43 protein-coding genes (2 of these 43 only partly in view) are annotated in these 57671 nt (G+C 62.9%); 24 read left to right on the forward strand and 19 right to left on the reverse strand.

Annotated features, from left to right (window positions below; genetic code table 11):
• The 4 genes from gltB to ABIB24_RS11320 all read left to right on the forward strand — a co-directional run.
• Positions 1-2305 carry the 3' portion of a glutamate synthase large subunit gene (gltB, locus tag ABIB24_RS11305; RefSeq protein WP_274078224.1) on the forward strand. It extends 2141 nt beyond the left edge of the window, so the window shows 2305 of its 4446 coding nt (coding positions 2142-4446); its start codon lies beyond the left edge, outside the window; its stop codon occupies positions 2303-2305.
• 106 nt (positions 2306-2411) lie between these two features.
• On the forward strand, positions 2412-3830 hold the full coding sequence (locus ABIB24_RS11310) for a glutamate synthase small subunit GltD family protein (RefSeq protein ID WP_013974599.1): 1419 nt from the start codon (positions 2412-2414) through the stop codon (positions 3828-3830).
• Between the two features lie 237 nt (positions 3831-4067).
• Positions 4068-5132: a uroporphyrinogen decarboxylase gene (gene hemE / locus ABIB24_RS11315; RefSeq protein ID WP_025340953.1), complete on the forward strand. Its 1065-nt coding sequence runs from the start codon at positions 4068-4070 to the stop codon at positions 5130-5132.
• Positions 5133-5248: 116 nt separating this feature from the next.
• The gene (locus ABIB24_RS11320) at positions 5249-5596 is read left to right on the forward strand and encodes a NirD/YgiW/YdeI family stress tolerance protein (protein WP_137162576.1); all 348 of its coding nucleotides are present in this window, start codon (positions 5249-5251) and stop codon (positions 5594-5596) included.
• Between the two features lie 119 nt (positions 5597-5715).
• Here ABIB24_RS11320 and ABIB24_RS11325 read toward each other — a convergent pair whose 3' ends face one another.
• Positions 5716-6903, reverse strand: coding sequence for an MFS transporter (locus ABIB24_RS11325; RefSeq protein ID WP_249352863.1), 1188 nt, complete (start codon positions 6901-6903; stop codon positions 5716-5718).
• A gap of 166 nt (positions 6904-7069) precedes the next feature.
• On the opposite strand from ABIB24_RS11325, the gene ABIB24_RS11330 reads away from it, so the two are divergent.
• Complete coding sequence (locus ABIB24_RS11330) at positions 7070-7981, forward strand: LysR family transcriptional regulator (RefSeq protein ID WP_085587746.1); 912 nt, start codon at positions 7070-7072, stop codon at positions 7979-7981.
• A gap of 165 nt (positions 7982-8146) precedes the next feature.
• Positions 8147-8920 carry a ParA family protein gene (locus ABIB24_RS11335; protein WP_025340949.1) on the forward strand — a complete coding sequence of 258 codons (774 nt, stop codon included), beginning with the start codon at positions 8147-8149 and terminating at the stop codon, positions 8918-8920.
• Here the strand turns inward: ABIB24_RS11335 and trxC are convergent.
• The 7 genes from trxC to betI form a co-directional block, all read right to left on the reverse strand.
• Positions 8917-9351, reverse strand: a complete 435-nt coding sequence (gene trxC / locus ABIB24_RS11340; RefSeq protein WP_013974593.1) for a thioredoxin TrxC — start codon at positions 9349-9351, stop codon at positions 8917-8919. The genes ABIB24_RS11335 and trxC overlap by 4 nt on opposite strands.
• 127 nt (positions 9352-9478) lie before the next feature.
• Positions 9479-10939, reverse strand: coding sequence for a protein adenylyltransferase SelO (gene selO, locus ABIB24_RS11345; RefSeq protein WP_137162574.1), 1461 nt, complete (start codon positions 10937-10939; stop codon positions 9479-9481).
• A gap of 180 nt (positions 10940-11119) precedes the next feature.
• Positions 11120-14455 (reverse strand): mechanosensitive channel MscK, encoded by a 3336-nt coding sequence (gene mscK, locus ABIB24_RS11350; RefSeq protein ID WP_025340946.1) that lies wholly within the window; start codon positions 14453-14455, stop codon positions 11120-11122.
• Between the two features lie 35 nt (positions 14456-14490).
• Positions 14491-16233: a potassium/proton antiporter gene (locus ABIB24_RS11355; protein WP_025340945.1), complete on the reverse strand. Its 1743-nt coding sequence runs from the start codon at positions 16231-16233 to the stop codon at positions 14491-14493.
• Positions 16234-16503: 270 nt separating this feature from the next.
• Positions 16504-18201: a choline dehydrogenase gene (gene betA / locus ABIB24_RS11360; RefSeq protein WP_085614616.1), complete on the reverse strand. Its 1698-nt coding sequence runs from the start codon at positions 18199-18201 to the stop codon at positions 16504-16506.
• A 77-nt stretch (positions 18202-18278) separates the two neighbouring features.
• Positions 18279-19751, reverse strand: a complete 1473-nt coding sequence (gene betB / locus ABIB24_RS11365) for a betaine-aldehyde dehydrogenase (protein WP_025340943.1) — start codon at positions 19749-19751, stop codon at positions 18279-18281.
• A gap of 39 nt (positions 19752-19790) precedes the next feature.
• The gene (betI, locus tag ABIB24_RS11370) at positions 19791-20447 is read right to left on the reverse strand and encodes a transcriptional regulator BetI (RefSeq protein ID WP_025340942.1); all 657 of its coding nucleotides are present in this window, start codon (positions 20445-20447) and stop codon (positions 19791-19793) included.
• A gap of 533 nt (positions 20448-20980) precedes the next feature.
• Here betI and ABIB24_RS11375 point away from each other — a divergent pair.
• A complete protein-coding gene (locus ABIB24_RS11375; protein WP_249352862.1) occupies positions 20981-22927 on the forward strand; it encodes a BCCT family transporter in 1947 nt (648 codons plus the stop codon).
• 120 nt (positions 22928-23047) lie between these two features.
• A complete protein-coding gene (locus tag ABIB24_RS11380; protein ID WP_274078221.1) occupies positions 23048-27694 on the forward strand; it encodes a dermonecrotic toxin domain-containing protein in 4647 nt (1548 codons plus the stop codon).
• Here the strand turns inward: ABIB24_RS11380 and ABIB24_RS11385 are convergent.
• The 4 genes from ABIB24_RS11385 to gpmI form a co-directional block, all read right to left on the reverse strand.
• Positions 27678-28466 carry a divergent polysaccharide deacetylase family protein gene (locus ABIB24_RS11385; RefSeq protein ID WP_354316455.1) on the reverse strand — a complete coding sequence of 263 codons (789 nt, stop codon included), beginning with the start codon at positions 28464-28466 and terminating at the stop codon, positions 27678-27680. The two genes, ABIB24_RS11380 and ABIB24_RS11385, sit on opposite strands and share 17 nt — an antisense overlap.
• An 8-nt stretch (positions 28467-28474) precedes the next feature.
• Positions 28475-29791 carry a S41 family peptidase gene (locus tag ABIB24_RS11390; protein WP_023660970.1) on the reverse strand — a complete coding sequence of 439 codons (1317 nt, stop codon included), beginning with the start codon at positions 29789-29791 and terminating at the stop codon, positions 28475-28477.
• 78 nt (positions 29792-29869) lie between these two features.
• Positions 29870-31174 (reverse strand): murein hydrolase activator EnvC family protein, encoded by a 1305-nt coding sequence (locus tag ABIB24_RS11395; RefSeq protein WP_015272119.1) that lies wholly within the window; start codon positions 31172-31174, stop codon positions 29870-29872.
• Between the two features lie 231 nt (positions 31175-31405).
• Positions 31406-32941 carry a 2,3-bisphosphoglycerate-independent phosphoglycerate mutase gene (gene gpmI / locus ABIB24_RS11400; protein WP_075046619.1) on the reverse strand — a complete coding sequence of 512 codons (1536 nt, stop codon included), beginning with the start codon at positions 32939-32941 and terminating at the stop codon, positions 31406-31408.
• 206 nt (positions 32942-33147) lie between these two features.
• Between gpmI and ABIB24_RS11405 the strand changes: the two genes are divergently transcribed.
• Genes ABIB24_RS11405 through secB form a run of 3 tightly spaced genes read left to right on the forward strand, consistent with a single transcriptional unit; the run spans position 33148 to position 34342 of the window.
• Positions 33148-33561: a rhodanese-like domain-containing protein gene (locus ABIB24_RS11405; RefSeq protein ID WP_003259887.1), complete on the forward strand. Its 414-nt coding sequence runs from the start codon at positions 33148-33150 to the stop codon at positions 33559-33561.
• A gap of 1 nt (position 33562) precedes the next feature.
• A complete protein-coding gene (gene grxC, locus ABIB24_RS11410; RefSeq protein WP_003249204.1) occupies positions 33563-33817 on the forward strand; it encodes a glutaredoxin 3 in 255 nt (84 codons plus the stop codon).
• A gap of 39 nt (positions 33818-33856) precedes the next feature.
• Entirely contained in the window at positions 33857-34342 is a 486-nt protein-coding gene (gene secB / locus ABIB24_RS11415) for a protein-export chaperone SecB (RefSeq protein WP_013974581.1), read from the forward strand.
• 163 nt (positions 34343-34505) lie between these two features.
• Here secB and trmL read toward each other — a convergent pair whose 3' ends face one another.
• Positions 34506-34967: a tRNA (uridine(34)/cytosine(34)/5-carboxymethylaminomethyluridine(34)-2'-O)-methyltransferase TrmL gene (trmL, locus tag ABIB24_RS11420; protein ID WP_025340939.1), complete on the reverse strand. Its 462-nt coding sequence runs from the start codon at positions 34965-34967 to the stop codon at positions 34506-34508.
• On the opposite strand from trmL, the gene ABIB24_RS11425 reads away from it, so the two are divergent.
• On the forward strand, positions 34966-35403 hold the full coding sequence (locus ABIB24_RS11425) for a hypothetical protein (protein WP_274078220.1): 438 nt from the start codon (positions 34966-34968) through the stop codon (positions 35401-35403). The two genes, trmL and ABIB24_RS11425, sit on opposite strands and share 2 nt — an antisense overlap.
• Before the next feature lie 458 nt (positions 35404-35861).
• Here the strand turns inward: ABIB24_RS11425 and ntrC are convergent, their stop codons facing one another.
• The 4 genes from ntrC to glnA all read right to left on the reverse strand — a co-directional run bounded on the left by ntrC (position 35862) and on the right by glnA (position 40676).
• On the reverse strand, positions 35862-37298 hold the full coding sequence (gene ntrC / locus ABIB24_RS11430; protein WP_013974578.1) for a nitrogen regulation protein NR(I): 1437 nt from the start codon (positions 37296-37298) through the stop codon (positions 35862-35864).
• Positions 37295-38380, reverse strand: a complete 1086-nt coding sequence (gene glnL, locus ABIB24_RS11435) for a nitrogen regulation protein NR(II) (RefSeq protein ID WP_025340937.1) — start codon at positions 38378-38380, stop codon at positions 37295-37297. Before glnL ends, ntrC begins: the two co-directional genes overlap by 4 nt.
• Positions 38381-38652: 272 nt before the next feature.
• A complete protein-coding gene (locus ABIB24_RS11440) occupies positions 38653-39096 on the reverse strand; it encodes a cupin domain-containing protein (protein ID WP_274078219.1) in 444 nt (147 codons plus the stop codon).
• Positions 39097-39269: 173 nt separating this feature from the next.
• Complete coding sequence (gene glnA / locus ABIB24_RS11445; RefSeq protein WP_025340936.1) at positions 39270-40676, reverse strand: type I glutamate--ammonia ligase; 1407 nt, start codon at positions 40674-40676, stop codon at positions 39270-39272.
• Between the two features lie 614 nt (positions 40677-41290).
• Between glnA and thiI the strand changes: the two genes are divergently transcribed.
• On the forward strand, positions 41291-42745 hold the full coding sequence (gene thiI / locus ABIB24_RS11450) for a tRNA uracil 4-sulfurtransferase ThiI (protein WP_025340935.1): 1455 nt from the start codon (positions 41291-41293) through the stop codon (positions 42743-42745).
• 127 nt (positions 42746-42872) lie between these two features.
• Positions 42873-44693: a translational GTPase TypA gene (gene typA, locus ABIB24_RS11455; RefSeq protein ID WP_003259874.1), complete on the forward strand. Its 1821-nt coding sequence runs from the start codon at positions 42873-42875 to the stop codon at positions 44691-44693.
• A 200-nt stretch (positions 44694-44893) separates the two neighbouring features.
• On the opposite strand, the gene ABIB24_RS11460 is transcribed toward typA, so the two are convergent.
• The gene (locus tag ABIB24_RS11460) at positions 44894-45298 is read right to left on the reverse strand and encodes a YkgJ family cysteine cluster protein (protein ID WP_003259873.1); all 405 of its coding nucleotides are present in this window, start codon (positions 45296-45298) and stop codon (positions 44894-44896) included.
• A gap of 185 nt (positions 45299-45483) precedes the next feature.
• Here ABIB24_RS11460 and ABIB24_RS11465 point away from each other — a divergent pair, with 185 nt between their 5' ends.
• The 5 genes from ABIB24_RS11465 to ABIB24_RS11485 all read left to right on the forward strand — a co-directional run bounded on the left by ABIB24_RS11465 (position 45484) and on the right by ABIB24_RS11485 (position 50917).
• Positions 45484-47934 (forward strand): glycogen/starch/alpha-glucan phosphorylase, encoded by a 2451-nt coding sequence (locus tag ABIB24_RS11465; protein ID WP_025340933.1) that lies wholly within the window; start codon positions 45484-45486, stop codon positions 47932-47934.
• A 253-nt stretch (positions 47935-48187) separates the two neighbouring features.
• Positions 48188-49198: a class 1 fructose-bisphosphatase gene (locus tag ABIB24_RS11470; protein WP_025340932.1), complete on the forward strand. Its 1011-nt coding sequence runs from the start codon at positions 48188-48190 to the stop codon at positions 49196-49198.
• Positions 49199-49201: 3 nt separating this feature from the next.
• Positions 49202-49798, forward strand: a complete 597-nt coding sequence (locus tag ABIB24_RS11475; RefSeq protein WP_046613482.1) for a DUF924 family protein — start codon at positions 49202-49204, stop codon at positions 49796-49798.
• A 295-nt stretch (positions 49799-50093) separates the two neighbouring features.
• On the forward strand, positions 50094-50348 hold the full coding sequence (gene bamE / locus ABIB24_RS11480) for an outer membrane protein assembly factor BamE domain-containing protein (RefSeq protein ID WP_003249234.1): 255 nt from the start codon (positions 50094-50096) through the stop codon (positions 50346-50348).
• Positions 50345-50917, forward strand: coding sequence for a lipocalin family protein (locus ABIB24_RS11485; protein WP_025340931.1), 573 nt, complete (start codon positions 50345-50347; stop codon positions 50915-50917). The genes bamE and ABIB24_RS11485 overlap by 4 nt, the downstream gene beginning before the upstream one ends.
• Before the next feature lie 116 nt (positions 50918-51033).
• On the opposite strand, the gene ABIB24_RS11490 is transcribed toward ABIB24_RS11485, so the two are convergent.
• Positions 51034-52398: a formimidoylglutamate deiminase gene (locus ABIB24_RS11490; protein ID WP_085614632.1), complete on the reverse strand. Its 1365-nt coding sequence runs from the start codon at positions 52396-52398 to the stop codon at positions 51034-51036.
• A gap of 145 nt (positions 52399-52543) precedes the next feature.
• Here ABIB24_RS11490 and hutC point away from each other — a divergent pair, with 145 nt between their 5' ends.
• From hutC to ABIB24_RS11515, 5 genes are all read left to right on the forward strand, one after another.
• Entirely contained in the window at positions 52544-53254 is a 711-nt protein-coding gene (gene hutC / locus ABIB24_RS11495) for a histidine utilization transcriptional repressor HutC (protein ID WP_013974563.1), read from the forward strand.
• Entirely contained in the window at positions 53251-53823 is a 573-nt protein-coding gene (locus tag ABIB24_RS11500) for a HutD/Ves family protein (protein ID WP_013974562.1), read from the forward strand. Before hutC ends, ABIB24_RS11500 begins: the two co-directional genes overlap by 4 nt.
• A gap of 260 nt (positions 53824-54083) precedes the next feature.
• A complete protein-coding gene (hutU, locus tag ABIB24_RS11505; RefSeq protein ID WP_013974561.1) occupies positions 54084-55757 on the forward strand; it encodes a urocanate hydratase in 1674 nt (557 codons plus the stop codon).
• Between the two features lie 107 nt (positions 55758-55864).
• The gene (gene hutH, locus ABIB24_RS11510) at positions 55865-57397 is read left to right on the forward strand and encodes a histidine ammonia-lyase (RefSeq protein ID WP_003259868.1); all 1533 of its coding nucleotides are present in this window, start codon (positions 55865-55867) and stop codon (positions 57395-57397) included.
• A gap of 153 nt (positions 57398-57550) precedes the next feature.
• A protein-coding gene (locus ABIB24_RS11515; RefSeq protein WP_137162566.1) for an L-histidine transporter HutT crosses the window boundary here: on the forward strand, positions 57551-57671 show its start. The gene runs 1283 nt beyond the window's last position; the window shows 121 of its 1404 coding nt (coding positions 1-121); the start codon lies at positions 57551-57553; its stop codon lies beyond the right edge, outside the window.

Consider the following 57671-nt stretch of genomic DNA (forward strand, 5'->3'; position numbering starts at 1 on the left):
GAAGATGGGTATCTCCACCATCGCCTCGTACCGTGGCGCGCAGCTGTTCGAAGCCATCGGCCTGGCCGAGGAAGTGGTGGGCCTGAGCTTCAAGGGCGTTTCCAGCCGCATCAAGGGTGCGCGTTTCGCAGACCTGGAAAGCGACCAGAAGCTGCTGGCAGCCGAAGCCTGGAGCGCGCGCAAGCCGATCCAGCAAGGCGGCCTGCTGAAGTTCGTCCACGGTGGCGAATACCACGCCTACAACCCGGACGTGGTCAACACCCTGCAGGCCGCCGTGCAGCAGGGCGACTACGCCAAGTTCAAGGAATACACCACGCTGGTCGACCAGCGCCCGGTGTCGATGATCCGCGACCTGCTGAAGGTGAAAGTGGCCGACCAGCCACTGCCGCTGGAGCAGATCGAGCCGCTGGAGGCGATCCTCAAGCGCTTCGACTCCGCCGGTATCTCGCTGGGTGCTCTGTCGCCAGAGGCCCACGAAGCGCTGGCCGAGGCGATGAACCGCCTGGGCGCGCGTTCCAACTCTGGCGAGGGCGGTGAAGACCCGTCGCGCTACGGCACCATCAAGAGCTCGAAGATCAAGCAGGTGGCCACCGGCCGCTTTGGCGTGACCCCGGAGTACCTGGTCAACGCCGAAGTGCTGCAGATCAAGGTTGCCCAGGGCGCCAAGCCCGGTGAAGGCGGCCAGCTGCCAGGCGGCAAGGTCAACGGCCTGATCGCCAAGCTGCGTTACGCGGTACCGGGCGTGACCCTGATCTCGCCACCGCCGCACCACGACATCTACTCGATCGAAGACCTGGCCCAGCTGATCTACGACCTCAAGCAGGTCAACCCGCAGGCCCTGGTTTCGGTCAAGCTGGTGGCAGAAGCCGGCGTCGGCACCATCGCCGCCGGTGTGGCCAAGGCCTATGCCGACCTGATCACCATCTCCGGCTACGACGGTGGTACCGGTGCTTCGCCGCTGACCTCGATCAAGTACGCCGGCGCCCCATGGGAGCTGGGCCTGGCCGAGACCCACCAGACCCTGCGCGGCAACGACCTGCGCGGCAAGGTACGGGTACAGACCGACGGTGGCCTGAAGACCGGCCTGGACGTGATCAAGGCAGCCATCCTCGGCGCCGAAAGCTTCGGCTTCGGTACCGCGCCGATGATCGCCCTGGGCTGCAAGTACTTGCGCATCTGCCACCTGAACAACTGCGCCACCGGTGTGGCCACCCAGAACGACAAGCTGCGCAAGGACCACTACATCGGCACCGTCGACATGGTGATCAACTTCTTCACCTTCGTCGCCGAAGAAACCCGTGAGTGGCTGGCCAAGCTGGGCGTGCGCAGCCTCGGCGAGCTGATCGGCCGTACCGACCTGCTCGACGTGCTGCCAGGCGATACCGAGCGCCAGCAGTACCTGGACCTGTCGCCGCTGCTGGGCAGCTCGCACATCCCGGCTGACAAGCCGCAGTTCTGCGAAGTCGACAAGAACCCGCCGTTCGACCAGGGCGAGCTGGCCGAGAAAATGGTGGAAATGGCCATGCCGGCCATCCGCGACCAGGCCGGTGGCGAGTTCAGCCTCGACATCTGCAACTGCGACCGCTCCATCGGTGCGCGGGTGTCGGGCGAAATCGCCCGCCTGCATGGCAACCAGGGCATGGCCGCGGCGCCGATCACCTTCCGCTTCAAGGGTACTGCGGGCCAGAGCTTCGGCGTGTGGAACGCCGGTGGCCTGAACCTGCACCTGGAAGGCGACGCCAACGACTACGTCGGCAAGGGCATGACCGGTGGCAAGGTCACCATCGTGCCGCCAGCCGGCAGCCCGTTCGAAACCCAGCACAGCGCCATCGTCGGCAACACCTGCCTGTACGGCGCCACCGGCGGCAAGCTGTTCGCCGCTGGTACTGCTGGCGAGCGCTTCGCTGTACGTAACTCCGGCGCCCACGCTATTGTCGAGGGCACTGGCGATCACTGCTGTGAATACATGACCGGCGGCTTTGTCTGCGTGCTGGGCAAGACCGGTTACAACTTCGGTTCTGGCATGACTGGCGGCTTCGCCTACGTGCTCGACATGGACAATACCTTCGTCGACAAGCTCAACCATGAGCTGGTGGAAATCCAGCGTATCAGTGGTGAAGCGATGGAGGCCTACCGCAGCCACCTGGCGCGGGTCCTTGCCGAGTACGTGGAAGAGACCGGCAGCGAGTGGGGGCGTGAGCTCTCGGAGAACCTGGACGACTACGTGCGGCGCTTCTGGCTGGTCAAGCCGAAGGCAGCCAACCTGAAGCAACTGCTGTCCAGCACCCGTGCCAACCCGCAGTAACAACAGCTGCAAGTGACGGCCCCGTGCGCGGGGCCTGTCGTGCTCAAGTGATCGTCTTGCAGCTTGCAGCCTGAGGCTGGCAACTGCGGTAAAGAGGTTTTGAAAAATGGCTGAACGTCTGAACAACGACTTCCAGTTCATCGAAGTGGGCCGCAAGGACCCGAAGAAAAAGCTGCTGCGCCAGCGCAAGAAGGAGTTCGTGGAAATCTACGAGCCGTTCAAGCCGCAGCAGTCCGTGGAGCAGGCGCACCGCTGCCTGGGCTGCGGTAACCCGTATTGCGAATGGAAGTGCCCGGTACACAACTTCATCCCCAACTGGTTGAAGCTGGTTTCCGAAGGCAACATCCTGGCCGCGGCGGAACTGTCGCACCAGACCAACACCCTGCCGGAAGTGTGCGGCCGCGTATGCCCGCAGGACCGCCTGTGCGAGGGTGCCTGCACCCTGAACGACGGCTTCGGTGCGGTGACCATCGGCTCGGTGGAGAAGTACATCACCGACACCGCCTTCGCCATGGGCTGGCGCCCGGACATGTCCAAGGTCAAGCCAACCGGCAAGCGCGTCGCCATCATCGGTGCCGGCCCGGCCGGCCTGGGCTGTGCCGACGTGCTGGTACGTGCCGGCGTGACCCCGGTGGTGTTCGACCGCAACCCGGAAATCGGCGGCCTGCTGACCTTCGGTATTCCCGAGTTCAAGCTGGAAAAGACCGTGCTCAGCAACCGCCGTGAAGTGTTCACCGGCATGGGCATCGAGTTCCGCCTGAACACCGAGGTGGGCAAGGACGTGACCATGGAGCAACTGCTCGCCGAGTACGACGCGGTGTTCATGGGCATGGGTACCTACACCTACATGAAGGGCGGCTTCCCGGGCGAGGACCTGCCGGGCGTGCATGATGCGCTGGACTTCCTGATCGCCAACGTCAACCGCAACCTGGGCTTCGAGAAGTCGCCGGAAGACTTCGTCGACATGCAGGGCAAGAAGGTGGTGGTACTGGGCGGTGGTGACACCGCGATGGACTGCAACCGCACCTCGATCCGCCAGGGCGCCAAGTCGGTGACCTGCGCCTATCGCCGTGACGAGGCCAACATGCCGGGCTCGCGTCGTGAGGTGAAGAACGCCAAGGAAGAGGGCGTGAAGTTCCTCTACAACCGCCAGCCTATCGCCATTGTCGGCGAGGACAAGGTCGAAGGCGTGAAGGTGGTCGAGACTCGTCTCGGCGAGCCGGATGCCCGTGGCCGTCGCAGCCCGGAGCCGATCCCGGGGTCTGAAGAGATCCTGCCGGCCGATGCCGTGGTCATCGCCTTCGGCTTCCGCCCAAGCCCGGCGCCGTGGTTCGAGCAGCATGGCATCCAGCTGGATAGCCAGGGCCGCGTGGTGGCACCGGAGAAGGGCAAGTTCAAGCACCAGACCAGCAACCCGAAAGTGTTTGCCGGTGGCGACATGGTGCGTGGGTCGGACCTGGTGGTGACGGCTATCTTCGAAGGGCGTACTGCTGCTGAGGGTATCCTGGACTACCTGGAAGTCTGATCGATTGTCGGGGCCGCTTTGCGGCCCATCGCGACACAAGGCCGCTCCTACAGGGGATCGCGTACTTCCTGTAGGAGCGGCCTTGTGTCGCGATGGGCTGCAAAGCAGCCCCCAAAGGCATTTTTGTATACAAAAATCCTTGATCCATGGCATCCAATAGACAAAACGCATGGCCTTGACCGTGCCTTTTGCGCTGGCGTCTGAGAAAATGCCCGCACTATTTTTCCGGATGCCGACATGACTGCCCTGAAGAACGATCGTTTCCTGCGTGCACTGCTCAAGCAACCCGTAGACGTCACCCCGGTGTGGATGATGCGCCAGGCCGGCCGCTACCTGCCGGAGTACCGCGCCAGCCGCGCCAAGGCCGGTGACTTCATGAGCCTGTGCATGAACCCGCAGTTCGCCTGCGAGGTCACCCTGCAGCCGCTGGACCGCTACCCGCTGGATGCGGCGATCCTGTTCTCGGACATCCTCACCATCCCCGATGCCATGGGCCTGGGCCTGTACTTCGAAAGCGGCGAAGGCCCGCGTTTCAAGAAGGTCATCAGCACCCCGGCCGACATCGAAGCGCTGCCGATCCCCGACCCGCAGAAAGACCTTGGCTACGTGATGGATGCGGTCAGCACCATCCGCCGCGAGCTCAACGGCCGCGTGCCGCTGATCGGGTTCTCCGGCAGCCCGTGGACCCTGGCCACCTACATGGTCGAAGGCGGCTCGTCGAAGGACTTCCGCAAGACCAAGGCCATGGCCTACGACAACCCGCAGGCACTGCACCTGCTGCTGGACAAGCTGGCCCAGTCGGTCACCAGCTACCTCAACGGCCAGATCCTCGCTGGTGCCCAGGCCGTGCAGATTTTCGACACCTGGGGCGGCAACCTGTCGGCGGCGGCTTACCAGGAGTTCTCCCTGGCCTACATGCGCAAGATCGTCAGCGGCCTGATTCGCGAGCACGAAGGGCGTAAGGTGCCGGTGATCCTGTTCACCAAGAATGGCGGCCTGTGGCTGGAAAGCATCGCCGAAGCCGGCGCCGACGCGCTGGGCCTGGACTGGACCTGCGAGATCGGCGATGCCCGCCGCCGCGTGGGTGACAAGGTTGCGCTGCAGGGCAACATGGACCCGACCGTGCTGTACGCCAAGCCCGAGGCCATCCGCAAGGAAGTGGCGCGCATCCTGGCCAGCTATGGCCACGGCACAGGCCATGTGTTCAACCTCGGCCACGGCATCACACCGGAAGTCGACCCAGAGCACGCCGGCGTGTTCATCAACGCCGTGCATGAGCTGTCGGCGCAATACCATCAGTGAATTGATCTCTGAACACGAAAGCCCGGCCATGTGCCGGGCTTTTTGTTGCATTAAGTTTTAATTCAGCGATCGTCGTTAATCTGGTCCCATCGAAACCGAAACAGGACCTGTTCCTCATGAAAGCACGTTATCTTGCGTTGATCCTCGCCCCCTTGTTCAGCACTGCTGCCTTGGCTGCCGGTTATACCGGCCCCGGTGCCCAGTCCGTCACCACCGTATCTGCGGCCAACGATGCTGCCGACGACACCCCAGTGGTGCTGCAAGGCTTCGTGACCAAGAAGATCAACAACGACGACAAGTACGAGTTCAAGGACAACACCGGCACCATCACCGTGGAAATCGATGATGAAGACCTGCCGCCGACGCCGTTCAACGACAAGACCAAGGTCAAGCTGACCGGTGAGGTGGAGAAGCACCTGATGAGCCGGGAAGTGGATGTGGATATGGTCGAGATCATCAACTGATCCGAGATTTTGGGGCTGCTTTGCAGCCCATCGCGACACAAGGCCGCTCCTACAGGGAATCGCGTTCCACTGTAGGAGCGGCCTTGTGTCGCGATGGGCCGCAAAGCGGCCCCCGAGGGTCAGCTCGATTTAGGTGGCAGCTTGCTCAGGTGCAGCGCCACCAGCAACGCTACCGCCAGCAGGCTGCCAATGAACAGCCCGATGCCATTCCAGCCCCACTGGTGCCAAAACACCCCGCCCGCCGTACCGGCCACGCTCGACCCGGCGTAATAGCTGAACAGGTACAACGACGACGCCTGCCCCTTGGCCTTCAAAGCCCTGCGGCCGATCCAGCTGCTGGCCACCGAGTGCGCGCCAAAAAAGCCGAAGGTGAACACCAGCATACCGACGATCACCATCGCCAGCGGGCTAGCCAGGGTCATCAGCAAGCCGCCCGCCATCACCACGATACTGGCCCAGAACACCTTGCGCCGGCCCAGTTTGTCAGCCAGTGCGCCGACCTGCGCCGAGCTGTAGATGCCAGACAGGTACACCACTGACAGCAAACCGACCAGCGCCTGGTTCATGTGATAGGGCTCGGCCAGCAGGCGGTAGCCGATGTAGTTGAACAGGGTGACGAAGGCGCCCATCAGCAGGAAGGCTTCGAGGAACAGCCAGGGCAGGCCGGCATCCCTGAAGTGCATGACGAAGCCATCCAGCAGGCTGCGTGGGTTCATCGCCTGCGGGCGGAAATTGCGCGATTCGGGCAGCACCTTCCAGAACACCAGCGCCGCCACCAGGGCCAGGCCGCCGATGGTCAGCATCGCCGTGTGCCAGCTGACGAAGTCGATCAGCACGCCGGTGATCAGGCGCCCGCTCATGCCGCCAATGGCGTTGCCGCCGATGTACAGGCCCATGGCCAGGCCGATGTGCTGCGGGTGGATCTCTTCGCTCAGGTAGGTCATCGCCACCGCCGCCAGGCCGCTCAGCGACAGGCCGACCAGGGCGCGGGTGGCCAGTACCAGCTCCCAGCTCGGCATCACCGCGCTGGCCAGGGTGGAAAGTGCGGCGCAGACCAGGGCAAACACCATCACCGGCTTGCGCCCGATGCGGTCGGAGATAGGGCCGGTGATCAGCAGGCCGAAGGCAAGCATGGCTGTGGAGACCGACAGCACCAGGCTGCTCTGCGCCGCATTGATGGCAAATTCCTTCGACAGCAACGGCATCATCGGCTGCACGCAGTACAGCAGGGCGAAGGTGGCGAAGCCGCCGCTGAATAGCGCCAGCACGGTCTTCATGAAGGCGGGGGTGCCTTTTTCGATCCACATTTCGTTCAGCGGGACAGGTTCTGGCTCGGCGGGAAGGGGAGCTACAGCAGTTTTCACGGGCGGGTACCTCTGGCGCAATGAAAAAAAGCATATAGCTGGCTAATGATTAGATCCAATATATTGTTCGACCTATTTGAGACGTTATACGACCTGTTCGGAGCTGATCATGGAACTGCGCCATTTGCGTTACTTCATCGCCGTGGCCGAAGAGCTGCATTTTGGCCGCGCTGCCCAGCAGCTGGGCATTTCGCAGCCACCCTTGAGTCAGCAGATCCAGGCGCTGGAGCAGGAACTGGGGGCCCGGCTGTTCGAGCGTACCAACCGTCGGGTCGAGCTGAGCGAGGCGGGGCGGTTGTTCCTCGAGGAAGCCCGCCAGGTGCTGGCGCAGGTGGAAAAGGCCGCCGATGTCGCCCGGCGTGCGCAGTTGGGGGAGCTGGGGGAGATGAAGATCGGCTTTACCTCCTCGGCACCGTTCACCTCGAAGATCCCCAAGGCCATCCACGCGTTTCGCCAGCGCTTCCCGGCGGTGCACCTGAACCTCAAGGAAATGAGCAGTCGCGACGTGGCAGAAGGGGTGTTCGACGAGTCCATCGAGGTCGGGCTGATGCGGCCGATGCCGCTGCCGGAAGGGCTGGTGGCCACCGAGTTGTTTCGCGAGCCGCTGGTGGCAGTGATCAATGCCTCGCATCCATTGGCCGAAGGCACGGAGCATGGCGTGCACATGGCCGCGCTGGCCAATGAGCCGTTCGTGTTCTTCCCGCGCAGCTATGGCAGCGGGTTGCACGCACAGTTGCTGAGTCTGGCGCGCCAGGCGGGTTTCAGCCCGCATTTTGCCCAGGAGGCGGGGGAGGCGATGACCATCATCGGGCTGGTATCGGCAGGGCTTGGGGTATCGGTGCTGCCGGCGTCGTTCCAGCGCATGCGCATCGAGGGGGTGGTCTATCGCACGCTGCTGGATGAAGGGGCGATGTCGGCGGTGTGGCTGGTGCAGCGCGAGCATGGTGGGTCGGCGATGGCACGGGCATTTGCCGAGTTGCTCACGGGGCAGGTGGCTGGCGGGGGTAGTGTAGTTGCCTGATCGGGCCCCATCGCCGGCAAGCCAGCTCCCACAGGGGACGCGCTTGGCTTGCCGGCGATAGGGCCAGGGCAGGCAGCACAAGGCTGTTGTTCCGGGCAAATGGCACTGGTCATTGCCGCAGCGGCGCCACATACTCGGGCATTCGTTGATACACGGAGGTCAATCATGCGGCGCGTGGTGTTCAATCAGAAAGGTGGTGTGGGCAAGTCGAGCATCGCTTGCAACCTGGCGGCGGTGAGCGCCAGCGAAGGTTATCGGACCCTGCTGATCGACCTGGATGCCCAGGCCAACTCGACCCAGTACCTGACTGGCCTGACCGGCGACGATATCCCCATGGGCATCGCCGACTTCTTCAAGCAAAGCCTGTCCAGCGGGCCGTTCAGCAAGAAGAACCAGGTCGATATCTACGAAACCCCGTTCGACAACCTGCACGTGGTCACCGCCACGGCCGAGCTGGCCGATCTGCAGCCGAAGCTTGAGGCGAAGCACAAGATCAACAAGCTGCGTAAGTTGCTCGACGAACTGGACGAGGACTACGAGCGCATTTACATCGATACCCCGCCAGCGCTGAACTTCTATGCGGTTTCCGCACTGATCGCCGCCGATCGCGTGCTGATTCCTTTCGACTGCGACAGCTTTTCGCGCCAGGCCCTGTATGGCCTGCTGGCCGAGATCGAAGAACTCAAGGAAGACCACAACGAAGACCTGGTGGTCGAAGGCATCGTGGTCAACCAGTTCCAGTCCCGCGCCAGCCTGCCACAGCAAATGCTCGACGAGCTGCTGGCCGAAGGGCTCCCGGTGCTACCGGTGTACCTGGGCAGCTCGGTGAAGATGCGTGAGTCGCACCATGCCAGCCTTCCGCTGATTCACCTGGAGCCCAGGCACAAGCTGACCCAGCAGTTTGTCGAGTTGCATTCGCTGCTCGAAGAGAACGCTTAGACCCCCTGGCTACGCAACCACTCCAGCAATGACTGGAGTGGAAACGCCCCGGCCTGACGGCTGACTTCACGGCCATTCTTGAACAGCAGCAGGCTGGGGATCGAGCGGATGCCCAGTTGCCCGGCCAGGTTGCGGTTGGCTTCGCTGTCGAGCTTGGCCAGGCGGCAGCGGCCGGCCAGTTGGCGGGCGGCCTGTTCGAAGGTGGGGGCGAAGGATTTGCACGGACCGCACCAATCCGCCCAGATGTCGACCAGCAGTGGCAGGTCGCCTTTGATCTGGCTGGCGTAGCTGGCTTCGGTGAGTTCGAAGGGGGTGCTCAGCAGCACGTCCTGTTTGCAGCGGCCGCATTTCGGCGCGTCGCCCAGGCGCTCGGCGGGCAGGCGGTTGAGTCCGTTGCAGTGGGGGCAGGGGATTACCAGTGGTTCGGACATGTCGTTTCCTTGAGGTTTTTGGGGCTGCTTTGCAGCCCATCGCGACACAAGGCCGCTCCTACAGGAGTCCGCGTACCCTTGTAGGAGCGGCCTTGTGTCGCGATGGGCCGCGCAGCGGCCCCAGGATTCATGATGAGCAGCTGATTTCCAGGTGCTTGCCCCATTCCGGCGGGCGTTCGGCATAGCCCTGCATCCCGGCCTGCTCCTCGAACGGGCGGCTCAGCACCTCATGCAGCTGTCGCACTTCACTGTAATCCCCCGCTTCGGCCGCTTCGATGGCTTTCTGTGCCAGGTAGTTGCGCAGCACGTACAGCGGGTTCACCGCATGCATGCGCTCACGCCGCCCTTCGGCATTATCCGCTTCGCGCTCGCAGCGGGCCAGGTAGTCCGCCCCCCAGGCATCGAAACCGGCCAGGTCGATGAAGTCGTCACGCACCACCTTCAGCGCCTCGGCCACGGGCTGATCGCCCAGCTTGCGGAAGAACAGGTTGTAGTCCACACCACCGCTTTGCATGCGCTGCAGCAGGCGCTCGACCAACGCCATGTCGTCCTCTTCCGCGGTAGCCAGGCCCAGGCGCCGGCGCATCAGGTCCAGGTAGTGTGCCTGGTACAGCGGCAGGAACAGGCCCAACGCCTCCTTGAGCGGTTCGACTTCGATCACCGTGGTCAGCGCCTGGGCCAGCGCACTGAGGTTCCAGTGGGCGATCGGTACCTGGTTGGCGTAGCTGTAGCGGCCACGGTCGTCGGAGTGGTTGCAGATGAAGTTGGCGTCGAAGTCGTCGAGGAAGGCGTACGGGCCGAAGTCGAAGGTGATGCCGAGGATCGACATGTTGTCGGTGTTCATTACCCCGTGGCAGAAACCATAGGCCTGCCAACGGGCGATCAGCTCGGCATTGCGCTCGACGATGGTGCGGAACATGGCCAGGTACGGCTGCTCGGCATCGCGGCATTCGGGGTAGTGCTGCTCCAGCACGTGGTCGATGAGCACGCGCTGCTGTTCTGGCTGCCTGGTGTAGTAGAAGTATTCGAAATGCCCGAAACGCACATGGCTCTGCGCCAGGCGGGTGAGCATGGCCGCGCTTTCGCGGGTTTCGCGCCACACCGGGGTGCTCGAGCCGATCACGCACAGTGCCCGGCTGCTGGGAATGCCCAGGGCGTGCAGGGCCTCGGAGGCGAGGAACTCGCGGATCGAGGAACGCAGCACGGCGCGGCCGTCGCCCATGCGCGAGTAGGGCGTTTGCCCGGCACCCTTGAGGTGCAGGTCCCAGTGCTCGCCCTGGTCATTCAGCACTTCGGCCAGCAGCAGGCCGCGGCCATCACCCAGGCGCGGGTTGTAGGAGCCGAACTGATGGCCGGAATAGACCATCGCCCGCGGGTCGGCCTCTTCCCATAGCTTGTGGCCGCTGAACAGCTCGGCGAAAACCGGCAGCTCTGCCTGGGCCGGGTCGAGGTCGAGCAGCGCCATGGCCGACTCGCTCGCTACCACCAGGCGTGGGTCTGCGATGGGTTCGGGCAGGACCTGGGTGGAGAACGCATCGCCCAGGCGGGCGAAGCGATTGTCGAAGGTGAGTTGGTCGAGGGCTTTCACGGGGCCGGCTCCAGAAATTGATGGACTGGGGCCGCTTTGCGGCCCTTCGCGGGCAAGCCCGCTCCCACAGGTATTGCGCAGTGCCTGAGAGCGGCGCGGCCCTTGTGGGAGCGGGCGCGCCCGCGAACGAGGGCGAAGCCCTCGCAGGGATTCTGCACAGAATAAAGTATTAGAGCCCACTCAGGCCGAAGCAGTGCCATCCGGTTTCGGCTGCTCCACCGGAATCAGCTGCTGTTTGCCGCCCTTCGGATCCATCAGAAACACCTCGACCTGGCGCACCGAGATCTTGATGTTGTGCGCCTTGAACTCGCGGTTGATGTAGCGGTTGATCTCGTCCAGCGTCGGGTTGCGGTCGCCCAGGTCGCGTACATGCATGCGCAGCTCGTGGTCCAGCGAGCTCTCGCCGAAGTTGAGGAAGTACACGATCGGCTCCGGGTCCTTGAGCACGCGTGGGTTTTCGTGGGCACCCTTGAGCAGCAGGTCGCGCACCAGGTCCAGGTCCGAGCCATAGTCGATGCCCAGCTTCAGCGTTACCCGGGTGACCGTGTCGGTCAGCGACCAGTTGATCAGCTGACCGGTGATGAAGGTCTTGTTGGGGACGATGATGTCCTTGCGGTCGAAGTCGGTGATGGTGGTGGCGCGGATGCGGATCTTGCTCACCGTGCCCGACAGGTTGCCGATGGTAATGGTGTCGCCAATCCGCACCGGGCGCTCGAACAGGATCATGATGCCGGAGATGAAGTTGGCGAAGATTTCCTGCATGCCGAAGCCCAGGCCCACCGACAGCGCGGCCACCAGCCATTGCAGCTTGTCCCAGCTGACCCCGAGGGTCGACAGGGTACTGACGATACCGACGCCGACGATGACATAGGACAGCAAGGTAGTAGTGGCATACGCACTGCCCTGGGCCAGGTTGAGCCGCGACAGCACCAGGACTTCGAGCAGGCCGGGCAAGTTCCGTCCTAGCGCGAAGGTGATGCCGATGATGACCAGCGCACCGAGGAAGTCGCCCAGGCTGATCGGCACCATGCTGGCGGTGGCACCGGTGCCGCTGGAGTACTCGTACAGGGTGAAATTGTTGAGGTAGGCGAACACCGAGATCAGGTCCGACCACACCCAGTACAGGCCGGCGATGAAACCGCCGAGCAGGGCCAGGCGGATCAGGCGCAGCGACTGCTGGTTGACCTGTTCGATGTCCAGCGTTGGTTCTTCGGTGATGACTTCGCCATCCAGCCCTTCCTTGGCCGCCGCCCGCTTGCTCAGCGCGCGCTGGTAGGCCAGGCGCCGTGCCGCCACCGACAGACCACGCACGAACGCGGCTTCGATCACCAGCCAGAACAGCAGCAGGTACAGGGTGTAGATCAGCCGGTCGGTAAGTTTCAGTGCGGTGTAGTAGTAGCCGAAGCACACGGCCACGAACAGGGCGATGGGCAGGGCGGTGAAGGCCACGCCCACGGCCTTGCGGAACAGCGAGGTGTCGCGGTGTGCAGGGCTGCTGAGCAGCAGGCGGCTGAGCAGCCAGGCCATCAGTGCGTAGCAGGTCAGTACCACGCCGATACCCAGCACATCATCGGCCAGCGCCGAAGGCTGATGTTCGGCCACTGCCACCACGCCGACCAGTGCCAGTACCACGGTGCCTAGGCGCCGCACCCAGCCGCGCAGGAACTCGACCTGCGGCTTGTGCCAGCGGAAGTGGATTTCCGCCACGCCGCCCGGGGCGAGGATGCGGTAGGCGGTGTAGAACACCAGCCAGGCCTGGGCCAGTTGCCAGAGGGCGGCGCCGAGGTTGGCATTCTGCCCGCGGGCGTCGATCTGCAGGGCGTAGCTGCACAGGGCCAGGCCCAGGCTGACCGGCATCGCCAGCAGGATGTTGATGAGGATCGCCTGGGGCGTGTGCCACTGGCTGTCACGGCGGAAGTGGCCGATGTCCTGGTGCACCTTGCCCAGCCGTTGGTACAGGTACTTGCGCCGCCACAGCAGGGCGCCGATCACCAGCAGCAAGGGCAGGAACAGCAGCGGGCGCTGGCCCAGCCCATCGGCCAGTTCCTTGAGGCCCGAACCCCATGGCAGGCTGGCTACCTGGTCGGCGAAGCGTGCCGGCACCAGGCTCAGCCATTCCCAGTCCAGTGGCTTGTTGCTGGGAATCCAGAACATCTGCTCTTCGAGCGTGGTGCGCAAGCCCTGGGCGGTGCCGAGCAGCTGCTTCTGGTTGAGCTGCAAGGTGATCGATTCGTTGAGCAGTGCCGATAGCTCCCGGCTGAGGCGTTCGAGCAGGTCGACGCGGGTAATCATCACCTCCAGCAGCGCCTTGCGCAGCTGAGGGGTAACCTGCTCCTGCGGCTGGCCGAGCAGCAGGTTGTCGACGTACGCGGCGGGGCTGCTCATCTGCTCGCGTTGCTGGTTCACTTCGAACTGGTAAAGACGGATATCGGCGATCTGGTCAGCCAGGTCGCGGTCGACTTTCAGGTGCGGCAGGGCCTGCTTCTGCTTGTAGAGGATCTTGGACAGCAGCAGGCTGCCCTTGAGCACGCTGATCTGTTCGTCCAGGGCCTGGTCGGCCTGGGTCAGGCTGTCTAGCTGCTGCTTGCTGCGCAGGTTCTGCTGGGTCAGCTCGTTTAGGCGGTCGGTGCTCTTGAGCAGGTAGTCGGACAGTTTCAGGTTGGCAGCGCTTTCGTTGGCCAGCAGGGTGCTGCCGCCGGCTTTCTGCGCTTCGATCGACTGCTGGGTGACCGCCTGCTGCGACTGGGCCAGGCGCTTTTCGTTGATCAGCGATTGCAGGTCCTGGATTTCCTGCTCCATTCGTGTGGCGCGCTCGATCAGCAGGTCGTGACGGGCATTGCCCAGGTCCTGCAGCAGGCCGTTGCCGGCCAGTTCCTGGCGGCGCAACGAGGTCAGGGCATTTAGCGACGCCAGCTCGGCATTGAGCCTGTTGCGTTGGTCGCTGTTGAGCGGCTTGCCGTTCTCCTTGCCGCTCTTGAGGCTGAGGTTGATCTGCTGGGTACGTGTCTGGTTGTTGCTGATTTCTGCCTGAGCCCGCTCTGGGCGGGTCTGCGAGTTGATGATCAGGCTGTTGGCATCCGACAGTGCCTTTTGCAGTTCGCCTTGTTGCGTACTGCGCTCGCTGAGCATCTGCTCCAGCTGTGGCACGTTCAGGGTGGCGTAGCGTTGGGCCACCGGCAGTGGTTTGCTGGCCTTGAGCTTGATCAGCTCGCGCTGGCTGTCGGCGGTTTCCTTGGGCGCGCCAGCCAATTGCTGCTTGAGTGCCTCAAGCTTCTTTTCGCTGTCTTCCTTGCTGAGCAGCAGTGCCAAGGTCTGTTCCAGCACCTGTTGCTGGGCCTTCTGCTCCGGTGTCTGTTGCGCAGCCTTGGGGTCGGCCTCGGCACCCTTGGGCTGGGAGATCTTGTTCAGGCTGCTCTGGATGCTGGTCGTGGTGGGAAGCTCGGCCGCACCAGCGGCGAACGAGAGAGACAGGCACAGCCCGAGCAGGGCTGTGCGGAGGTACACGCGCAGGGACATAGGCAGACTACTTGTGGATCCGGCAGAAACGAAGTTTAGAGGAACAATCCTGGTCCGGGTCGCGTTCCTTCGGGGAATCTGACGCCTACTTTCTGGATCTTGTTCCCGTCCATGGTGGCCACGGTCCAGATGGTGCCATGCCATTCGACCTGGTCACCTACTACTGGAGCGCCTCCGACCTTCTGTCGGATGAACTGGGCCAGCGGCATTTTCGCGTCCAGGCCGTCGAGCTTCAGGCCGTACAACGCTGCCACCGCACCCAGTTCGGCATCGCCTTCGAGCACGAAGTCGCCGAAGAAACGCAGGTCGAGGCCACGTTGTGGTGCCTGGCTGAACAGTTTGCCCAGGGCCGGCAGGTTGTGTTCGTGGCCGATCACGCAGAGCATGTCGCCGACTTCCAATACCGTACTGCCGGACGGGTGCAGCAGCTGCTCGCCCCGGAACAGCGCGGCGATCCGCGTGCCTTCGGGCATTTTCAACTCGCGCAGGGCGGCGCCGATGCACCATTTTTCGGCGCCCAGGCGGTAGACGAACATTTCCCACTCGCTGGTGATGTGCACTTCAAGGGCGGAACGGGAGATTGGCGCTGGGTCTGGCGGTACTGTCACTTTCAACAGCTTGGCCATCCACGGCAGGCTGGTGCCTTGCACCAGCAGCGACACCAGCACGATGAAGAAGGCCAGGTTGAAGAACAGCTGGGCGTCCGGCAGGCCGGCCATCAGCGGGAACACCGCGAGGATGATCGGTACCGCACCGCGCAGGCCGACCCAGGAGATGAAGCCCTTTTCGCGGCCATGGAAAGCCTTGAACGGCAGCAGGGCGGCGACCACCGACAGCGGCCGCGCCACCAGGATCATCCACAGCGCCAGGCCCAGCGCCGGCAGGGCGATGGGTAGCAGGTCGTGGGGCGTGACCAGCAGCCCCAGAACCAGGAACATGCCGATCTGCGCCAGCCAGGCCATGCCGTCGAGCATGTGCAGTATGCCGTGGCGGCTGCGGATCGGCTTGTTGCCCAGCACCAGGCCGCACAGGTACACGGCAAGGAAGCCGCTGCCGTGCAGGGCGTTGGTCAGCGAGAACACCACCAGGCCGCCGGCGATCACCAGGATGGGGTACAGGCCGCCAGCCAGCTTGATGCGGTTGACCAGTTGCAGCATCAGCCAGCCGCCGCCCAGGCCCAGCAGCCCGCCGATGCCGAATTCGCGCAGCAGGTGGGTGAGCAGGCTCCAGTGCAGGCCGGTCTGGCCGCTGGCGATCATGTCGATCAGGGTGACAGTGAGGAACACTGCCATCGGGTCGTTGCTGCCCGACTCGATCTCCAGGGTGGCGGTGACCCGCTCGTTCAGGCCTTTGCCGCCGAGCAGCGAGAACACCGCCGCGGCGTCGGTAGAGCCGACGATGGCGCCGATCAGCAGGCCCTGGATCAGGCTCAGGTCGAACAGCCAGGCGGCGACCAGGCCGGTGAGGGCGGTGGTGATCATCACGCCGATGGTGGCCAGCGACAGCGCCGGCCACAGCGCCACGCGGAAACTCGCCACCCGCGTGCGCAGGCCGCCGTCGAGCAGGATCACGGCCAGCGCCAGGTTGCCCACCAGGTAGGCGGTCGGGTAGTTGTTGAAGATGATGCCGCCACCATCGACCCCGGCGACCATGCCGACGGCGAGGATGATGACCAGGATAGGGATGCCCAGGCGCGACGACAGCGAACTGACCAGGATACTTGCGCCCACCAGTAATGCGCCGATCAGGAACAGGCTGTTGATGGTGCTTGCATCCAAAGGCAGGTACTCCGGGGACCGCAGGGGGGGGGAGGGGACTTGATAGCATGACGCTAGCAGGTCGCGTGCCAAATGATTCTAACCTGATGAATTGGCAGGCTGTAAAGCGTTTCTGCAGATGAAAAAAAGGCACCGCGGTGGGTGCCTTTTCGGGTGTTGCCTGGGTGGGCCCTTTCGCGGGTGAACCCGCTCCCACAGGTACTGCACAGTTTTCAAAACCTGTGTGAGCCCTGTGGGAGCGGCTTTAGCCGCGAAGAGGCCGGTGCAGGTTTACGCCTGCTTGACTTCACGCATCGGCTTGCCCTTCACCGGTGCATCGCCCGCCACGTAGTACTTGGCGGTGCTGCGCGGCAGCGGCTTGCGGCCACGGATCTTGTCCGAGATTTTCTCGGCGATCATGATCGTGGTGGCGTTGAGGTTGCCGGTGATGATCAGCGGCATGATCGACGCATCGACCACGCGCAGGCCCTTCATGCCATGCACGCGGCCTTCGCCGTCGACCACCGCCATGTCGTCGGTGCCCATCTTGCACGAGCAGGACGGGTGGAAGGCGGTTTCGGCGTGTTCGCGGATGAACTTGTCCAGCTCTTCATCGGTCTGCACGTGCGCGCCCGGGCTGATCTCACGGCCACGGTACGGGTCCAGTGCCGGCTGGGCCATGATTTCGCGAGTCAGGCGGATGCCGTCACGGAACTCCTGCCAGTCCTGCTCGGTGGACATGTAGTTGAACAGGATACTCGGGTGTTGGCGCGGGTCCTTCGACTTGGCCTGGATGCGGCCGCGAGCAGGCGAGCGCATGGAACCCATATGCGCCTGGAAGCCGTGTTCCTTCACACCATTGGAGCCGTTGTAGTTAATGGCCACCGGCAGGAAGTGGTATTGAATGTTCGGCCACTTGAATTCAGGGCGGGTACGAATGAAACCACCGGCCTCGAACTGGTTGCTGGCGCCGATGCCGGTGCCGTTGAACATCCACTCGGCACCAATGGCCGGCTGGTTCCACCACAGCAGCGACGGATACAGCGACACCGGCTGGGTGCAGGCGTACTGCAGGTACAGTTCCAGGTGGTCCTGCAGGTTTTCGCCAACGCCCGGCAGGTCGTGCACAACCGGGATGTCGAGGCTTTCCAGCAGGGCGCGCGGGCCGACGCCGGAACGTTGCAGCAGTTGCGGCGAAGCGATGGCGCCGGAGCTGACGATGACTTCCTTGCGGGCGCGGGCTTCAACGCGTTCTTCGCTGTCGCCGACCAGGTAGGTCACGCCGATGGCGCGCTTGCCGTCGAACAGCACGCGGTCAGTCAGGGCGTGGGTGACGATGGTCAGGTTCGGGCGCTTCTTGGCCTGGTCCAGGTAGCCACGGGCGGTGCTGGAACGGCGGCCGTTCTTGGTCACCGAACGGTCCATCGGGCCGAAGCCTTCCTGCTGGTAGCCGTTGAGGTCTTCGGTGCGCGGGTAACCGGCCTGCACGCCGGCCTCGACCATGGCGTGGAACAGCGGGTTATTGCCAGCCTTTGGCGTGGCAACGCTGACCGGGCCTTCGCCACCGTGGTAGTCGTTCGGGCCGATGTCGCGGGTTTCGGCTTTACGGAAGTACGGCAGGCAGTCCAGGTAGGTCCAGTCTTCCAGGCCTGGCAGTTCTGCCCAGCCGTCGAAGTCCATGGCGTTACCGCGGATGTAGCACATGCCGTTGATCAGCGACGAGCCGCCCAGGCCCTTGCCGCGGCCACATTCCATGCGGCGGCCGTCCATGTACGGCTCCGGGTCGGTCTCGTAGGCCCAGTTGTAGCGGCGGCCCTGCAGCGGGAAGGCCAGGGCGGCCGGCATCTGGGTACGGAAGTCGAAGCGGTAGTCGGGGCCACCGGCCTCCAGCAGCAGTACGGTGACGCCGGCGTCTTCGGTCAGGCGGGTCGCCAGGGTGTTACCGGCCGAGCCGGCACCGACGATGATGTAATCGAATTCTTGGGACATGAAAGTACCCTCGTGTTGGCGGTGATCAGGGAGCGGGAACGCCCGTGCGCAGCGGCACGGGCGGGGCTATACAGGGTTTAGAAAACCGAGTTGTAGCCGCCCAGCTCGACCTGGACCGACTTGATGCGAGTGTATTGAGCCAGCGAGCTGACGCCGTTCTCACGGCCTACGCCCGACTGCTTGTAGCCACCGACCGGCATTTCGGCCGGCGATTCGCCCCAGGCGTTGATCCAGCAGATACCGGCTTCCAGCTTGTGGATGATGCGGTGGGCGCGGGTGATGTCGTTGGTGCAGACACCGGCGGCCAGGCCGTACTCGGTGTCGTTGGCACGACGGATGACTTCTTCTTCGGTTTCGTAGGTGAGGATGCTCATCACCGGGCCGAAGATCTCTTCCTTGACGATGGTCATGTCGTCGGTGCAGTCGGTGAAAACGGTCGGGGCCACGAAGGCGCCCTTGGCGAAATCACCGGCGGTCAGACGCTCGCCACCGCACAGCACGCGGGCACCCTCTTCCTTGCCCTTGGCGATGTAGCCAAGCACGCTTTCCATGTGCTGGAAGCTGACCAGCGGGCCGAAGTTGGTGTTTTCGTCTTCCGGGTTGCCAGCGCGGATGCGGGCAACGCGCTCGACGATCTTGGCCTCGAAGGCAGCTTTCATTTCAGCCGGGATGAACACGCGGGTGCCGTTGGTGCACACCTGACCCGAGCTGTAGAAGTTGGCCATCATGGCGATGTCGGCGGCCTTGTCCAGGTCGGCGTCGGCGCAGATGATCAGTGGCGACTTGCCGCCCAGTTCCATGGTGACTTCCTTGAGCGACGAGCTCGAGGCGCTGGCCATGACCTTCTTGCCGGTGGTGGTGCCGCCGGTGAAGGAGACTTTTTCGATGCGTGGGTGCTCGGTCAGCCAGGTGCCGACTTCGCGGCCGCTGCCGGTCAGGACGTTGAACACGCCGTTCGGCAGGCCGGCTTCGGTGTAGATCTCGGCCAGTTTCAGGGTGGTCAGCGAGGTGACTTCCGACGGCTTGAAGATCATCGCGTTGCCGGCGGCCAGGGCCGGGGCGGATTTCCACAGGGCGATCTGGATCGGGTAGTTCCAGGCGCCGATACCGGCGGTCACGCCCAGCGGCTCGCGGCGGGTGTAGACGAAGGACGATTCACGCAGCGGGATCTGCTCGCCTTCGATGGCCGGAACCAGGCCAGCGTAGTACTCCAGCACGTCGGCGCCGGTGACGATGTCGACGTAGCGGGTTTCCGAGTACGACTTGCCGGTGTCCAGGGTTTCCAGCATGGCCAGCTCGTCGTTGCGCTCGCGCAGGATCTCGACGGCGCGGCGCAGGATGCGCGAACGCTGCATGGCGGTCATCGCGGCCCAGACTTTCTGGCCACGCTCGGCGCTTTCGACGGCCTTCTCGACGTCAGCCTCGGTGGCACGTTGCACGTGGGCGAGGACTTCGCCGGTAGCCGGGTTGATGGCTTCGAAGGTGGCATCGCTGCCAGCGTCGACGTAAGCGCCATCAATGTAGAGTTTTTGCGTTCCGAAACGGGCCATAGTGTCCTCGCAAGTGCAGTGTGTGGTTTGGCTTGCGCGTCACGCTCCTGCCGGGTTGGCAAGGGCCGTGCGCGTTGGTTCAGCGGCCTGGTCGTTTGTACCCAGGGTGTGCTGCTTAGCCAGTTGTAGATCCATGTATTCGTAAGCAATCCGTATCGCCTGGTCGGTGTCGAATGCATCACCCGACAGGGCGCCACGCAGCCACAAGCCGTCGATCAAAGCTGCCAGGCCGCGGGCTGCCTTGCGCGCATGGTAGAGCGGCAGGGCGCGGCGGAACTGGCAGCACAGGTTGGAATACAAGCGGTGGTCGTTGATCCGCTGCAACCTGTGCAAATCGGGCTGGTGCATGCTGGAAGCCCAGAAGGCCAACCAGGTTTTCATCGCCGGGCCGTTCACCTGGCTGGCATCGAAGTTACCCTCGATGATCACTTTCAGGTGGGCGCGCGGGCTGTCGTCCGTCAGGGCCTGGCGACGTGCTCTGACACCTTCGTTGAGCATGTTCATGATGTAACCCATCGTCGCTGCGATCAGGCCGTTCTTGTCCCGAAAGTAGTGACTGATGATGCCGTTCGACACACCGGCCAAACGGGCAATCAGCGCAATGCTGGCGTCGCCCAGTCCGACCTGATCGACCGCCTGCAACGTGGCTTCGATCAACTGCTGGCGGCGGATGGGTTGCATACCGACCTTGGGCATCTTGCTATCTCCTCAGGCCTGCGAGCAGACGACGGGCGGCTGACTCGGCGAAGGCCAGTCTATTTTGTTTTGATTGAACGTTCAATCAATAAAGAATAAGCTCTGCGACAATTTGTGCCATTGACAGTTTTTCAGGCGGTCGAGAAGGCACGGATTGACACCCCAGGAAATCGCGTAACCCCCGGAATACAAGGCGTTGACGGGCATGAGCGATGCGAAATGCAGATTCTGCCGTGCGGTCATGGACCCTGCGGCGGGCCCTTGGAGCGGGCGGGGTGATCTGTGACGAATGCGCGCACCTCGGCTGAGGCGTGGCATTTGCAGCAGGCCACCTGTCTGTTTTTTTGCAACGTATCGATTCGGGATCACGGTTTCCAGGGTGCTTTTATAACACCTGATGCAGTGGGGATATTCCACCAATTGCTCGGGAAAGACTGATTAGCCTCCACAGCCGTACTGCCCGGAGCATTCGTGCAATGAGTTCTGCCTCACTTACCAACCCTCCGGCCGAGAGGGTACGGGTCAACCGCGTGGTGTTCTTCACCTCCGCGCTGATGATCCTCGTTCTGACTGCCTTGCTTATCGCTGTACCCGAAACCGCCGGCCAGGTGCTGGGCGTGGCCCAGAAATGGCTGACGCGCACCTTCGGCTGGTACTACATGCTGGTAATCGGCGGTTACCTGCTGTTCGTCATCTACCTGGCCTTCTCCGACTACGGCAAGCTCAAGCTTGGCGGCAAGGATGACCAGCCCGACTTCAGCTATGGCGCCTGGGCCGGCATGCTGTTCTCCTCCGGTATCGGCATTTCGCTGCTGTACTTCGGTGCTTCCGAGCCGCTGGACCACTACTTCAACCCGCCGGAAGGCACCTCTGCCAGCCTCGACGCAGCGCGCCAGGGCCTGCAGCTGACCTTCCTGCACTGGGGCCTGCATGGCTGGGCGATCTACGCGCTGGTCGGCCTGGCCGTGGGTTACTTCGCCTACCGCCACAACCAGCCGCTGGCCCTGCGCTCGGCGCTGTACCCGCTGGTGGGTGAGCGTTGGGTCAAGGGTGCTGCCGGCAATGCCGTGGACATCTTCGGCATGTTCGTCACCCTGCTGGGCCTGGTGACCAACCTGGGCATCGGTTCGATGCAGGTGGCCTCCGGCCTGGAATACCTGTTCGGCATGGACCACAGCAAGACCAACCTGCTGGTGGTGATCCTGGTCATGGCCGGCGTTGCCACCGTGGCGGCGGTTTCTGGTGTGGAAAACGGCATTCGCCGCCTGTCCAACCTGAACATCATGCTGTTCAGCGGTCTGTTGATCTTCGTCCTGCTGGGCGGCGAAACCCTGCACCTGCTCAACGGCTTCGTGCAGAACATCGGTGACTACCTCAACGGCATCGTGCTGAAAACCTTCGACCTCTATGTGTATGAAGGCGAAGCCGGCAAGTCCGAGCGCTGGCTGGGCCTGTGGACCGTGTTCTACTGGGCCTGGTGGATCTCCTGGGGCCCGTTCGTCGGCATGTTCATTGCCCGTATCTCCAAGGGCCGCACCGTGCGCCAACTGGTCAGCGGCGTGTTGCTGATCCCGCTGGGCTTCACCCTGGCCTGGCTGTCGATCTTCGGCAACACCGCGCTGGACCTGGTGATCAACCAGGGCGCCGTTGAGCTGGGCAAGACCGCCCTGGAACAGCCGTCGATGTCGATCTACCAGCTGCTGGAATACTTCCCGGCGGCCAAGATCGTGATCGGTGTAGCGGTGTTCGTCGGCTTCGTGCTGTTCCTCACCCCGGCCGACTCCGGCGCGGTGATGATGGCCAACCTGTCGTGCAAAGGTGGCAAGGTCGACGAAGACGCCCCGCACTGGATGGTGGTGTTCTGGTCGGTGGTCATCACCCTGGTTACCATCGGCCTGCTGTTCGCCGGTAACTTCGAAGCCATGCAGACCATGGTAGTGCTGGCGGGCCTGCCGTTCTCGGTGGTGCTGGTGCTGTTCATGTTCGGCCTGTACAAGGCCATGAAACAGGACGTGGCGGTCGAGCAGGAGCGTGCCGAGCTGGCCGCCCGTGGCCGTCGTGGCTTCAGCGAGCGCCTGACCCAGCTGGAACTGCAGCCGACCCAGGCCGTGGTGCAGCGTTTCATGGACAAGCAGGTCAGCCCGGCGCTGAAAGAAGCCGCCGCGCAGTTGCAGACCCTGGGCTTCGAGGTGGAAACCCGGGTTGGCCAGTCGCGCAACATGATGGGCCTGCGGGTGATGATGGAAGAGGGCAACCCGTTCGTCTATGAAGTGAGCCTGGATGGCTACCTGGCCGCGCCGAGCGAAGCGCCGGTGGAAGGTGAGCCGGAAGTGCGCCAGCGCTTCTACCGCGCCGAGGTGTACCTGCACGATGGCAGCCAGGAGTACGACCTGATGGGCTTTGCGCCGGAGCAGATCGTGCGTGATGTACTGGATCAGTTCGAAAGCCACCGCCAGTTGCTGGGGCGTGTGTACAGCTGATTCTTGAGCGATGAGGAGGCCCTGCAAGACGCAGGGCCTTTTTCATGGGCAAGCAATAATTAGCCCGGGCGTCGTACAAGTTTGCTTCAGTCTGCCGGTTTTCTTCCGGAGGCATGCTTCATGAAACGTTCCGCTATTTCCACATTCGATTTTCAGTACGCCGCAGCCAGTCAGTTCAGTGATCGGCCGACATTGCGGCAGGTGACCAGCGAGCAGCTGTGGACCGTGCTGCTGGGGAAGCTGCCCTGGCTTGCCTCTGTGAAGCCGGCGCTGTCCAACGCCGACCCTCTCATGCTGGATAGTCCCGATCCCAGCACGCCTTACTGGGGCACGCAACCGCTGGTCGACCGTGTGCTCCAGGCATTGCTCGAAGCACAGCCGCTGGACATCGAGCCTGTCGGTGAGCGGCATCACAAGCTTGCATTGACCTCCTCATACCGTTTTCCTGGCTCGAAAAGCGCGTTCGACACCCGCCAACTGAGCGGCATGTCCGACGCGCTCGACGAGCTGGTAAAGCAGTTGCCACGGCTTTTCTGCGAGGCACAGCTCAAATACTGGAATGCCAAGGGCAGTGCAGGGGTGAGCCGTGACCAGTGGTTGCAACTGCTGCTCCGGACTGCACTCTTGCGTGGCCTGCCTCTGCAAGGGCTGGACGTTCAGGAGCAGGCCTGCATTCGCGGATTGATCCGCGGTGGTGCTGCCCAGCCATCGGTCTGTTTCGTGAAAGCCAGCCTGACTTGTGGGTCGATTCAGTACGACCAGATGCTCAGTCATCTGCTGGTCACTGGCGATTACGATGAGCGGCAGGTGGTGCTCTGGTGCGCGCCGTCCGGTATCACGCGCAGCTTCGCTTCCCTGGCTGATTTCGGCGAAGCGTTGCGCAACGAACTGGCGCAGCACTACAGTTTTCAGAGTATGTCGTGGACGCGTCAGCCGGTTGAGGGCAACGTCTTTGCCCAGCAGGTTTCGCTGTTGCTTGAGTCCATGTTCCAGTCTTTCGACCTGATGCGCTTCAGTGGCTTGTCCGATGTGGCGGCAATGGAGAGGCGTTTCGCCGACCTGAGCGACCCGGCGGCCTGGTTCGTACGCTACGAAGACGACACGCCAGCCACCATGGCCCCGCCAGGTCTCAGGGCTAGCGCTCCCCAGGACAGCTTTGCCTGTCGCGCCGCGTTGTTGCAGCTCGCCCTTGACCAGTTGGATGCCGGGGGTGTTTCGGTGCTGGACGGCGTCCAGTCATTGACGGCGTATACCGCGCAGCAACTAGGCGAGCAGATGAAAAAGGAGCACGGGGACGAAACCTCTCCAGATCACCTGCTTCTCGACCTGTATATCGCTCGGGGTGTGCCTGGCGGCGCTGCGACAGGTGCCGGTGGCGGCGAGCCACTGGCGTTCGTGGGTACCAAGTCGCTTACCGAATTTGCTATCGGTAACCTTGCTTCGCTCAAGGGCGCGGAGATCAAAAAGGTCCGCCATCAGAAGGGCATCACGCCCCCGAAGTGGCTGGATGCCAATGCTGCGAAGCGACTGGTGACCCAGGTAGACATTGGTGGCCGTTACCCAACCTATGTTGCCGAACAGTTCGATGATCAGGCCATGCGCGCCGAGCGCATCGTGCGTTTGGCCAGGGAATGGCGAAGCGGGTTTCTTTCCAGCGCCCTTTCGGCCAGGCTCGACGCGAAGGTCTCCGAAGTGGGTTTACAGTGCGTGGTGGATTTTTGCGCAGGTCATCAGGACCCCTTGGTTCCGCGCATGTCCTTGATCCCCCTGGCTTTCAGGCGCAGCCGTCATTCGCGCAAGAAAGACGAGGTGCGCGGCATGTACTTGCTGTTCTGCGCCGAGCCGGCAAGGGTTCTGCTGTACCGCCCGCTATATCGACAGGACACGGTTCGCGAGTACGCAAGCCTTGAGGCCTTGCTTGCACATATTCGTGAGTCGGCTCTCTTCCAAGAGAGCATTCTTGACTGGATCGACCCGACAGCGCGCGACGTATATGCAGAGGGTGGTTTCAGCGAGCCGCACATTGTGAGTATTGGTCTCGACCCTTATACGCTCCCGGCCAAGCCGGAGCCGGCGATTCTCGACCTGAAGCTGTGGCTCAACAAGGTTGACGAGAAAATATACCAGGCCAATCGAGATCTGCTGGTCGAGCTGGCAGGCCTGGAATCGGTATCTGACGCCGAGAGCCGCTGGCAGCTCCTGTGCGAAGGCGCCTGGCTGTTGTTCGATGTGGTGACTCAGGCGATACGCGGTCCGGTCGCGTCTGTGGCCTGGTTGGTACAGTTTCTGGCTTCGCTGCAAAGCGACTTGACCGCGTTGGAGCAGGGTGGTGAGTTCGATCGGTCTGCTGCAGTGGCCGACTTGTTGCTTAACCTTGGGATGACGCTGCTGCATGCCCATCAACCGAAACAGGAGACAGTGCCCACAAGGCGGCTGCCTGATGTTTCACTGTTCGAAGGGCCTGACCTGCAAAACGGCGCGTTTGCCGAACTTGCTATCGAGGCGCGTGAAGAGCCGGAAGGCAAACTGGGCGAACTGGGCAGCCAGGTACTGGACTTTTCCTGGCGCGGCCAGCATGGGTTCAACTGGCTACCCGCGCAACAGCGGCAGAGGTTGCAAGCCATGCGCTCCAGCGTCTCGGTCAATGGGTTGAGCCCTTTGACAGGGGGTGATGGTGAAGGCCTGTACCAGATCGATAAGAGCTACTACGCGGCCATGGCTGGTGACCTCTATAGCGTGGAGTTGCTGGCTGAGGGAGTTCGGGTAATCGATGCGACTGGCGGTTACGGGCCTTGGCTGGCATTTGTCGATGGGGCTTGGCGGGTGGATACGAAACTGCGCCTTGCGGGAGGGGCTCCCGACTCCAAGACTTTGGTATCGCGCCGCTTCGATAAACTGTACGAAAAAGTTTCCAAGCTGGATGAGGACGTTCCGGCGTTGAAAGCGGAGGTCCAGGCAGTTACCCAGCAGATGATGGCTTTGCACAAAAACCTTGTGGCCATGGAGGGGTTGAAGGTGAAAGCGCAGTCTGAGGTGGCTTCGGCCCCTGCAGGTACTGATGTGTCAATGAAGGAGTCGCTGATAGAAAAGTATGCTCAACGAGAAATGGAGGTGAAGGAAAGCATCGCTCAGCAGCGTGAGAAAATCGTTTCGCTGCTTGAAGAGGCCATTGGCAAGATGGATGAACAGCTAAAACTGTTGATCACGATGGCAGAACCAAAGTATGCCAGGCCTCGCCATAACAAGGGGTTGGATGAAATTCTTGACCAGCATCAGGAAAGTGCTCGAATAGAGCTGATTCGCGATTGTGTGTTCGTTTACAACGAGCTGTGGAGCCTTACGGACTATCCGCAACTTGCCGCGCTGCAACGGGCTATCGATGGGAAGCCATTGGCAGAGGTCGGCGAACAATATGCTGCGTTTCGTATCAAGCTGGAGCAGGTGGTGGAGTATCAGGACCGCATGCTCGCCATACGAGTGCACCTGGACAATTTGCTGGCCGAGACGCCGGTTGAGCGCGTAATACCTTCCAACCCACCTGGCGGCGATCGCACAGTTGAGCAGTTGATCGCTGAAAGAGCCTTCTCGACCGTGCAGATGCGCTTCCATCAGGTGCAGAACCTGGCAGACCTGGCCTTGCACCTCAATGCTCCCGGCGGCCTTCAGACAGTCGCCCGCTACCGGGACGAACTGGTCAGCATGGCCTTGCGCAATGCCGCAGAGACTCACGGGGATCTTGACTTCGCCAATCTGTCGGCAGATGACCGCATCGTGATCTTGCAAGAGGCATGGGATGAGTACTCTGCCGCATTACTCAATAGTGCCCGCATTCTCCGCGAAGGTGGCGACCTTATCGAACCCGCAATGCTCGAGCGGTATCGCAACCATCTAGAGCAACTGAAGGAAGATGCGGGGCAGAAACTGGTTGTCGCGATCTCGGAGCAGGAGGGTGAAGAGGTCGTGCAAAAGCGCACGCCATACAAAGTGTCTACCAAAGAGCAGAAGGTAGTACGCAACCTTGCCGGGCAGTTGATGATCGGGGTGGAAAGAACGATAGGCGAACACAAAATTGTAGAAGTGCTCGAGACTTTCAGTGAAGAAGTGCTGGCAACTTTCGACGAGGTGGATGGGGAATGGCGACAGCGGGAAAGCAAGCGCCCTTCATTGCCGGACGAAGCTGCTCCAACAGATTTGCCCAAGTGGGTACAGGCGCTCCTGGACGAGAGCGGTTCCGTGCGAACGCGGGCCGGGGGCTTTATCAAGTCCCATATCAAAGGGGCGTTGCTCGAAGAGTTGTTCGATCAGCAGCTGGGAAAGCTGAATCAGGCGCTCAGTGTGGTGCGTGAGGCTGGCGGAAACGACGAGCTGGTCAGGGCGCTGGAATTGGATCTGAAAGAATTGAGAGCGGATAAGAAACAGAAAATGATCGAGCTCTATACCAGCACCCTTTATCCGTCGGCCAAAGGTTTACAGTATCTTCACAAAGAGGGCCTGATACAGGTTAAGTATGTGAAGCGGTGCACCATGCGGGATGGCAGCGCATTTGACGAATACCAGATCCGGAGTCTACTGAGTAAGAAACCCCTTTGGGTTGCGCACTTCCATTTGCCCACGCAAGGCGCTGGAGCTGTTGATTTCACGGTGGGTCACCTCAAGACTTGGAAACAGCGCTTTTGGGGCGGCCAGGTCGCTGCTGGCTCGGGCCAGCGGGTGCACAGGGGAAGACTTACACTGGCCGAGGCCCGAGGAATCATTCCTTTCCGTTGAGACTGCCAACGGGGGCAGTGGGGTGGTGCCTGACATGTGCAGGCATCGTCTGATTGCCCCGCTCGGCAATCATCTGTTCCAGACCGATCAGCTCTATGCCCTGGCGCTTCAGCCGGGGCAGTTCGCGTTCGAGCACTTCGAGGGTTTGCGGATAAGGGTGGCCGATCAGCACGGCTGAGCCTTGTTTGCGAGCCAGTTCGACCCCGAGCTGCAATTCGCTGCCAATGGCCTCGGGCGTGCGTACGTTATCCAGAAAGACATCGCGGGATACCTGTGCCAGGCCCAGGGCCTGAGCCTGGAATGCAGCCACCGTGGCAGCGCTGGTGCGGCTGTCGACAAAGAACAGGTGCCTGCGTTGCAGGTCAGCCATCAGCATCGCCATTGCTTCGGGTTCGGCGGTCATGCGGCTGCCCATGTGGTTGTTGATGCCGACTGCGCACGGCACCTGCGCCAGGGCGGCGTCCAGGCGCCTGGCCAGCTCCGGCAGAGGCGTGCCGGGGTGCCACGCGTAAGGGCCGGTGGCCGGGTCCATGGGCATGTGCAGGATCACCGTCTTGCCAGCCTTGTGCGCCTGGCGGGCAAAGTCGGTGGCATGCGGGGTGTCGGGCATGATCGCCATGGTCACCGGACCGGGCAGGGCCAGGGTGCGGCTGTCGCGCTCGCTGCTCTGGCCCAGGTCGTCGATGATGATGCTCATGTAGGCCTTGCCGGCCGGCGCCGCTTGCGCGACCCCGGCCATCAGGCAGAACAGCAGACACAGCAGATAACGCATGGGGTGGATCAGTCGCCCTTGGTGATGTTCAGGCCTTTGAGCAGGCTCAGGGCCTGGCTCAGCTGGAAGTCGTCATCCTGTGGGCGCTCCTTGCGCTTGCCGCTGCCGGTCGGGCGGTCGGCACCGCCGTTGCCGTTGCCCAGGTGGCCCTGCAGGTCGGCTTCCTTGAAGTTGTCAGTGTCGGCTTCGGCGGTGAGCTTGGCCGGGCGCACTTCGATGTCGGGGACGATGCCCTGGGCCTGGATCGAGCGGCCGTTGGGGGTGAAGTACAGCGCGGTGGTGAGCTTCAGCGCACGGTCGTTGGCCAGTGGCAGCACGGTCTGCACCGAGCCTTTGCCGAAGCTGTCGGTGCCCATCAGCACGGCGCGTTTCTGGTCTTGCAGGGCGCCGGCGACAATTTCCGAGGCCGAGGCACTGCCGCCGTTGATCAGCACCACCAGTGGCACGCCGTCGCTGGCGTCGGCCGGGTCGGCCGAGAAGCGCAGCTCGGAGTTGGCGATGCGGCCCTTGGTGTAGACGATCAGGCCCTTGGTCAGGAAGTGGTCGGCCACTTCCACCGCCGACTGCAGCACGCCGCCCGGGTTGTTGCGCAGGTCCAGCACCACGCCGCGCAGCTTCTTGCCGTTGTCCTTGCGCAGCTTGGCCAGGGCCTTGCCTACTTCGTCGCCGGTCTTGACCTGGAACTGGGTGATGCGGATGTAGCCGTAGTCGTTCTCCAGCAGTTGGCTCTTCACACTCTTGACCTGGATGACCGCGCGGGCCAGGGTCACGTCGAAGGGGTTGCCGCCGTCACGCACCAGGGTCAGGGTGATTTTCTCGCCGACCTTGCCGCGCATCTTGTCGACCGCTTCGGTCATGGTCTGGCCACGAGTCGGGGCGCCGTTGATCTTGACGATCAGGTCGCCGGCCTGCACGCCGGCACGCGAGGCCGGGGTGTCGTCGATCGGCGAGACCACCTTGATGAAGCCGTCTTCCTGGCCTACTTCGATGCCCAGCCCGCCGAACTCGCCGCTGGTGCTTTCCTGCAGTTCCTGGAAGTCCTCGGGGCCGAGGTAGGCCGAGTGCGGGTCGAGGTTGCTGAGCATGCCCTTGATGGCATTTTCCAGCAGGGTCTTGTCATCCACCGGCTCCACATAGGCCGCCTTGATGCGGTCCATGACCTCGGCGAAGGTGCGCAGCTCTTCAAGCGGCAGTGGCGCCTTGGCGGTCACCTCGGTGGCCGGTACTGCGGCCGGCTTGGCCGGCTCCGCGGCAGTGGCCAGGGGCGCGCCGACCGCCAGGGCGATGGACAGGGCCAGCTGGGTGAGACGAGGCGAGTGCAGCATGTCGAACGAACTCCTGATCCTGTAAGCGCTCCCTGGGGAGCATCGGCGCAGCCCGTGGGCTACCCCGTAGAAATTTGACTAGCCCCGGCACCACTGCGAAGGGTCGGTAGGCCGGCCCTGCTGGCGGATGGCGAAGTACAAGCCGGCAGCGTCCTGGCCGCCGCTGTCGCCAACGGTGGAAATGGCCTCGCCAGCCTTGACGATATCACCGGCGCTCTTGAGCAGGCTCTGGTTATGGCCGTACAGGCTCAGGTAACCGTTGCCATGGTCGAGAATGACCAGAAGCCCGGCACCGCGCAACCAGTCGGCGAACACTACGCGCCCGCCGTGCACGGCACGGACCTGGGTGCCCGGGTTGGCGCTGATCATCACCCCGTCCCACTTGGCACGGGCATCGCTGCCGCGGGCATCACCGAAACGTGCGAGCAATCGACCATTGACTGGCCAGGGAAGTTTTCCCCGTGCGGCAGAAAATGCGCCGCCGTAGTTCGCGCCGTCGCTGGAAACCAGCGGGCCCAAGGTGGTGCGGGCCTTTTTCGGTGGTTCCACCGGTTCGCGGGCCTGTTCGCGGGCGGCAGCGGCGGCCAGGGCTTCCTGCTGGCGGCGCTTTTCCGCTTCCTGCTGGGCCAGCAAGGCCTTCTTGCGCGCTTCTTCGGCCTCGCGGGCCTGGCGGGCGAGGGTTTCCTCGATGGTCTTGAGTACCTTGGACAGGTCGGCCTGGTCCTGTTCGCGCGATTGCAGCTTCTGGTCGCGGTCCTTCATGTCGCTGTTGAGCTTGGCCAGCACCTGCTGGCGCTTGCCGCGCTCGGTTTCCAGGGCCTGGCGGCGGCTGTCGAGGTCGGCGCGCTGGGCCAGCAGCTGTTGTTGCTGGGTAGCGATTTCCTGTTCGACGTTGGCCAGCTGACGCAGGGTCTCGTTGAAGGTGCGCAGTTGCTCCAGGCGCGCCTTGCTCAGGTAGTCGTAGTAGGTGAGGGTGCGGGCGAACTTCTCGGGGTTTTGCTGGTTGAGCAGCAGCTTGAGGTATTCCTCGCGGCCGTTCTGGTAGGCCGAACGGGCCTGGATGGCGATCAGCCGCTGTTGTTCAACGCGGGCGCTCTGGAGTTTTTTTTTCTCGGTATCAAGGCGCTCCAGCTCGCCCTCGGTCTTTTTTAGTTCTTGCTGCAGGGCCTCCACCTGCTTTTCGAGGTTGCCGATATCGGTCTCGGTGGCTTTGAGGTCCTTTTGCACACCGGCCTTTTCTTCCTGGAGCTTGCCCAGCGTCTTCTTGAGCTCGGCAATGTCCTGGCGGGTGGCGTCCAGTTGCTGCTGGGTCTGCGCACGCTCATCGGCAAAGGCCGGGCTGAGCAGGCAAGACAGGGCTAGGAGAATCAGGGCGCGAAGCATGGGGTTTGGCGTACCAAGGATGGAGACTGGCCTAGTATGCCCGCGCGGGCGGGCAAAAAAAACGCCTCGCTGCGGGTGCAGAGGGGCGTTTGTCTGGAATTCATGTGTTATTGGGGCTGCTGTGCAGCCCATTCGCAGCACAAGGCTGCTCCTACAGGCATTGCACGAGCTCTTTGTAGGAGCAGCCTTGTGCTGCGAATGGGCCGCAAAGCGGCCCCCTTTGGCGCCGAATCAGGCGTCGACCAGAATCGAGGTACCAGTCATTTCCACCGGCTTTTCCAGCCCCAGCAGCTTCAGCATGGTCGGCGCCACATCGGCCAGCACGCCGCCGTCACGCACCTTGACGTTGCGCTTGCCGACATAGATGAACGGCACCGGCTCGGTGGTGTGCGCGGTGTGCGCCTGGCCGGTGCACTCGTCTTCCATCTGCTCGACGTTGCCGTGGTCGGCGGTGATCAGCGCTTCGCCGCCGACCTTGTCCAGCGCTTCGACGATGCGCCCTACACAGCCATCCAGGGCTTCGACGGCTTTCACCGCCGCTTCGAACACGCCAGTATGGCCGACCATGTCGCCGTTGGCGTAGTTGACCACGATCACGTCATAACGCTGCTGCTCGATGGCCTCGACGATGCGGTCGGTAACTTCCGGTGCGCTCATTTCCGGCTGCAGGTCGTAGGTGGCGACCTTCGGCGAAGGGATCAGGATGCGCTCTTCGCCTTCAAACGGTTCTTCGCGGCCACCGGAGAAGAAGAAGGTGACGTGGGCGTACTTCTCGGTCTCGGCGATGCGCAGCTGGGTCTTGCCGTTCTTCGCCAGGTACTCGCCCAGCACGTTGTTCAGGCTGGCCGGGGCGAAGGCGGCGGGGGCCGGGATTTTCGCCGAGTACTGAGTCAGGCCGATGTAGGCGGCCAGTTTTGGCAGGCGGGCACGCGGGAATTCGTTGAAGTCGGCTTCGACGAACACGCGCGACAGTTCGCGGGCGCGGTCGGCGCGGAAGTTCATGAAGATCACCGCGTCGCCGTCTTCGACCTTGACTGCTTCACCGATGCGCGTGGCCTTGACGAACTCGTCGCTCTCGTCGCGGGCGTAGGCCGCTTCCAGGCCGGCCAGGGCGGTGTCGGCGGTGTATTCGGCAGCGCTGTCGACGATCAGGTTGTAGGCGGCGCTGACGCGGTCCCAGCGGTTGTCGCGGTCCATGGCGTAGTAGCGGCCGATCAGGCTGGCGATGCGGCCCTTGCCCAGCTTGGCGAAGGCGGCGTCGAGCAGTTCGATGGACGACTGTGCGCTGCGTGGCGGCGTGTCGCGGCCATCGAGGAAGGCGTGCAGGTAGATCTTTTCCGCACCGCGCTGCGCGGCCAGTTCGGCCATGGCTACCAGGTGGTCCTGGTGGCTGTGTACGCCGCCGTCGGACAGCAGGCCGAGGATGTGCACGGCCTTGCCGGCACTGGCTGCCTTGTCCACGGCGCCGGTCAGAACCGGGTTCTCGAAGAATTCGCCGTCGCGGATGGCCTTGGTCACCCGGGTGAAGTCCTGGTACACCACGCGGCCGGCGCCGAGGTTCATGTGACCGACTTCGGAGTTGCCCATCTGCCCGTCCGGCAGGCCGACATCCATGCCCGAGCCGGAAATGAGGCCATGCGGCTGGCTGGCGCGCAGGCGGTCATAGACCGGTGTGTTGGCGGCGTAGATGGCGTTGTATTCGGGGCTTTCGCTGTGGCCGAAGCCATCCAGAATGATCAGGACCAGGGGTTTGGGCGTACTCGTCATCAATCAAACTCACGGTTGTTCAAAGATGATAAAGACACGCATTTTAGGGCAAATGCGCCACCGGCGGCGAATATTCGTCCTGTTCCCTGACCAGCGTGGCCAATGTGGCAACATGAAGGTACCTTTCCGGCCGGCCCGTCGGGCTTTGGTGGCACTGGGGGGCTGTGTATACTGGCCGGCATTTTCAATCGCGTGGAACACCCCAGATGGTTGCTAACCTGATTCAATTTGCGACAAACCACTACATCCTGGTGGCGATCTTCGTTGTTTTGCTGGTCGCGCTGCTGGTCAACGAAATCCGTCGCGGCGGCCAGAGCCTGAGCAACGGCCAGCTGACTGCCCTGGTCAATGCCGAAAAAGCCCTGGTCATCGACATTCGCCCGACCAAGGAATACTCCGCCGGTCACATCGTCGGTGCGGTGAACATCCCGCAGGACAAGCTGGTCAACCGCATGAGCGAGCTGGACAAGCACAAAGAGAAGACCCTGATCGTCGTCGACTCGATGGGCCAGCAGTCCGGCACCATCTGCCGCGAGTTGCTCAAGGCTGGTTACAACGCCGCCAAACTGAGCGGTGGCGTTTCCAGCTGGAAAGCCGATAACCTGCCCCTGGTGAAGTGATATGAAGCCCGTCATCGTCTATTCCAGCGACTACTGCCCCTACTGCATGCGCGCCAAGTACCTGCTCGAGAGCAAGGGCGTGGCCTTCGAGGAAATCAAGGTCGACGGCAAGCCACAGGTTCGTGCCGAGATGAGCCAGAAGGCCGGCCGTACATCTGTGCCGCAGATCTGGATCGGCAGCACCCACGTCGGTGGATGCGATGACCTTTATGCCCTGGAGCGCGCCGGCAAGCTCGACGCGCTGCTGGCGGCCTGATTTGCACTGCATTCAAAAACATTAGGATAAGGATCTGCCATGACTGACCAACAGACCAACGGCGCTGCTGCAGAAGACAACAGCCCTCAGTTCTCCATGCAGCGCATCTATGTGCGCGACCTGTCGTTCGAAGCCCCGAAAAGCCCGCAGATCTTCCGCCAGACCTGGGAGCCGAGCGTTGCCCTGGACCTGAACACCAAGCAGAAAGCCCTGGAAGGTGACTTCCACGAGGTGGTGCTGACCCTGTCGGTTACCGTCAAGAACGGTGACGAAGTGGCCTTCATCGCTGAAGTGCAGCAGGCCGGTATCTTCCTGATCAAGAACCTGGATGCGGCTTCGATGAGCCACACCCTGGGTGCGTTCTGCCCGAACATCCTGTTCCCGTACGCCCGCGAGACCCTGGACAGCCTGGTGACCCGCGGTTCGTTCCCGGCCCTGATGCTGTCGCCGGTCAACTTCGACGCCCTGTACGCGCAGGAAATGCAGCGCATGCAGGAAGCCGGCGAAGCGCCGACTGTGCAGTAATAGCTGCATTTGAAAAAGGGCGACTTCGGTCGCCTTTTTTTGTTGGCCCGTTCCGGCCCTATCGCCGGCAAGCCAGCTCCCACAGGTACTGCACAGGTTTCAAGGGCGGTGCGGTCCCTGTGGGAGCGGGCGAGCCCGCGAAAGGGCCGGCACAGGCTATAGCTCAGCTCCCGGCAAACCCATTCTGCCGCCACGCCTCATACACCGTCACAGCCACGGTATTGGACAGGTTCAGGCTGCGGCACCCCGGCCGCATCGGCAGGCGCAGGCGTTGTTCGGCCGGCAGGCTGTCCAGTACCTCGGTCGGCAAGCCACGGCTTTCTGGCCCGAACAGGAAAGCATCACCCGGCTGGTAGGCCACTTCGTGGAACGGGTGCGAGCCCTTGGTGGTGAAGGCGAACAGCCGTGGGTTGCCCAGGCTTTCCAGGCATCCGGCCAGGCTCTCGTGGCGCTTGAGCGTGGCATACTCGTGGTAATCCAGCCCCGCGCGCCGCAGGCGCTTGTCATCCAGTTCAAAGCTGATGGGCTCGATCAGGTGCAGGTCGCAGCCGCTGTTGGCGCACAGGCGAATGATGTTGCCGGTATTCGGCGGAATTTCTGGTTGAAAAAGGATGACGTGAAACATGCACGGCTCCAAGCGTGAAGATGACGGGCATTCTACCCCCGAACCGGACCTGCGTTCGAAGGCGTTCCCGCGGGTGATGCTGTCGCTGGCGATCGTCGGCTTGATGGTGGGGCTGATGATCGGCCGCCTGACCACGCCCGACGAGCGCGAGCTGCAGCAGGTGGAGGTGGTGCAGGATGGCCTGGAGCTGTGGTTCAACGAAGAGCCTCAGCTGCATGGCGAGAATGTGGAAGGTACGGTAGCACTGTTGTTCCAGGCCCAGGGCAAGGCCCGGCAAGGGCAACTGAGCTTGCAGGGCAAGCCTGTGAGCTGGCGGGTGCAGAATAGCAAGGAAGGTCTGTTGCTGACGGTGGTGGCCGCGCGCCCCCTGCGCGGCGAGTGGGCCGGTGCAGAGGACGCTGGGCGCTGGCGGTTGCAGGTGAAACTGCACGAATAAAAGAGGGGATATCCCGGCCTGCCTGTACCAGGGTCCCCGAAAGGGGTACTGCGTATAAAGGGGGGATGGCCCGGCCTGCCTGTACCGAGGTCCCCAAAACTGGCGATATTGCGAATAAAAGAGGGGTTCACCCGGCCTGCCTGTACCAGGGCCCCCGAAACTGGATATGTATGGGTTATTGCAGGGGGCGTGCCAGTTTTGAAAAGCCCGTGAATTATGGGTTTTCAGGGTGATTTGGCCGTTTTGGCGGGGGATTTGTGCCTTCGAGAGGTGCATCGGGCACAGGATCGGTGCATGGGCGCGGGAATGGCGGGGCCCGCTTCGCAGGCCCATCGCGACACAAGGCCGCTCCCACAGGACGCCGCTCGGTTCAGAGATAGCGCCGTACCTGTGGGAGCGGCCTTGTGTCGCGAAAGGGCTGCGCAGCAGCCCCAATGGCCTTGAAGGTTTACCGGACGTTAGTGCTCGTCCCCTTCCTCATCATCGCCACCCGCCACATTCATCCCCAGCTCCTTGATCTTGCGCGTCAGGGTGTTGCGCCCCCAACCTAGCAACAGTGCCGCATCGCGCCGACGGCCAGCGGTGTGCTTGAGCGCCGTCTCGATCATGATCCGCTCGAAGCTCGGCACTGCGCTGTCCAGCAGGCTGGTCTGCCCGCGCGCCAACGCCTGGTCGGCCCATTGGCGCAGGGCCTGCTCCCAGTTGGTTACCGGTGCGGCGTCCTGTGGCAGGTTCAGCAGCTCGGGCGGCAGGTCGCCGATCAGCACTTCGCGGCTGGAGGCCATCACGGTGATCCAGCGGCAGGTGTTTTCCATTTGCCGTACGTTGCCCGGCCACGGCAGGTTGCGGATGAATTCCTCGGTTTCCGGCTTGAGGATCTTCGGCTCGACCGCCAGTTCCTGGGCGGCGCGGGCGAGGAAGTGGCGGGCGAGGGCGGGGATATCCTCGCGGCGGTCGGCCAGCCGTGGAATGTGGATGCGAATCACGTTCAGGCGGTGGAACAAGTCCTCGCGGAACTTGCCGGCCTGTACCAGCGACTCCAGGTTCTGGTGGGTGGCGGCGATGATGCGCACATCGACCTTGACCGGCACGTGGCCGCCCACGCGATAGAACTCGCCATCGGCCAGCACCCGCAGCAGGCGGGTCTGGGTGTCGGCTGGCATGTCGCCGATCTCGTCGAGGAACAGGGTGCCGCCGTCGGCCTGCTCGAAGCGCCCCCGGCGCAGGTTGGCGGCGCCGGTGAAGGCGCCTTTTTCATGGCCGAACAGCTCGGACTCCATCAGGTCCTTGGGGATGGCGGCCATGTTCAGGGCAATGAACGGCGACGCCGCACGCGGGCTGTGGCGGTGCAGGGCGTGGGCCACCAGCTCCTTGCCGGTACCGGACTCGCCGTTGATCAGCACGGTGATGTTGGAGTGGCTGAGGCGGCCGATGGCGCGGAACACCTCCTGCATCGCCGGCGCTTCACCGATGATTTCCGGGGTGCGCGCCAGGCTCTGCGGCACATCCAGCCCTTGTTGCTCCTGGGCGTGCTGGTTGGCTCGCTTGACCAGCGAGACCGCCTCGTCCACATCGAACGGCTTGGGCAGGTACTCGAAGGCACCGCCTTGGTACGATGCCACGGCGCTGTCCAGGTCGGAGTGGGCGGTCATGATGATGACCGGCAGGCGCGGGTGCTGCTCACGGATCTGTGCCAGCAGGTCGAGGCCGCTGGTGCCCGGCATGCGGATGTCGGAAATGATCACGTCCGGTTGCTGGCGTGCCAGGCGGCCCATCACGCCATCGGCGCTGTCGAAGCTCTGGGTGGTCATGCCTTCCTGCTGCAGGGCTTTTTCCAGGACCCAGCGGATGGAGCGATCATCGTCGACGATCCATACGGTTTCACTTCGGCTCATGAGGCGGTGGCTCCTTGTTCCAGGGGCAGGTAGATCGAGAAGGCGGTGTGGCCTGCATGGCTTTCACACTCGATCAGGCCCTGGTGCTGGCTGATGATGTTCTGGGTAATGGCCAGGCCCAGCCCGGTACCGTCCGGGCGGCCGCTGACCATGGGATAGAAGAGGGTGTCTTGCAGTTCCGGCGGGATGCCCGGGCCGTTGTCGATGATCTCCACCCGCGCCACCAGGCGATGGCGCACGTGGCCGATGGTGAACTGGCGCAGGGCACGGCTGCGCAGGGTGATGCGGCCCAGGCGCAGTTCGTTCTGCGAACTGATCGCCTGCATGGCATTGCGCACGATGTTGAGCACGGCCTGGATCATCTGCTCGCGGTCGATCAACACATCCGGCAGGCTGGGGTCGTAGTCGCGCACCAAAGTGATGCAGCCCTGGCTTTCGGCCTCTACCAAGCTGCAGACCCGCTCCAGCACTTCGTGGATGTTGGTCATGGCCAGCGACGGCAGCTTGTTCGAACCGAGCATGCGGTCGACCAGGTTACGCAGGCGGTCGGCTTCCTCGATGATCACGTTGGTATAGTCGCGCAGGCCTTCTTCCGGCAGCTCGCGGGCCAGCAGCTGGGCTGCGCCGCGGATGCCGCCAAGGGGGTTCTTGATTTCGTGGGCCAGGCCGCGCACCAGCATCTTGGTGGTTTCCTGCTTGCTCAGCTGGGCCTCTTCCTTGGTAATGCGCAGCAGCCGGTCGCGCGGGTGCACCTCCAGCAGCAGCAGGGTCTGGCCCTGGTGCAGGATCGGCGTTACCGCGTAGTCGACGGTGATGGTCTGCCCGGTCAGCGAGGTGAGCTGCGCTTCGCGCTTGGTGAACGGGTGCGCCTGCTCGACCGCCTGGCGCAGCGAGCTGAGCGCCTCGGTCGACTCGGTAAACAGTTCGCTGATGAACTGCCCATGGCTGCGCTGGCCACTGACCGCCAACAGCATTTCCGCGGCCGGGTTCATGTACTCCAGGCGCAGCTCGGCGTTGAGCAGCAGCGTGGCGGTGGTCAGGTTGTCCAGAAGCAGACGGTGCTGGGCATCGCTGATGGTCATAGGGCGTCGTCGACCTCTTTTGGCGCGTGTCGGGCATGGGCGCGGCCATGGTCGGGCGCGCGGTGGATCCGCTGATTCCAGTCTTTGGGCAAAAAATGCAAGAACCAAACCAAGGCTCCGAAAAGAAGCGGAATTTGCCGATAAAGCCCTGAAAACGGGAAAAACCGCACCAGAATGAACTGATTAAACGGTTCATGTGATCGCTTTTGGGGTGCATTCGGGGGCGTCAGTCCACAGAATGCACCAATATGGAGCATAGGTGGTTTCAGGGTTTATCGCACAGCTGGCGGGCACTCGGCTTCTGGCGTTGAAAACGCCAGGTCTTCATTGCTTGCGTGGAACACCATGACAGTGGCGGGCTGCCCAGTGGTGTGCCCGCGGTGCACTTCCCCTTGAAGTTCTGCCAGCGTCTGGCCCGCAACCAGGCTTGTGCGCTTGCCGTCGCGGGTTTCCACCTCAAGTCTGCCCTCCGCCAGATAGCCCAGATTGAGCGCCTGATGGCAGTGCCAGCCGAGGGTTGTGTGGGCGGGGATGCTGACTTTCACCAGCGACAGCACTGGTCGTCCTTCGGGGTAATTGCGATAGGGGGTGCCGTCCCAACTGCCGGTGGCGCGGTGAAGCACCTGTGACGTTGCCTGGCCTGGCGCGATGCCATTGCTGGCGCAGCCGGCGAGGAGGGCGGATACGGTAATCATTGCAGGTAGAAGTTTGCGCATGGCGTGATGTCCGTTGACTGAAGGGACGCCTACCCTGCGTGCTGAAGGGGCGGCGAAATGTCAGCGGCATCTGCTGGTTCTGTATGAAATCGATGAGGCAGCCACGGAAACGAAAACGGCCTCCCGAAGGAGGCCGTTCGTGATCATGTCATCGGCGCCAGGCGCCGATCAGATCAGCAGCTGTAGTACAGCTCGTATTCCAGCGGGTGAACGAAGGTGCGGACCTTGATTTCTTCTTCGCTCTTCAGCTCGATGAAGGCATCGATGAAGTCGTCGGAGAACACGCCGCCCTTGGTCAGGAACGCACGGCCCTTGTCCAGCTCTTCCAGAGCTTCCTTCAGGCTGCCGCAAACCTGCGGGATGTCCTTGGCCTCTTCAGGCGGCAGGTCGTACAGGTTCTTGTCGGCAGCATCGCCTGGGTGGATCTTGTTCTGGATACCGTCCAGGCCGGCCATCAGCAGGGCCGCGAAGGCCAGGTATGGGTTGGCCGATGGGTCCGGGAAGCGAGCTTCGATACGGCGGGCTTTCGGGCTGCCGACGTAAGGAATACGGATCGAGGCGGAACGGTTGCGAGCCGAGTAGGCCAGCATTACCGGGGCTTCGAAGCCTGGGACCAGACGCTTGTAGGAGTTGGTCGATGGGTTGGTGAAGCCGTTCAGGGCCTTACCGTGCTTGATGATACCGCCGATGAAGTACAGGGCGGTGTCGGACAGGCCGGCATAGCCTTCACCCGAGAAGGTGTTCTTGCCGTCTTTCCAGATCGACATGTGCACGTGCATGCCCGAGCCGTTGTCGCCGTACAGAGGCTTCGGCATGAAGGTGGCGGTACGGCCGTAGGCGTCGGCAACGTTGTGCACGACGTACTTCAGTGCCTGTACTTCGTCAGCCTTCTTCACCAGGGTGTTGAACTTGACGCCGATTTCGTTCTGGCCGGCAGTCGCCACTTCGTGGTGGTGGACTTCGACGGTCTGACCCATTTCTTCCAGTGCGTTGCACATGGCGGTACGGATTTCGTGGTCGTGGTCGAACGGCGGAACCGGGAAGTAGCCGCCTTTCACGCCTGGACGGTGGCCTTTGTTGCCGCCTTCCACATCAGCGCCGGTCATCCACGAGCCTTGCTCGGAGAAGATCTTGAACATCGAGCCGGAGATGTCCGACTGGAACTTCACTTCGTCGAAGATGAAGAACTCTGGCTCCGGGCCGGCGAATACGGTGTCACCGATGCCGGTGCTCTTCAGGTACTCTTCGGCGCGCTTGGCGATGGCGCGAGGGTCACGATCGTAGCCCTGCATGCTCGATGGGTCGACGATGTCGCAGGTGATGATCAGGGTTGGCTCTTCGGTGAACGGGTCCAGTACGGCAGTTTCGTCGACCGGCATCAGGATCATGTCGGAAGCTTCGATGCCTTTCCAGCCAGCGATGGAGGAACCGTCGAACATCTTGCCGACTTCGAAGAAGTCGTCTTCCAGCGCATCACGCGACGGCATGGTCACGTGGTGCTGAATGCCTTTGGTGTCCGTGAAACGCAGATCAATCCACTTGACGTCATGATCTTTGATGAGTTGAACCGACTTCGACATGTTGTCCTCCGGATGGTCTAGAGCGCGGTGGGCCGCTGCCCTGGAAAAAGGGTGTTGCCGGGCGCGGATAGTCGGCCAAGCTTACCTGCCTCACAAGGGAGCAAATTGCATGCCAGTGCCCGAAAATGGCGAGGGCGGGATAAAAGGGGGCGTTTGCGGGCATTTGGCGCTGGGTTGCGCTGGAAAAATGCACCCTTAAGATGCGAATTTTGGTAGCAGCGCACCAGTGTGGTGCATGGCTTGAGTTGTGTGGTGTCTGTGAGATCGAGCGCCGCCCGCGCGGCGCTTCGCAGCGCAAGGCTGCTCCTACATCTGTTTCGGGCCAATTATTCCTGAGGCATAGGCGCGCGCCCCTTGGCGTCCACCTCGATGTCGTGTTGGACAAACAAGTCGGTCGCGTGCGCTGGTACAGGCTTGACTGGCCCGAAACAGATGTAGGAGCAGCCTTGCGCTGCGAAGCGCCGCGCGGGCGGCGCTCGATCTCACAGGCGCCACAAAACCCGCTCCCTACATTTATCTGAAAGCTTCTGATCAAAAGTTGGTCAAATCCTGAGCAATTTCCGCTATAATTCGCGCCCCTCATTTTCGGCAGGCCCTGCGCGCGCTGTTAACCAATGAAACTTATCGTCAAAGTCTTCCCAGAAATCACCATCAAGAGCCGGCCGGTGCGCAAGCGCTTCATCCGCCAGCTCGGCAAGAACATCCGCAACGTGCTCAAGGACCTCGATCCTGAGCTCGTGGTCGATGGTGTCTGGGACAATCTCGAAGTGGTCACCCGCGTCGAAGACGAAAAAGTCCAGCGCGAGATGATCGAGCGCCTCACCTGCACCCCGGGTATCACCCACTTCCTGCAGGTAGAGGAATACCCGCTCGGCGACTTCGACGACATCGTCGCCAAGTGCAAGCAGCACTTCGGTCACCTGCTGGCCGGCAAGCACTTCGCCGTGCGCTGCAAGCGCGGCGGCCACCACGACTTCACCTCGATGGACGTCGATCGTTACGTCGGCAGCCAGCTGCGCCAGCAGTGCGGCGCCGCCGGCATCGAGCTGAAGAACCCGGAAGTGCTGGTGCGCATCGAAATCCGCGACCAGCGCCTCTACGTGATCCACAACCAGCACCAGGGCATCGGCGGCTACCCGCTGGGCGCCCTGGAGCAGACCCTGGTACTGATGTCCGGCGGCTTCGACTCCACCGTGGCGGCCTACCAGATGATGCGTCGTGGCCTGATGACCCACTTCTGCTTCTTCAACCTCGGCGGCCGTGCCCACGAGTTGGGCGTGATGGAAGTGGCCCACTACCTGTGGAAGAAGTTCGGCAGCAGCCAGCGCGTGCTGTTCATCAGCGTGCCGTTCGAAGAGGTGGTCGGCGAGATCCTCAACAAGGTCGACAACAGCTACATGGGTGTGACCCTGAAGCGCATGATGCTGCGCGGTGCCGCGCACATGGCCGACCGCCTGGAGATCGACGCGCTGGTCACCGGCGAGGCGATTTCCCAGGTGTCCAGCCAGACCCTGCCGAACCTGTCGATCATCGACTCGGCCACCGACAAGCTGGTGCTGCGCCCGCTGCTGGCCAGCCACAAGCAGGACATCATCGACCAGGCCTACGCGATCGGCACTGCCGACTTCGCCAAGCACATGCCAGAATACTGCGGCGTGATCTCGGTAAACCCGACCACCCACGCCAAGCGCCACCGCATGGAGCATGAAGAGAAGCAGTTCGACATGGCCGTGCTGGAGCGCGCCCTGGAACGCGCCCGGCTGATCTCCATCGACCATGTGATCGACGAACTGGGCAAGGACATCGAAATCGAGGAAGTGACCGAGGCGCTGCCCGGCCAGATCGTCATCGATATTCGTCACCCCGATGCCCAGGAAGACGAACCTCTGGTGCTCGACGGTATCGAAGTCCAGGCCATGCCGTTCTATGCCATCAACAGCAAGTTCAAGCACCTGGATGCCAACCGCCAGTACTTGCTGTATTGCGACAAAGGTGTGATGAGCCGTCTGCACGCACACCACCTGCTCAGTGAGGGACATGCCAATGTGCGTGTTTATCGTCCGACATAAGACGCCAGGGCTGTATGGCGGCAGCATCCGCCATCGCCCTCCCGACCATCGGGCCCGCTGAGCCTCAAACCGTACATATTCGCCGCCTACACTGGCGGCAACCGAATCCTCTGATCGAGATACAGTTGTGATCGAAAATCTGCGTAACATCGCCATCATCGCCCACGTTGACCATGGTAAAACCACCCTGGTCGACAAACTCCTGCGCCAGTCCGGCACCCTGGAGCGTAACGAGCTCAACGACGAGCGCGTGATGGACTCCAACGACCAGGAAAAAGAGCGCGGCATTACCATTCTGGCGAAAAACACCGCCATCAACTGGAACGGCTACCACATCAACATCGTCGACACCCCCGGCCACGCCGACTTCGGTGGCGAGGTTGAGCGTGTAATGTCGATGGTCGACTCCGTGCTGCTGCTGGTCGATGCCCAGGACGGCCCGATGCCGCAAACCCGCTTCGTGACCAAGAAGGCTTTCGAAGCTGGCCTGAAGCCGATCGTCGTGATCAACAAGGTTGACCGCCCGGGCGCGCGTCCTGACTGGGTTCTGGACCAGATCTTCGACCTGTTCGACAACCTCGGTGCCACCGACGACCAGCTGGACTTCCAGGTTGTCTACGCCTCGGCCCTGAACGGCATCGCCGGTCTGGACCACACCGACATGGCTGAAGACATGACCCCGCTGTACCAGTCGATCGTCGACAACGTACCGGCGCCGAACGTTGACGTCGATGGCCCGTTCCAGATGCAGATCTCCGCTCTGGACTACAACAGCTTCCTCGGTGTTATCGGCGTTGGCCGTATCGCCCGTGGCCGTATCAAGCCGAACACCCCGGTTGTTGCCATCGACACCGAAGGCAAGAAGCGTAACGGCCGTATCCTCAAGCTGATGGGCCACCACGGCCTGCACCGCGTCGACGTTGAAGAAGCCCAGGCTGGCGACATCGTCTGCATCAGCGGTTTCGACGAGCTGTTCATCTCCGACACCCTGTGCGACATGAACAACGTCGAGGCGATGAAGCCACTGACCGTTGACGAGCCGACCGTTTCGATGACCTTCCAGGTCAACGACTCGCCGTTCTGCGGCAAGGAAGGCAAGTTCGTCACCAGCCGTAACATCAAGGAACGTCTGGACAAAGAGCTGCTGTACAACGTTGCACTGCGCGTTGAAGAAGGCGACTCGGCTGACAAGTTCAAGGTTTCCGGCCGTGGTGAGCTGCACCTGTCGGTTCTGATCGAAACCATGCGTCGTGAAGGCTTCGAGATGGCTGTAGGCCGCCCTGAAGTGATCATCCGCGAAGTCAACGGCGTGAAGCAGGAGCCGTTCGAGAACGTCACCATCGACATCCCTGAAGAATCCCAGGGCAAGGTCATGGAAGAAATGGGCCTGCGTAAGGGCGACCTGACCAACATGGCGCCGGATGGCAAGGGCCGTGTACGTCTGGAGTACAACGTACCTGCTCGCGGTCTGATCGGTTTCCGTAACCAGTTCCTGACCCTGACCAACGGTGCTGGCATCCTGACCTCGATCTTCGATCGCTACGACACCATGAAAGCCGGCCAGATGTCCGGTCGCCTGAACGGTGTACTGGTTTCGATCGAGACCGGCAAGGCGCTGACCTACTCGCTGGAAACCCTGCAGGCTCGCGGCAAGCTGTTCATCGAGCACGGCCAGGACATCTACAACGGTCAGATCATCGGTCTGAACAGCCGTGACAACGACCTGGGCGTGAACCCGACCAAGGGCAAGAAGCTCGACAACATGCGTGCTTCGGGCAAAGACGAAGTCATCGCCCTGGTGCCGCCGGTTCGCCACACCCTGGAACAGGCCCTGGAATTCATCCAGGACGACGAGCTGTGCGAAGTGACTCCGAAGTCGATCCGCCTGCGCAAGAAGATCCTGGACGAAGGCGAGCGTACCCGCGCTGCCAAGAAAGCCAAGGCTTGATCGTCTAGCTTGAGCTGAAACAAAAACGCCCCCGGTCGAAAGGCCGGGGGCGTTTTTGTTTGCCTGCAGATTTTGGGGCCGCCTTGCGGCCCATCGCGGCACAAGGCCGCTCCTACAAGGGACCGCGATCTCCTGTAGGAGCGGCCTTGTGTCGCGAAAGGGCTGCAAAGCAGCCCCAGGATCTCAAATGCAAAGCAGGATCAGCGCCCGACCACCTTGGGCTTGTACGCACAATACCCCGGCCGCGGCCCGACCTTGGGGTGGTTGCGGCAGGTATCCGGCCGCTTGTCATAAATGGTGCACAGCCGGCTTTTACGATCCAGGTACAGGCAGTCATCATTGCTCATCCGGGTCAGGGTGAAGATCCCCGACTTCTGGTTGAAGCGTTCGATGATGCCGTCCTTCTGCAGGCGCTTGGCGATGTTCTTCGGCGGTTCGTCTTTCTCGAACTCGTCGACCACGCCGATACGGATCAGATCCTTGATCTTCACCTCCACCGGCAGGGTGCAGCAGGTCGAATGGCAGCCATGGCACATGTTGCTGGTGTAGCGCTGCCAGGTCTCCAGGCGGTCGACTTCGGCCGCGGCGATCAGGGTCGTTTTCATCGTTATGGGGGTGTATCACGGTCTTGGGGCGCGCGATCATACCGGAATCGTTCAATTTATGAACAACCTTTTGCCGGAATCGCAGAGTGGGCATGAAAACTGCGAACGCTAACTGTCACTCCCTGTCGAAGGGTCTAGGCTCAACAGTCTCCCTCCGCTTTCGTCAACTTGCCCGAGGATGCCGCATGTCCCAGGAACCCAAAGCTCGTGACGCCGAGGTGGCCGAATTTCGCGCCGCTGTACTGGACAAGCTGACCTACGCGGTCGGCAAGGACCCGGAGCACGCTTTCGACCACGACTGGTTCGAAGCCATTGCACTGGCCGCGCGCGATCACATGGTCGATCACTGGATGGACCACACCCGCCAGGCTTATCGCCGCAGCCAGAAGCGGGTCTATTACCTTTCCCTCGAATTCCTCATCGGCCGCTTGCTGTACGACAGCCTGAGCAACCTGGGCCTGCTCGACATTGCCCGCGACGCACTGGAAGGGCTGGACGTGGACCTGGAGCGCATCCGCCTGCTCGAGCCCGATGCCGCGCTGGGCAACGGTGGCCTGGGCCGCTTGGCGGCGTGCTTCATGGAGAGCATGTCGACCTTGGGCATCGCTGCTCACGGTTATGGCATCCGCTACGAGCACGGGCTGTTTCGCCAGGCCATGGTCGATGGCTGGCAGCAGGAGCAGACCGAGAACTGGCTGGACTTCGGCAACCCCTGGGAGTTCGAGCGCGCTGAGGTGATCTACCCGATCAGCTTTGGCGGCAGCGTCGAAACGGTGCACGACACCCACGGCCAGCAGCGGCAGGTGTGGTGGCCGGGCGAGACCGTGCGAGCGGTGGCTTATGACACCCCGGTTGTCGGTTGGCGCGGGGCCAGCGTGAATACCCTGCGCCTCTGGCGTGCACGGGCGCTGGAAGAGCTGCACCTGGAACGCTTCAATGCCGGTGACCACCTGGGGGCGGTAGCCGAGGTGGCGCGGGCCGAAAGCATTTCGCGGGTGCTGTACCCGGCCGATAGCACCGAGGCGGGCCAGGAGCTGCGCCTGCGCCAGGAGTACTTCTTCGTCTCGGCTTCGTTGCAGGACCTGCTGCGCCGCCACCTGAACATGCACGACAACCTGCTCAACCTGCCGGATGCAGCGGCCATCCAGCTCAACGACACCCACCCGTCGATCGCCGTGGCCGAGCTGATGCGCCTGCTGGTCGACCAGCATGAAATCCCCTGGGATACCGCCTGGGAGCTGACCGTCGGCACCCTGGCCTACACCAACCATACCTTGCTGCCCGAAGCCCTGGAAACCTGGCCGGTGGCGCTGATGGAACGCATGCTGCCGCGGCACATGCAGATCATCTACCTGATCAATGCCTACCACATCGACGCGCTGCGGGCGAAAGGCCTGCACGACTTCGACGTGCTGCGGGCCGTGTCGCTGATCGAAGAAGATAACGGCCGCCGGGTGCGCATGGGCAACCTGGCGTTCCTCGGTTCGCACAGCGTCAACGGTGTGTCGGCGCTGCACAGCAAGCTGATGAAAAGCACGGTGTTCTCCGAGCTGCACAAGCTCTACCCGCAACGGATCAACAACAAGACCAACGGCATTACCTTCCGCCGCTGGCTGTACCAGTCCAACCCGCAGCTGACCGCCATGCTGGTCGAGGCGCTGGGCCCTGAGTTGCTGGACGATCCGGAAGGGCGCCTGGTCAATCTGGTGCCGTTCGCCGACAAGAGCGGCTTCCGCAAGCAGTTCGCCGCGCAGCGCCTGCACAGCAAGCGTGCCCTGGCCAGCATCATCCAGGACCGCCTGGGCGTTACGGTGAACCCCGAAGCGCTGTTCGATGTGCAGGTCAAGCGCATTCACGAATACAAGCGCCAGTTGCTCAACCTGCTGCACACCGTGGCGCTGTACCAGGCCATGCGCAACGACCCCGGTACCGACTGGGTGCCGCGGGTGAAGATTTTCGCCGGCAAGGCTGCGGCCAGCTATCACCAGGCCAAGCTGATCATCAAGCTGGCCAACGACATCGCCCGGGTGGTGAACAACGACCCCACCGTGCGCGGCCTGCTGAAGGTGGTATTCCTGCCCAACTACAACGTCAGTCTGGCTGAAAGCATCATCCCGGCGGCGGACCTTTCCGAGCAGATTTCCACCGCCGGTTACGAAGCCTCCGGCACCAGCAACATGAAGTTCGGCCTGAACGGCGCGCTGACCATCGGCACCCTGGATGGTGCCAACGTCGAGATGAGCGAGCAGGTGGGTACCGAAAACATGTTCATCTTCGGCCTTACCGCGCAGCAGGTGGAGGCCAGACGGCGCGACGGGGACTTTGGCGCCAGTGCGGCGATTGCCGCGTCCAGCCGCCTGAACGACGTGTTGCAGGCTGTTCGCAGCGGGGTGTTCTCACCGGACGACCCGTCGCGCTACAGCGCGCTGATCGACGGGCTGGTGGCTCATGACCGCTTCCTGGTGTGTGCCGATTTCGATGCCTACTGGGATGCCCAGCGAAGGGTCGAGGAGCTGTGGCACACGCCGCAGGAATGGTGGCGCATGGCGGTGCTGAATACCGCGCGGATGGGCTGGTTCTCCTCGGACCGGACCATTCGGGAATATGCCAGTGAGATCTGGAAGGCTTTGGATTGAGGTAGGCCTGTGCCGGCCTCTTCGCGGGTAAACCCGCTCCCACAGGGACTGCACAGGCCCTGAATCTTGTGAAGATCCTGTGGGAGCGGGTTCACCCGCGAATGGGCCTCACTCCGACCACCGGCCTGGCGCGCGCTGAACTACCGACCTATTGTGCCGTCTGAGAGCCGTGGCGAGTCTCATCACTCGCTAGCCCGCAACTCTCCCTGTAAACTGCGGGGGTTTTTATCCCCCAATCCTTTCGGAGCCATACATGTCCCGCGTTACCCTGAGTCGCTATCTGATTGAGCAGACCCGCAGCAACAATACCCCTGCCGATCTGCGCTTCCTGATCGAAGTGGTGGCGCGTGCGTGCAAGGAAATCAGCCATCACGTGTCCAAAGGCGCCCTTGGTGGTGTGCTGGGCAGCATGGGCACTGAAAACGTGCAGGGCGAAGTCCAGAAGAAACTGGACGTGATTTCCAACGATATCCTGCTGGAAGCCAACGAGTGGGGTGGCCACCTGGCCGGCATGGCTTCCGAAGAAATGGACAACGCCTACCAGATCCCGGGCAAGTACCCGAAAGGCGCCTACCTGCTAGTCTTCGACCCGCTGGACGGCTCGTCCAACATCGACGTCAACGTTTCGGTCGGCACCATCTTCTCGGTACTGCGTTGCCCTAACGAATACCTGAGCCAGAACGAAACCCTGAACGAAAATGCCTTCCTGCAGCCAGGCACCCAGCAGGTCGCCGCCGGTTACGCAATCTACGGCCCGCAGACCATGCTGATCCTGACCCTGGGCAACGGCGTCAAAGGCTTCACCCTGGACCGTGAACTGGGCAGCTTCGTCCTCACCCACGAAAACATCCGCGTGCCGGAAAGCACCGCAGAGTTCGCCATCAACATGTCCAACCAGCGCCACTGGGAAGCCCCGGTCCAGCGCTACGTGGGCGAACTGCTGGCAGGCGAGACCGGCCCGCTGAAGAAGAACTACAACATGCGCTGGATCGCCTCGATGGTGGCCGACGTACACCGCATCCTGACCCGTGGCGGCCTGTTCATGTACCCACGTGACGCCCGCGAGCCGAGCAAGCCGGGCAAACTGCGCCTGATGTACGAAGCCAACCCGATGTCCTTCATCATCGAACAGGCCGGCGGCGCCTCCACCAACGGTTACGATCGCATCCTCGACATCCAGCCAGAAAGCCTGCACCAGCGTGTGTCGGTAATCCTCGGCTCGAAGGAAGAGGTCGAGCGCGTCACCGCCTACCACAAGGAGTAAGTCATGCTCGCACCTTGGCAGCCGTTGCTGGAGTGGTGGTTCGGTTGGGGCACCAGTCCCCAGGCCGTGGCTGACGAGAAGAGCACGCTGTGGTTCGGCAAGCATCATGATGCCGAGGCCCATGCGCTGTTTGGCGAGCTGGTCGAGCATGCCCTGGCGGGTGGGCTCGACGAGTGGCAGCAAAGCCCGCAGGGCTGGCTGGGCCTGCTGATCCTGCTGGACCAGCTGCCGCGCATGATCTACCGCGACACGCCGCGTGCCTTCGAGGGCGACCGGCGTGCCCAGGTGGTGGCGATGCAAGGTTTGCAGAAAAACTGGGATTACCAGCTGCTGCCGATCCAGCGGGTGTTCGTGCTGCTGGTGCTGGAGCATGCCGAGGTGCTGGACTGGCAGAACCTGTGCGTCGAGCGCTACCAGGTGCTGCTGGACGAGCAGCCCGAAGCCAACCGCCGGTTGTTCGAAGGCTTCCTCGACTACGCCGAGCAGCACCAGCGGGTAATTGCCCGTTTCGGGCGCTTCCCGCACCGCAACCTGGTGCTGGAGCGGCCGAGTACCAGCGAAGAGATGGACTTTTTGCTGGAGCCTGGGTCCAGGTTCTGATTCCAGGGCGGGTGAGATCCTTGTAGGAGCAGCCTTGTGCTGCGAAGAGGCCCCTGCTGCCCTTACATCCCTGTTGGCCTTACCGGCCCTTTCGCAGCACAAGGCTGCTCCTACAGTGCGTAGGGGCGGCCTTTTTGTTTGGGCGGGGTAATTCTTTGTGATTAATCGCACAGTAGTGGCCATCCGACCAATGGCGTAGGGGTAGAGGAGGGAGGTCAGGGAACCTGGGAGGGTTTTTACCGTCGAAGGTTACTGCAGGCCACTCGCCTGTATCCCCTCTCCAGGAGTGTCCTTCATGTCGTTGCGTTCCCTCGCCCTGTTGTCGCTGTGCGTCGTCCTGACTGCCTGCAGCAAGATCAACCAGGAAAACTATTCCAAGATCAAGGCCGGTATGAACAAGGCCGAGGTCGAGCAGCTGCTCGGCACGCCGACCGAGTGCTCTGGTGCGCTGGGGATGAGCAGCTGCACCTGGGGGGACGAGAAGAGCTTCATCAGTGTGCAATACGCGGCTGACAAGGTGCTCATGTATTCAGGGCAGGGTCTCAAATGAGGCACCTGTATCTGCTGATGGGGGTATGCCTGGCGCTGCTGCTGGGCGGTTGTGCCGGCTCCGTGCACGACCCGCTGGCGCCGAAAACCGCGGGTAACATCGACCTCAAGCGCTACCAGGGCAAGTGGTACGAGCTGGCGCGCCTGCCGATGCGCTACCAGACCGGCTGCGAGCAGTCCGAAGCGCACTACAACCTCCGGCTCGATGGTAGCCTCGGCGTGCTCAACCGCTGCCGCACCATGGGTGACGAATGGCTGCGCGCCGAAGGGCATGCGAACATCCAGGAGCCGGGGCATACCGACAAATTGTGGGTCGAGTTCGACAACTGGTTCACCAAGCTGGTGCCAGGGGTGGCGAGGGGCGAGTACTGGATTCTGTATGTGGATGATCGCTACCGCACGGCGGTGGTCGGCAGCCCGGACCGCAAGCACTTGTGGATCCTGTCGCGTACGCCGACGCTACCGGCTTGGGAGCGCGAGAACCTGATGTCCAAGGCCCGGCAGCAGGGGTATGACACCAATCGGCTGATCTGGCGTGCGTCGGACCAGCAGATCGTCAAGAGGCACTGAATTTCTGGGGGCTGCTTTGCAGCCCATCGCGACACAAGGCCGCTCCTACAGGGGAACGCACATTCCTGTAGGAGCGGCCTTGTGTCGCGATGGGCCGCAAAGCGGCCCCAATAAACTCACCCCAAAAGCTGTCGCAACACCTCGGCAAACGCCAGCGCGCTTTGCTCTTCCTGCGCATGCCGCCCCTGGCGCACCACCCACTGCCCATTCACCATCACATCCCGCACCTGGCGATCGCCCCCGGCAAACAGCCAGCGGTTGAGAATCGCATCCCCATCGGCCATGGCGATGTAAGGGTCCTGCCCATCGAGCACCAGCCAGTCAGCGCGCTTGCCCACGGCCAGTTCCCCGACCGCCTGCCCCAGCGCCTGCGCGCCGCCCGCCAAGGCAGCGTCATACAGCGTGCGCCCGACCATCGGCTGGTCGCCGCGATACAGGCGGTTACGCCGCTGATCGCGCAGCCGCTGGCCGTATTCCAGCCAGCGCAGCTCCTCCACCACGCTCAGCGACACATGGCTGTCCGAACCAATGCCCATGCGCCCACCCTGTGCTAGATAGTCCACTGCTGGGAAAATCCCGTCGCCCAGGTTGGCCTCGGTGGTCAGGCACAGCCCGGCTACCGCGCCGCTGCGGGCCATGGCGGTGACTTCATCCGGCTCGGCATGGGTGGCATGCACCAGGCACCAGCGTGGGTCCACGTCCACGTGCTCGTACAGCCACTGCAGCGGGCGCAGGCCGCTCCAGGCCAGGCAGTCGTCGACTTCCTTCTGCTGCTCGGCGATATGGATATGCACCGGGCACTGCTTGTCGCTGGCTGCCAGCACTTCGGCGATCTGCCCGGGCGTCACGGCGCGCAGCGAATGGAAGCACAGACCCAGTTGCTGCGCGGGTTGCGCGGCCAGCAGCGGGGCCAGCTGCGCTTGCAGTTGCAGGTATTGTTCGGTGGAGTTGATGAAGCGCCGTTGCCCGTCATTCGGGGCTTGGCCGCCGAAGCCTGCGTGGCTGTACAGCACCGGCAGCAAGGTCAGGCCAATGCCGCTGTCGGCTGCAGCCGCGCTGATGCGGCGGGACAGTTCGGCCGGGTCGGCGTAGGCCTTGCCGGCCTGGTCATGGTGCACGTAGTGGAACTCGGCGACCGAGGTGTAGCCCGCCTTGAGCATCTCGATGTACAGCTGACGGGCGATGACCTGCAGCTGCTCCGGGCTGATCTGGCCGACCAGGCGATACATCAGGTCGCGCCAGGTCCAGAAACTGTCGTTGGGGTTGCCGGCGACTTCCGCCAGCCCTGCCATGGCGCGCTGGAAGGCATGCGAGTGCAGGTTGGGCATGCCGGGCAGCAGCGGGCCGGCCAGCCGCTCGGCGCCTTCGGCCGAGGCACCCGGTTCGATGCGGGCTACATGGCCATCACTGGTGACCTCGATGCGGACATGGCTGGCCCAGCCTGTGGGCAGCAGGGCGCGTTCGGCGAAGTAGGCGGACATCGGTGAAAATCCTGTTATTGTTAACTTGTATATACATATACAGGCGTTTGCCTGCCGGGTAAACTGCGGCAAGCTACCGCTCATTCCATTTGCACAAGGATCCAACGCCGTGCCGACACCACCTGTCTCCGCGCTGGTTGCCCAGATGGGCGAGGGCCCGGCTCCGCTGTACGCCCGGGTCAAACAGATGATCATCCAGCAGATCGACAACGGCAGCTGGCCACCGCATCACCGAGTGCCCTCGGAGAGCGAACTGGTCAGCGAGCTGGGCTTCAGCCGCATGACCATCAACCGCGCCCTGCGCGAACTTACCGCCGAAGGCCTGCTGGTGCGCATGCAAGGGGTCGGTACCTTCGTGGCCGAGCCCAAGGGGCGTTCGGCGCTGTTCGAGGTCAACAACATCGCCGACGAAATTGCCGCGCGTGGCCACCAGCATAGCTGCCAGGTGATCACCCTCACCGAGGAGACGGCTGGTTCCGAGCGGGCCCTGGCCCTGGACATGCGCGAAGGCCAACGGGTGTTCCACTCGCTGATCGTGCATTTCGAGAACGGCGTGCCGGTGCAGATCGAGGACCGCTACGTCAATGCGGCGATTGCCCCCGATTACCTCAAGCAGGACTTCACCCGGCAGACGCCTTACGCCTACCTGTCGCAGGTGGCGCCGCTGACCGAGGGTGAGCACGTGGTCGAGGCAATCCTGGCCGAGCCGGAAGAATGCCGCCTGTTGCAGATCGAGCGGGGCGAGCCCTGCCTGCTGATCCGCCGTCGCACCTGGTCCGGCCGCCAGCCGGTGACCGCCGCACGGCTGATCCACCCCGGTTCCCGTCATCGCCTGGAAGGACGTTTCAGTAAATGAGTCAGCTGCAGTTGTTGCGTGCGCAAGGCTACCCGCGCATGCCGTGGAAGAACGGTGGCGGTTTCACCGAAGAGATTACCCGCGACAGTGGCGAAGGCCTGGACGGCTTTGGCTGGCGCTTGTCGATTGCCGATATCGAGGAGTCCGGCGGGTTTTCCACCTTCGCCGGCTACCAGCGGATCATCACCGTGCTGCAGGGTGACGGCATGCGCCTGCTGGTCGACGGCCAGGCCAGCAGGCCGTTGCTGCCGTTCGATGCCTTCGCCTTCAGCGGCGAGAGCCAGGTCAGCTGCAAGCTGCTGGGCGGGGCGATCCGCGATTTCAACCTGATCTACGCACCGCAGCGCTACCGGGCGCGGTTGCAGTGGTTCGATGGTACCAGCCGTTTGTACAGTTCGGCGTCGACAGTGTTGCTGTTCGCTGCCAGCAGCCAGGTCGAGGTGGGTATTGCCGGGCGTGAGACGCAGCGGTTGGGGTTGTATGACTGCCTGCGGCTGGAGGGCAATGACCAGTTGCTGGGGTTGGATGTGCAGGGGCGGTTCTGCCTGATCGAACTCGTTTCACGTTGAGATAGCCGGGGGCTGCTGCGCAGCCCTTTCGCGACGCAAGGCCGCTCCTACACGCACCGCGCATGCCCTGGCTGGCGCGGTCCCCTGTAGGAGCGGCCTTGTGTCGCGAAAGGGTCGCGCAGCGGCCCCCGGTTTTTTTTGGCCGCTCAGCGGAAAAGTCCAATTATTTTGGTTGTCCATGCTTGTACATACAAGTAAAGGTGTGTTTGTATATCTACCACGACATACCCGCCCGCGGACGACCGCAGAGGACCTTTCCCGTGACCGACAACAACAAATACCGTGACGTTGAAATCCGTGCCCCACGTGGCAACAAGCTGACTGCCAAAAGCTGGCTGACCGAAGCGCCACTGCGCATGCTGATGAACAACCTCGATCCACAGGTCGCGGAAAACCCGAAAGAACTGGTGGTGTACGGCGGTATCGGCCGCGCTGCCCGTAACTGGGCGTGCTACGACAAGATCGTCGAGACCCTGACCCGCCTGGAAGACGACGAAACCCTGCTGGTGCAGTCGGGCAAGCCGGTCGGCGTGTTCAAGACCCACAGCAACGCCCCGCGCGTACTGATTGCCAACTCCAACCTGGTGCCGCACTGGGCCAACTGGGAACACTTCAACGAACTGGACGCCAAGGGCCTGGCCATGTACGGCCAGATGACCGCCGGCAGCTGGATCTACATCGGCAGCCAGGGCATCGTCCAGGGCACCTACGAAACCTTCGTCGAAGCCGGTCGCCAGCATTACGGCGGCAGCCTGAAAGGCAAGTGGGTACTCACTGCCGGCCTGGGCGGCATGGGCGGCGCCCAGCCACTGGCCGCCACCCTGGCCGGTGCCTGCTCGCTGAACATCGAATGCCAGCAGAGCCGCATCGACTTCCGTCTGGAAACCCGCTACGTCGACGAGCAGGCCACTGACCTCGACGACGCCCTGGCACGCATTGCCAAGTACACCGCCGAAGGCAAGGCCATCTCCATCGCCCTGCACGGCAACGCTGCCGAAATCCTGCCAGAGCTGGTCAAGCGTGGCGTGCGCCCGGACATGGTCACCGACCAGACCAGCGCCCACGACCCGCTGAACGGTTACCTGCCAGCCGGCTGGACCTGGGAGCAGTACCGCGACCGCGCGCAGACCGAGCCGGCTGCAGTGGTCAAGGCCGCCAAGCAGTCGATGGCCGTGCACGTGCAAGCCATGCTCGATTTCCAGAAGCAGGGTGTCCCGACCTTCGACTATGGCAACAACATCCGCCAGATGGCCAAGGAAGAAGGCGTGGCCAATGCCTTCGACTTCCCGGGCTTCGTGCCGGCCTACATCCGCCCGCTGTTCTGCCGTGGCATCGGCCCGTTCCGCTGGGCGGCGCTGTCCGGTGATGCCGAAGACATCTACAAGACCGACGCCAAGGTCAAGGAACTGATCCCCGACGACGCCCACCTGCACCGCTGGCTGGACATGGCCCGCGAGCGCATCAGCTTCCAGGGCCTGCCGGCACGTATCTGCTGGGTTGGCCTGGGCCTGCGCGCCAAGCTGGGCCTGGCGTTCAACGAAATGGTACGCAGCGGCGAGCTGTCAGCACCGATCGTGATCGGCCGTGACCACCTGGACTCCGGTTCGGTGTCCAGCCCCAACCGTGAAACCGAAGCCATGCGCGACGGTTCCGACGCTGTCTCCGACTGGCCGCTGCTCAACGCCCTGCTGAACACCGCCGGCGGTGCTACCTGGGTTTCGCTGCACCACGGTGGTGGCGTGGGCATGGGCTTCTCCCAGCACTCTGGCATGGTCATCGTCTGCGACGGTACCGATGAAGCCGCCGAGCGTATCGCTCGCGTGCTGACCAACGACCCAGGGACCGGTGTGATGCGTCATGCCGATGCCGGTTACGACATCGCCATCGAGTGCGCCAAGGAGCAGGGTCTGGACCTGCCGATGATCACTGGCTGATCGCCACGCTTTGGATCGCACCCCACAAGGGGTGATACTGAACAACAAGAAGGAGCACGCAGGCACTCACAAACGGGCCTGCGGCTCCACGCGATTGGAGTAGTGAAGTGACCGAATTGACCCTCAAGCCCGGCACCCTGACCCTGGCCCAGCTGCGCGCCATCCATGCCGCGCCCGTGCGCCTGCAACTGGACGCCAGCGCCGCGCCGGCCATCGACGCCAGCGTTGCCTGCGTCGAGCAGATCATTGCCGAAGACCGTACCGCCTACGGCATCAACACCGGTTTCGGCCTGCTGGCCTCGACCCGCATCGCCAGCCACGACCTGGAAAACCTGCAGCGCTCGCTGGTGCTGTCCCACGCCGCCGGTGTCGGCGCGCCGCTGGATGACGACCTGGTGCGGCTGATCATGGTGCTGAAGATCAACAGCCTCAGCCGTGGCTTCTCCGGCATCCGTCGCAAGGTCATCGACGCGCTGATTGCCCTGGTCAACGCCGAAGTCTACCCGCACATCCCGCTGAAGGGTTCGGTGGGCGCCTCCGGCGACCTCGCCCCGCTGGCGCACATGTCGCTGGTGCTGCTGGGTGAAGGCAAGGCCCGCTACAAGGGCCAGTGGCTGCCAGCCACCGAAGCCCTGGCCGTGGCCGGCCTCGAGCCGCTGACCCTGGCCGCCAAGGAGGGCCTGGCCCTGCTCAACGGCACCCAGGCGTCCACCGCCTATGCCCTGCGTGGCCTGTTCCAGGGCGAAGACCTGTACGCCGCTGCCATCGCCTGCGGCGGCCTGAGCGTCGAAGCCGCGCTGGGCTCGCGCTCGCCGTTCGATGCGCGCATCCACGAAGTGCGTGGCCAGCGCGGCCAGATCGACACCGCTGCCTGCTTCCGTGACCTGCTGGGCGACTCCAGCGAAGTGTCGCTGTCGCACAAGAACTGCGACAAGGTCCAGGACCCGTACTCGCTGCGCTGCCAGCCGCAGGTCATGGGCGCCTGCCTGACCCAGCTGCGCCAGGCCGCCGAGGTACTGGGCATCGAAGCCAACGCCGTGTCGGACAACCCGCTGGTGTTCGCTGCCGAAGGTGACGTGATTTCCGGCGGTAACTTCCACGCCGAGCCGGTGGCCATGGCCGCCGACAACATCGCCCTGGCCATCGCTGAAATCGGTTCGCTCAGCGAGCGCCGTATCTCGCTGATGATGGACAAGCACATGTCCCAGCTGCCGCCGTTCCTGGTGGAAAACGGCGGGGTCAACTCGGGCTTCATGATCGCCCAGGTCACCGCTGCTGCCCTGGCCAGCGAGAACAAGGCCCTGTCGCACCCGCACAGCGTCGACAGCCTGCCGACCTCGGCCAACCAGGAAGACCACGTGTCGATGGCCCCGGCTGCCGGCAAGCGCCTGTGGGAAATGGCCGAAAACACCCGTGGCGTGCTGGCCATCGAATGGCTGGGCGCCTGCCAGGGCCTGGACCTGCGCAAGGGCCTGAAGACCTCGGCCAAGCTGGAGCAGGCGCGCCAGGCGCTGCGCAGCGAAGTGCCGCACTACGACCGTGACCGTTTCTTCGCGCCCGACATCGAAAAGGCCGTGGAACTGTTGGCCAAGGGTCGCCTGACCGGCCTGCTGCCGGCTGGTGTGCTGCCAAGCCTGTAATGCCCCCAGGGGCCGCTGTGCGGCCCATTCGCAGCACAAGGCTGCTCCTACAAAGGCGACGCGCTCCCTTGTAGGAGCAGCCTTGTGCTGCGAAAGGGCTGCAAGGCAGCCCCCTTCGATCTCACGACCACAAAAACAATTTAAGGACGTGACATGCAACAAGCTCAAGGTCTAAAGCGCGGGCTAAGTGCCCGCCACATCCGTTTCATGGCCCTCGGTTCCGCCATCGGCACCGGCCTGTTCTACGGCTCCGCCTCGGCCATCCAGATGGCCG

The sequence above is a fragment of the Pseudomonas sp. UYEF17 genome (assembly GCF_040546125.1).
Classification (GTDB): domain Bacteria; phylum Pseudomonadota; class Gammaproteobacteria; order Pseudomonadales; family Pseudomonadaceae; genus Aquipseudomonas; species Aquipseudomonas putida_Z.

Excerpts from the sequence above, each read along its gene's own strand:
- bamE (WP_003249234.1), top strand. The coding sequence starts at position 50,094 with ATGTCGTTGCGTTCCCTCGCCCTGTTGTCGCTGTGCGTCGTCCTGACT.
- ABIB24_RS11475 (WP_046613482.1), top strand. The coding sequence starts at position 49,202 with ATGCTCGCACCTTGGCAGCCGTTGCTGGAGTGGTGGTTCGGTTGGGGC.
- ABIB24_RS11490 (WP_085614632.1), bottom strand. The coding sequence starts at position 52,398 with ATGTCCGCCTACTTCGCCGAACGCGCCCTGCTGCCCACAGGCTGGGCC.
- ABIB24_RS11385 (WP_354316455.1), bottom strand. The coding sequence starts at position 28,466 with ATGCGTTATCTGCTGTGTCTGCTGTTCTGCCTGATGGCCGGGGTCGCG.
- ntrC (WP_013974578.1), bottom strand. The coding sequence starts at position 37,298 with ATGAGCCGAAGTGAAACCGTATGGATCGTCGACGATGATCGCTCCATC.
- ABIB24_RS11405 (WP_003259887.1), top strand. The coding sequence starts at position 33,148 with ATGGTTGCTAACCTGATTCAATTTGCGACAAACCACTACATCCTGGTG.
- betI (WP_025340942.1), bottom strand. The coding sequence starts at position 20,447 with ATGCCCAAGGTCGGTATGCAACCCATCCGCCGCCAGCAGTTGATCGAA.
- mscK (WP_025340946.1), bottom strand. The coding sequence starts at position 14,455 with ATGTCCCTGCGCGTGTACCTCCGCACAGCCCTGCTCGGGCTGTGCCTG.
- ABIB24_RS11500 (WP_013974562.1), top strand. The coding sequence starts at position 53,251 with ATGAGTCAGCTGCAGTTGTTGCGTGCGCAAGGCTACCCGCGCATGCCG.
- ABIB24_RS11380 (WP_274078221.1), top strand. The coding sequence starts at position 23,048 with ATGAAACGTTCCGCTATTTCCACATTCGATTTTCAGTACGCCGCAGCC.
- hutC (WP_013974563.1), top strand. The coding sequence starts at position 52,544 with ATGGGCGAGGGCCCGGCTCCGCTGTACGCCCGGGTCAAACAGATGATC.
- ABIB24_RS11310 (WP_013974599.1), top strand. The coding sequence starts at position 2,412 with ATGGCTGAACGTCTGAACAACGACTTCCAGTTCATCGAAGTGGGCCGC.
- thiI (WP_025340935.1), top strand. The coding sequence starts at position 41,291 with ATGAAACTTATCGTCAAAGTCTTCCCAGAAATCACCATCAAGAGCCGG.
- ABIB24_RS11325 (WP_249352863.1), bottom strand. The coding sequence starts at position 6,903 with ATGTGGATCGAAAAAGGCACCCCCGCCTTCATGAAGACCGTGCTGGCG.
- ABIB24_RS11395 (WP_015272119.1), bottom strand. The coding sequence starts at position 31,174 with ATGCTTCGCGCCCTGATTCTCCTAGCCCTGTCTTGCCTGCTCAGCCCG.
- ABIB24_RS11465 (WP_025340933.1), top strand. The coding sequence starts at position 45,484 with ATGTCCCAGGAACCCAAAGCTCGTGACGCCGAGGTGGCCGAATTTCGC.
- betA (WP_085614616.1), bottom strand. The coding sequence starts at position 18,201 with ATGTCCCAAGAATTCGATTACATCATCGTCGGTGCCGGCTCGGCCGGT.
- grxC (WP_003249204.1), top strand. The coding sequence starts at position 33,563 with ATGAAGCCCGTCATCGTCTATTCCAGCGACTACTGCCCCTACTGCATG.
- ABIB24_RS11335 (WP_025340949.1), top strand. The coding sequence starts at position 8,147 with ATGCGGCGCGTGGTGTTCAATCAGAAAGGTGGTGTGGGCAAGTCGAGC.
- ABIB24_RS11470 (WP_025340932.1), top strand. The coding sequence starts at position 48,188 with ATGTCCCGCGTTACCCTGAGTCGCTATCTGATTGAGCAGACCCGCAGC.
- hemE (WP_025340953.1), top strand. The coding sequence starts at position 4,068 with ATGACTGCCCTGAAGAACGATCGTTTCCTGCGTGCACTGCTCAAGCAA.
- ABIB24_RS11330 (WP_085587746.1), top strand. The coding sequence starts at position 7,070 with ATGGAACTGCGCCATTTGCGTTACTTCATCGCCGTGGCCGAAGAGCTG.
- gpmI (WP_075046619.1), bottom strand. The coding sequence starts at position 32,941 with ATGACGAGTACGCCCAAACCCCTGGTCCTGATCATTCTGGATGGCTTC.
- ABIB24_RS11425 (WP_274078220.1), top strand. The coding sequence starts at position 34,966 with ATGCACGGCTCCAAGCGTGAAGATGACGGGCATTCTACCCCCGAACCG.
- ABIB24_RS11460 (WP_003259873.1), bottom strand. The coding sequence starts at position 45,298 with ATGAAAACGACCCTGATCGCCGCGGCCGAAGTCGACCGCCTGGAGACC.
- glnA (WP_025340936.1), bottom strand. The coding sequence starts at position 40,676 with ATGTCGAAGTCGGTTCAACTCATCAAAGATCATGACGTCAAGTGGATT.
- ABIB24_RS11390 (WP_023660970.1), bottom strand. The coding sequence starts at position 29,791 with ATGCTGCACTCGCCTCGTCTCACCCAGCTGGCCCTGTCCATCGCCCTG.
- ABIB24_RS11485 (WP_025340931.1), top strand. The coding sequence starts at position 50,345 with ATGAGGCACCTGTATCTGCTGATGGGGGTATGCCTGGCGCTGCTGCTG.
- ABIB24_RS11440 (WP_274078219.1), bottom strand. The coding sequence starts at position 39,096 with ATGCGCAAACTTCTACCTGCAATGATTACCGTATCCGCCCTCCTCGCC.
- ABIB24_RS11320 (WP_137162576.1), top strand. The coding sequence starts at position 5,249 with ATGAAAGCACGTTATCTTGCGTTGATCCTCGCCCCCTTGTTCAGCACT.
- trmL (WP_025340939.1), bottom strand. The coding sequence starts at position 34,967 with ATGTTTCACGTCATCCTTTTTCAACCAGAAATTCCGCCGAATACCGGC.
- betB (WP_025340943.1), bottom strand. The coding sequence starts at position 19,751 with ATGGCCCGTTTCGGAACGCAAAAACTCTACATTGATGGCGCTTACGTC.
- glnL (WP_025340937.1), bottom strand. The coding sequence starts at position 38,380 with ATGACCATCAGCGATGCCCAGCACCGTCTGCTTCTGGACAACCTGACC.
- secB (WP_013974581.1), top strand. The coding sequence starts at position 33,857 with ATGACTGACCAACAGACCAACGGCGCTGCTGCAGAAGACAACAGCCCT.
- trxC (WP_013974593.1), bottom strand. The coding sequence starts at position 9,351 with ATGTCCGAACCACTGGTAATCCCCTGCCCCCACTGCAACGGACTCAAC.